This window comes from Streptomyces qinglanensis, from assembly GCF_900111245.1.
GTDB classification, from domain to species: domain Bacteria; phylum Actinomycetota; class Actinomycetes; order Streptomycetales; family Streptomycetaceae; genus Streptomyces; species Streptomyces qinglanensis.
Window position 1 is genome coordinate 1 of the sequence record NZ_FOGO01000011.1, and the last position, 55,382, is coordinate 55,382.

The 55,382-nt window shown below is 72.7% G+C and carries 54 protein-coding genes and 2 pseudogenes (1 of these 56 running past the window's edge); 33 read left to right on the plus strand and 23 right to left on the minus strand.

What is annotated here, in order from left to right; all coding sequences use genetic code 11:
* The 4 genes and pseudogenes from BMX65_RS21655 to cutA all read left to right on the plus strand — a co-directional run.
* Window positions 1-424 (plus strand): annotated as a pseudogene (locus BMX65_RS21655) (mycothiol conjugate amidase Mca); the annotation flags it as partial.
* Window positions 425-428: 4 nt separating this feature from the next.
* Window positions 429-725: a hypothetical protein gene (locus BMX65_RS21660; RefSeq protein WP_075002033.1), complete on the plus strand. Its 297-nt coding sequence runs from the start codon at window positions 429-431 to the stop codon at window positions 723-725.
* A 52-nt stretch (window positions 726-777) separates the two neighbouring features.
* Complete coding sequence (msrA, locus tag BMX65_RS21665; protein ID WP_075002034.1) at window positions 778-1,443, plus strand: peptide-methionine (S)-S-oxide reductase MsrA; 666 nt, start codon at window positions 778-780, stop codon at window positions 1,441-1,443.
* A 110-nt stretch (window positions 1,444-1,553) separates the two neighbouring features.
* Window positions 1,554-1,886 carry a divalent-cation tolerance protein CutA gene (cutA, locus tag BMX65_RS21670; RefSeq protein ID WP_075002035.1) on the plus strand — a complete coding sequence of 111 codons (333 nt, stop codon included), beginning with the start codon at window positions 1,554-1,556 and terminating at the stop codon, window positions 1,884-1,886.
* A gap of 4 nt (window positions 1,887-1,890) precedes the next feature.
* On the opposite strand, the gene BMX65_RS21675 is transcribed toward cutA, so the two are convergent.
* The gene (locus BMX65_RS21675) at window positions 1,891-3,171 is read right to left on the minus strand and encodes an NsdA family TPR-like regulatory protein (protein WP_239502100.1); all 1,281 of its coding nucleotides are present in this window, start codon (window positions 3,169-3,171) and stop codon (window positions 1,891-1,893) included.
* 245 nt (window positions 3,172-3,416) lie between these two features.
* On the opposite strand from BMX65_RS21675, the gene BMX65_RS21680 reads away from it, so the two are divergent.
* The 4 genes and pseudogenes from BMX65_RS21680 to BMX65_RS21690 all read left to right on the plus strand — a co-directional run bounded on the left by BMX65_RS21680 (window position 3,417) and on the right by BMX65_RS21690 (window position 6,105).
* Entirely contained in the window at window positions 3,417-3,707 is a 291-nt protein-coding gene (locus tag BMX65_RS21680) for a hypothetical protein (protein ID WP_075002036.1), read from the plus strand.
* 247 nt (window positions 3,708-3,954) lie between these two features.
* On the plus strand, window positions 3,955-4,083 hold the full coding sequence (locus tag BMX65_RS33985; protein ID WP_275435199.1) for a hypothetical protein: 129 nt from the start codon (window positions 3,955-3,957) through the stop codon (window positions 4,081-4,083).
* Window positions 4,084-4,505: 422 nt separating this feature from the next.
* On the plus strand, window positions 4,506-5,810 hold the full coding sequence (locus BMX65_RS32530) for a hypothetical protein (protein ID WP_143081874.1): 1,305 nt from the start codon (window positions 4,506-4,508) through the stop codon (window positions 5,808-5,810).
* Window positions 5,807-6,105: pseudogene (locus BMX65_RS21690) on the plus strand (hypothetical protein). The gene BMX65_RS32530 and the pseudogene BMX65_RS21690 overlap by 4 nt, the downstream one beginning before the upstream one ends.
* A 192-nt stretch (window positions 6,106-6,297) precedes the next feature.
* Here the strand turns inward: BMX65_RS21690 and BMX65_RS32990 are convergent.
* A complete protein-coding gene (locus BMX65_RS32990) occupies window positions 6,298-6,474 on the minus strand; it encodes a hypothetical protein (protein ID WP_177214319.1) in 177 nt (58 codons plus the stop codon).
* A gap of 550 nt (window positions 6,475-7,024) precedes the next feature.
* Between BMX65_RS32990 and BMX65_RS21695 the strand changes: the two genes are divergently transcribed.
* Complete coding sequence (locus BMX65_RS21695) at window positions 7,025-7,903, plus strand: potassium channel family protein (protein WP_075002038.1); 879 nt, start codon at window positions 7,025-7,027, stop codon at window positions 7,901-7,903.
* Here BMX65_RS21695 and BMX65_RS21700 read toward each other — a convergent pair.
* Complete coding sequence (locus tag BMX65_RS21700) at window positions 7,857-9,662, minus strand: hypothetical protein (RefSeq protein ID WP_075002039.1); 1,806 nt, start codon at window positions 9,660-9,662, stop codon at window positions 7,857-7,859. The two genes, BMX65_RS21695 and BMX65_RS21700, sit on opposite strands and share 47 nt — an antisense overlap.
* Before the next feature lie 109 nt (window positions 9,663-9,771).
* Between BMX65_RS21700 and BMX65_RS21705 the strand changes: the two genes are divergently transcribed.
* On the plus strand, window positions 9,772-10,695 hold the full coding sequence (locus BMX65_RS21705) for a phosphorothioated DNA-binding restriction endonuclease (protein ID WP_075002208.1): 924 nt from the start codon (window positions 9,772-9,774) through the stop codon (window positions 10,693-10,695).
* 27 nt (window positions 10,696-10,722) lie between these two features.
* On the opposite strand, the gene BMX65_RS21710 is transcribed toward BMX65_RS21705, so the two are convergent.
* Window positions 10,723-11,193, minus strand: coding sequence for a winged helix-turn-helix transcriptional regulator (locus BMX65_RS21710; RefSeq protein ID WP_239502098.1), 471 nt, complete (start codon window positions 11,191-11,193; stop codon window positions 10,723-10,725).
* A gap of 77 nt (window positions 11,194-11,270) precedes the next feature.
* Between BMX65_RS21710 and BMX65_RS21715 the strand changes: the two genes are divergently transcribed.
* Window positions 11,271-11,678, plus strand: coding sequence for a YybH family protein (locus tag BMX65_RS21715; RefSeq protein ID WP_075002041.1), 408 nt, complete (start codon window positions 11,271-11,273; stop codon window positions 11,676-11,678).
* A 40-nt stretch (window positions 11,679-11,718) separates the two neighbouring features.
* Here the strand turns inward: BMX65_RS21715 and BMX65_RS21720 are convergent, their stop codons facing one another.
* The 3 genes from BMX65_RS21720 to hutH form a co-directional block, all read right to left on the minus strand.
* Complete coding sequence (locus tag BMX65_RS21720; protein WP_075002042.1) at window positions 11,719-12,069, minus strand: DUF1330 domain-containing protein; 351 nt, start codon at window positions 12,067-12,069, stop codon at window positions 11,719-11,721.
* 174 nt (window positions 12,070-12,243) lie between these two features.
* A complete protein-coding gene (locus tag BMX65_RS21725; RefSeq protein ID WP_177214320.1) occupies window positions 12,244-13,476 on the minus strand; it encodes a L,D-transpeptidase in 1,233 nt (410 codons plus the stop codon).
* 673 nt (window positions 13,477-14,149) lie between these two features.
* Window positions 14,150-15,697, minus strand: coding sequence for a histidine ammonia-lyase (gene hutH / locus BMX65_RS21735; protein WP_075002045.1), 1,548 nt, complete (start codon window positions 15,695-15,697; stop codon window positions 14,150-14,152).
* Window positions 15,698-15,831: 134 nt separating this feature from the next.
* Between hutH and BMX65_RS21740 the strand changes: the two genes are divergently transcribed.
* Window positions 15,832-16,557: a TetR/AcrR family transcriptional regulator gene (locus tag BMX65_RS21740; protein ID WP_338068945.1), complete on the plus strand. Its 726-nt coding sequence runs from the start codon at window positions 15,832-15,834 to the stop codon at window positions 16,555-16,557.
* A complete protein-coding gene (locus BMX65_RS21745; RefSeq protein ID WP_075002047.1) occupies window positions 16,550-17,434 on the plus strand; it encodes an alpha/beta fold hydrolase in 885 nt (294 codons plus the stop codon). Before BMX65_RS21740 ends, BMX65_RS21745 begins: the two co-directional genes overlap by 8 nt.
* A gap of 155 nt (window positions 17,435-17,589) precedes the next feature.
* Here the strand turns inward: BMX65_RS21745 and BMX65_RS21750 are convergent, their stop codons facing one another.
* The 4 genes from BMX65_RS21750 to BMX65_RS21765 form a co-directional block, all read right to left on the minus strand.
* The gene (locus BMX65_RS21750) at window positions 17,590-18,831 is read right to left on the minus strand and encodes a GGDEF domain-containing protein (protein ID WP_075002048.1); all 1,242 of its coding nucleotides are present in this window, start codon (window positions 18,829-18,831) and stop codon (window positions 17,590-17,592) included.
* 241 nt (window positions 18,832-19,072) lie between these two features.
* A complete protein-coding gene (locus BMX65_RS21755) occupies window positions 19,073-19,873 on the minus strand; it encodes an enoyl-CoA hydratase/isomerase family protein (RefSeq protein ID WP_075002209.1) in 801 nt (266 codons plus the stop codon).
* 80 nt (window positions 19,874-19,953) lie between these two features.
* Window positions 19,954-21,072, minus strand: coding sequence for an adenylate/guanylate cyclase domain-containing protein (locus tag BMX65_RS21760; RefSeq protein WP_075002210.1), 1,119 nt, complete (start codon window positions 21,070-21,072; stop codon window positions 19,954-19,956).
* Between the two features lie 553 nt (window positions 21,073-21,625).
* Complete coding sequence (locus BMX65_RS21765; RefSeq protein ID WP_075002049.1) at window positions 21,626-22,474, minus strand: biotin--[acetyl-CoA-carboxylase] ligase; 849 nt, start codon at window positions 22,472-22,474, stop codon at window positions 21,626-21,628.
* Between the two features lie 233 nt (window positions 22,475-22,707).
* Here BMX65_RS21765 and BMX65_RS21770 point away from each other — a divergent pair, with 233 nt between their 5' ends.
* The 4 genes from BMX65_RS21770 (at window position 22,708) to BMX65_RS21780 (ending at window position 25,537) form a co-directional block, all read left to right on the plus strand.
* On the plus strand, window positions 22,708-24,312 hold the full coding sequence (locus tag BMX65_RS21770; protein WP_075002050.1) for an acyl-CoA carboxylase subunit beta: 1,605 nt from the start codon (window positions 22,708-22,710) through the stop codon (window positions 24,310-24,312).
* A 10-nt stretch (window positions 24,313-24,322) separates the two neighbouring features.
* A complete protein-coding gene (locus tag BMX65_RS21775; RefSeq protein ID WP_239502097.1) occupies window positions 24,323-24,592 on the plus strand; it encodes an acyl-CoA carboxylase epsilon subunit in 270 nt (89 codons plus the stop codon).
* Window positions 24,593-24,685: 93 nt separating this feature from the next.
* A complete protein-coding gene (gene mmpB / locus BMX65_RS32995) occupies window positions 24,686-24,823 on the plus strand; it encodes a morphogenic membrane protein MmpB (RefSeq protein ID WP_177214321.1) in 138 nt (45 codons plus the stop codon).
* Between the two features lie 90 nt (window positions 24,824-24,913).
* Window positions 24,914-25,537 carry a Maf family protein gene (locus BMX65_RS21780; RefSeq protein WP_075002051.1) on the plus strand — a complete coding sequence of 208 codons (624 nt, stop codon included), beginning with the start codon at window positions 24,914-24,916 and terminating at the stop codon, window positions 25,535-25,537.
* On the opposite strand, the gene BMX65_RS21785 is transcribed toward BMX65_RS21780, so the two are convergent.
* A complete protein-coding gene (locus tag BMX65_RS21785; protein WP_239502096.1) occupies window positions 25,512-25,997 on the minus strand; it encodes a hypothetical protein in 486 nt (161 codons plus the stop codon). The genes BMX65_RS21780 and BMX65_RS21785 overlap by 26 nt on opposite strands.
* A 433-nt stretch (window positions 25,998-26,430) precedes the next feature.
* Here BMX65_RS21785 and BMX65_RS21790 point away from each other — a divergent pair, with 433 nt between their 5' ends.
* A complete protein-coding gene (locus tag BMX65_RS21790) occupies window positions 26,431-28,215 on the plus strand; it encodes an ATP-binding protein (RefSeq protein WP_075002053.1) in 1,785 nt (594 codons plus the stop codon).
* A gap of 84 nt (window positions 28,216-28,299) precedes the next feature.
* On the opposite strand, the gene BMX65_RS21795 is transcribed toward BMX65_RS21790, so the two are convergent.
* Window positions 28,300-29,268 (minus strand): DeoR/GlpR family DNA-binding transcription regulator, encoded by a 969-nt coding sequence (locus tag BMX65_RS21795; protein ID WP_239502095.1) that lies wholly within the window; start codon window positions 29,266-29,268, stop codon window positions 28,300-28,302.
* A 181-nt stretch (window positions 29,269-29,449) separates the two neighbouring features.
* Window positions 29,450-30,928, minus strand: a complete 1,479-nt coding sequence (locus BMX65_RS21800; RefSeq protein WP_075002055.1) for an NAD(P)H-quinone dehydrogenase — start codon at window positions 30,926-30,928, stop codon at window positions 29,450-29,452.
* 156 nt (window positions 30,929-31,084) lie between these two features.
* Between BMX65_RS21800 and BMX65_RS21805 the strand changes: the two genes are divergently transcribed.
* The 4 genes from BMX65_RS21805 to BMX65_RS21820 all read left to right on the plus strand — a co-directional run bounded on the left by BMX65_RS21805 (window position 31,085) and on the right by BMX65_RS21820 (window position 35,414).
* Window positions 31,085-31,522, plus strand: coding sequence for a gamma-glutamylcyclotransferase family protein (locus tag BMX65_RS21805; RefSeq protein WP_075002056.1), 438 nt, complete (start codon window positions 31,085-31,087; stop codon window positions 31,520-31,522).
* A gap of 144 nt (window positions 31,523-31,666) precedes the next feature.
* Complete coding sequence (locus BMX65_RS21810) at window positions 31,667-32,488, plus strand: purine-nucleoside phosphorylase (RefSeq protein WP_075002057.1); 822 nt, start codon at window positions 31,667-31,669, stop codon at window positions 32,486-32,488.
* A 108-nt stretch (window positions 32,489-32,596) separates the two neighbouring features.
* Complete coding sequence (locus BMX65_RS21815; RefSeq protein WP_239502094.1) at window positions 32,597-34,435, plus strand: phospho-sugar mutase; 1,839 nt, start codon at window positions 32,597-32,599, stop codon at window positions 34,433-34,435.
* Between the two features lie 127 nt (window positions 34,436-34,562).
* Complete coding sequence (locus tag BMX65_RS21820) at window positions 34,563-35,414, plus strand: arylamine N-acetyltransferase family protein (RefSeq protein WP_075002058.1); 852 nt, start codon at window positions 34,563-34,565, stop codon at window positions 35,412-35,414.
* 112 nt (window positions 35,415-35,526) lie between these two features.
* Here the strand turns inward: BMX65_RS21820 and BMX65_RS21825 are convergent, their stop codons facing one another.
* On the minus strand, window positions 35,527-36,366 hold the full coding sequence (locus BMX65_RS21825; protein WP_075002059.1) for a PH domain-containing protein: 840 nt from the start codon (window positions 36,364-36,366) through the stop codon (window positions 35,527-35,529).
* Window positions 36,367-36,532: 166 nt separating this feature from the next.
* Here BMX65_RS21825 and deoC point away from each other — a divergent pair, with 166 nt between their 5' ends.
* From deoC to BMX65_RS21840, 3 genes are read left to right on the plus strand one after another with little or no spacing between them, the layout of a single operon-like run.
* Window positions 36,533-37,510, plus strand: coding sequence for a deoxyribose-phosphate aldolase (gene deoC / locus BMX65_RS21830; RefSeq protein WP_075002213.1), 978 nt, complete (start codon window positions 36,533-36,535; stop codon window positions 37,508-37,510).
* 3 nt (window positions 37,511-37,513) lie between these two features.
* Window positions 37,514-38,980 carry an aldehyde dehydrogenase family protein gene (locus tag BMX65_RS21835; protein ID WP_075002060.1) on the plus strand — a complete coding sequence of 489 codons (1,467 nt, stop codon included), beginning with the start codon at window positions 37,514-37,516 and terminating at the stop codon, window positions 38,978-38,980.
* Window positions 38,967-39,866, plus strand: coding sequence for an aldehyde dehydrogenase family protein (locus tag BMX65_RS21840; RefSeq protein ID WP_075002061.1), 900 nt, complete (start codon window positions 38,967-38,969; stop codon window positions 39,864-39,866). Before BMX65_RS21835 ends, BMX65_RS21840 begins: the two co-directional genes overlap by 14 nt.
* A gap of 209 nt (window positions 39,867-40,075) precedes the next feature.
* On the opposite strand, the gene BMX65_RS21845 is transcribed toward BMX65_RS21840, so the two are convergent.
* Window positions 40,076-40,786: a winged helix-turn-helix transcriptional regulator gene (locus BMX65_RS21845; RefSeq protein WP_075002062.1), complete on the minus strand. Its 711-nt coding sequence runs from the start codon at window positions 40,784-40,786 to the stop codon at window positions 40,076-40,078.
* 71 nt (window positions 40,787-40,857) lie between these two features.
* Between BMX65_RS21845 and BMX65_RS21850 the strand changes: the two genes are divergently transcribed.
* Window positions 40,858-42,069 (plus strand): pyridoxal phosphate-dependent aminotransferase, encoded by a 1,212-nt coding sequence (locus tag BMX65_RS21850; protein ID WP_075002063.1) that lies wholly within the window; start codon window positions 40,858-40,860, stop codon window positions 42,067-42,069.
* Between the two features lie 51 nt (window positions 42,070-42,120).
* On the opposite strand, the gene BMX65_RS21855 is transcribed toward BMX65_RS21850, so the two are convergent.
* Both BMX65_RS21855 and BMX65_RS21860 read right to left on the minus strand, forming a co-directional pair.
* Window positions 42,121-42,729 (minus strand): MBL fold metallo-hydrolase, encoded by a 609-nt coding sequence (locus BMX65_RS21855; RefSeq protein ID WP_075002064.1) that lies wholly within the window; start codon window positions 42,727-42,729, stop codon window positions 42,121-42,123.
* Window positions 42,726-43,814, minus strand: coding sequence for an S-(hydroxymethyl)mycothiol dehydrogenase (locus BMX65_RS21860; protein ID WP_075002065.1), 1,089 nt, complete (start codon window positions 43,812-43,814; stop codon window positions 42,726-42,728). Before BMX65_RS21860 ends, BMX65_RS21855 begins: the two co-directional genes overlap by 4 nt.
* A gap of 246 nt (window positions 43,815-44,060) precedes the next feature.
* Between BMX65_RS21860 and BMX65_RS21865 the strand changes: the two genes are divergently transcribed.
* On the plus strand, window positions 44,061-44,726 hold the full coding sequence (locus BMX65_RS21865) for a uridine kinase family protein (protein WP_075002066.1): 666 nt from the start codon (window positions 44,061-44,063) through the stop codon (window positions 44,724-44,726).
* 189 nt (window positions 44,727-44,915) lie between these two features.
* Here BMX65_RS21865 and BMX65_RS21870 read toward each other — a convergent pair whose 3' ends face one another.
* Window positions 44,916-45,761, minus strand: a complete 846-nt coding sequence (locus tag BMX65_RS21870) for a SigE family RNA polymerase sigma factor (protein WP_107437551.1) — start codon at window positions 45,759-45,761, stop codon at window positions 44,916-44,918.
* 202 nt (window positions 45,762-45,963) lie between these two features.
* Between BMX65_RS21870 and afsQ1 the strand changes: the two genes are divergently transcribed.
* From afsQ1 to BMX65_RS21895, 5 genes are all read left to right on the plus strand, one after another.
* Entirely contained in the window at window positions 45,964-46,641 is a 678-nt protein-coding gene (gene afsQ1 / locus BMX65_RS21875) for a two-component system response regulator AfsQ1 (RefSeq protein ID WP_177214322.1), read from the plus strand.
* A gap of 85 nt (window positions 46,642-46,726) precedes the next feature.
* Window positions 46,727-48,376: a sensor histidine kinase gene (locus tag BMX65_RS21880; protein ID WP_075002069.1), complete on the plus strand. Its 1,650-nt coding sequence runs from the start codon at window positions 46,727-46,729 to the stop codon at window positions 48,374-48,376.
* Window positions 48,373-49,212, plus strand: coding sequence for a hypothetical protein (locus tag BMX65_RS21885; protein ID WP_079172024.1), 840 nt, complete (start codon window positions 48,373-48,375; stop codon window positions 49,210-49,212). Before BMX65_RS21880 ends, BMX65_RS21885 begins: the two co-directional genes overlap by 4 nt.
* 224 nt (window positions 49,213-49,436) lie before the next feature.
* Window positions 49,437-50,192 carry a VanZ family protein gene (locus BMX65_RS21890; protein ID WP_075002215.1) on the plus strand — a complete coding sequence of 252 codons (756 nt, stop codon included), beginning with the start codon at window positions 49,437-49,439 and terminating at the stop codon, window positions 50,190-50,192.
* 153 nt (window positions 50,193-50,345) lie between these two features.
* Window positions 50,346-50,549: a PspC domain-containing protein gene (locus BMX65_RS21895; protein WP_075002070.1), complete on the plus strand. Its 204-nt coding sequence runs from the start codon at window positions 50,346-50,348 to the stop codon at window positions 50,547-50,549.
* 206 nt (window positions 50,550-50,755) lie between these two features.
* Here BMX65_RS21895 and BMX65_RS21900 read toward each other — a convergent pair whose 3' ends face one another.
* Together BMX65_RS21900 and BMX65_RS21905 are read right to left on the minus strand one after the other, a co-directional pair.
* Window positions 50,756-51,181: a hypothetical protein gene (locus tag BMX65_RS21900; protein WP_075002071.1), complete on the minus strand. Its 426-nt coding sequence runs from the start codon at window positions 51,179-51,181 to the stop codon at window positions 50,756-50,758.
* 209 nt (window positions 51,182-51,390) lie between these two features.
* Entirely contained in the window at window positions 51,391-52,530 is a 1,140-nt protein-coding gene (locus BMX65_RS21905; protein WP_075002072.1) for an adenosine deaminase, read from the minus strand.
* A 143-nt stretch (window positions 52,531-52,673) separates the two neighbouring features.
* Between BMX65_RS21905 and BMX65_RS21910 the strand changes: the two genes are divergently transcribed.
* Window positions 52,674-53,477, plus strand: a complete 804-nt coding sequence (locus BMX65_RS21910) for an alpha/beta hydrolase family protein (protein WP_107437552.1) — start codon at window positions 52,674-52,676, stop codon at window positions 53,475-53,477.
* 188 nt (window positions 53,478-53,665) lie between these two features.
* Here BMX65_RS21910 and BMX65_RS21915 read toward each other — a convergent pair whose 3' ends face one another.
* Complete coding sequence (locus BMX65_RS21915) at window positions 53,666-54,682, minus strand: class I SAM-dependent methyltransferase (protein ID WP_075002074.1); 1,017 nt, start codon at window positions 54,680-54,682, stop codon at window positions 53,666-53,668.
* On the minus strand, window positions 54,679-55,382 hold the 3' portion of the coding sequence (locus BMX65_RS21920) for a LysR family transcriptional regulator (RefSeq protein WP_075002075.1). Its footprint extends 313 nt past the window's final position; 704 of the gene's 1,017 nt are visible here — the last part of the coding sequence; its start codon lies beyond the right edge, outside the window; the stop codon is at window positions 54,679-54,681. Before BMX65_RS21920 ends, BMX65_RS21915 begins: the two co-directional genes overlap by 4 nt.

Genomic DNA, 55,382 nt, shown 5'->3' on the forward strand with positions numbered 1-55,382 from the left:
GGTCGCCTTCGAGCACGCGGCGGACACCGAGAAGTACCCCGAGGAGGCGTTCGGCCCGGCGTGGCAGCCGCAGAAGCTCTACTACAACCAGGGCTTCAACCGGCAGCGCACCGAGGCGATGCACCAGGCGATGCTGGACCGCGGCCTGGAGTCGCCCTACACCCAGTGGCTGGAGCGCTGGGAGAAGATGGGGATCAAGGAGCGCGAGATCACCACCTTCGTACCCTGCGGCGACTTCTTCGAGATCCGCGACAAGGCGCTGATCGCGCACGCCACCCAGATCGATCCGGACGGCGGCTGGTTCCGCGTCCCGATGGACATCCAGCGGGAGGTCTGGCCGACCGAGGAGTACGAGCTGGCGAAGTCCCGCGTGGAGACCTCGCTCCCCGAGCACGACCTCTTCGCGGGCATCCGCGAGAATTGACGGTATGAGCCCGACGCAGACAACGCTCGTCCAGGTCCTTCCGCTCGCGAAGGACCTGGACGAGAACAAGGTGACCCCCGGCGTGCTCGGCTTCGTCGTCTTCGCCCTCATCGGCGCGGCCGTGTGGATGCTGATGAAGTCGATGAACAAGCACATGCGGCGCGTGGACTTCGAGGAGCCCGCCGGCACCGCGCCCGCGGCAGCGGCCGCCCCCGGCGGGACCGCCGACGGGACCGCCACCGCCGCCGACGCGCGCAAGGCCGAGGCCGCCGCCCCGGCACCATCCGAGCGAAAGGGCTGAGCGGCCCGCCGGCCGCCCGGCCCCTCGCCTCGACCTCCCTCTGGAGAACGACATGCTGTTCGGCAGGTTCAAGAACCGCGTCCCCACCCCCGAGGAGGCTCTGCAGGGCCGCCCCGAGCCGGAGTACGCGGTACCCGAGCGCCACACCGTGCTCGGCACGGCGCTCCAGGGCCCGTACCCGGAGGACCTGGAGATCGCCGACTTCGGCATGGGCTGCTTCTGGGGCGCCGAGCGCGTCTTCTGGACGACGGACGGCGTCTGGACGACCCTCGTCGGCTACCAGGGCGGGTCCACCCCGAACCCCAGCTACGAAGAGGTCTGCTCGGGCCTGACCGGGCACACCGAGGCAGTGCGCGTCGTGTACGACCCGGCGAAGGTGTCCTACGAGACCCTGCTCAAGCGCTTCTGGGAGTCCCACGACCCGACCCAGGGCTTCCGCCAGGGCAACGACACCGGCACCCAGTACCGCTCGGCGGTCTACACCCACTCCCCCGCACAGGCCGCCGCGGCCGAAGCCTCCCGGAACGCCTACCAGCAGGTCCTCACCGGCTCCGGACACGGCACGATCACCACCGAGATCCTCCCCGCCGAGGGCCGCCCCTTCTACCCCGCCGAGGGCTACCACCAGCAGTACCTCGACAAGAACCCGGGCGGCTACTGCGGCATCGGCGGCACGGGCGTCAGCTGCCCGATCGGCCTGGCCCCGACGGGCGAGTGAGGCGCCGAGAGCGGGCCCGCCGCCGGGTGGGGGCGCCGTCCGCAAGGACGGGGCGACCGAGCGTCGCCGCATCGGAGCGCTGACCGGCGAGGCGGACTAGGCTCGCCGGTATGACTGACTTCCTTCAGGTGGCGACGGCGACGGAGACCCGGGAGCAGGCCACCACCCTCGCGGGATCGGTGGTGACGGCCCGGCTCGCGGCAGGTGCGCAGATCGTCGGTCCGGTGGTCTCCGTCTTCTGGCACCTGGGCGAGTTCGGCACGGGTGAAGAGTGGCAACTGCTGTTCAAGACCCGTGCCGACCGGTACGCAGAGCTTGAGGCGCACCTCGTGGAGCACCACCCGTGGAAGAACCCGGAGGTGTCCGCAGTACCGATCGTGGCGGGTTCGGACGCCTACCTGCGATGGGTGGAGCGGACCGCTGATCCGGACCCTGGGGACTGACCTGTCACGCCCTGGCCTTCTCCAGCACCTCGGCCACGGCCGGAAGCCCGTGGTGATCGCTGAGCTGCCGGAGGATCGGGGCGAGGCGCTGCCGTGGGCGGACGGACGCCACTCCGGCTGACAGCTCCAGTACCCGACTGGTGATGGCCGTGGCCTGCTCGATCTCTCCGGCAGCGAGGTAGGAGTCGGCGAGCCATGACAGGTAGAGGCTCTTGTCCCGTGCGTGGGCGTCGTCGTATCCGGTGAGCACGTCTTCGAGGACGGGGACGGCGCGCAGCGGCCGACGCAGCTCGGTCCAACAGCGGCCGGTCATGATCTGGAGTTCTTTGCGGTCGACCCATGAGGACCAGTCGGGTTGCGGACTTCCGTCGCTTTCGGCGAGAGCACCTTCCGCGTTGTTCAGAGCGCGTTCGGTATCCCTGGCGTTCCCGGCGACAGCACAGGCCCATGCCAGCCGTTCATACAGCAACGCGCGCACCCCGGGCGGTGCGTCTGGGCCGGCTGTGCGGCACGCCTGGACAGCGGTCTCTATCCCTGCGGACCGGTCCGTGTCGATCTTCTGGTAGGCGAGGAATGCCAGCGCGTTCCCGGCCAGCGCTGCGTCCTTCGCCTCGACAGCGGCTTGGTGGCTGTCCTCGTAGAGGCTGCGCGCGTCGGCGTGATGGCCCGCGTCGAATGCGGCCCATCCTGCTTGTTGCGCCTGCTCGGAGAGCACTGACAGAAGCGCGCACCCGGTCTCCTCCGTATAGCTGCCCTCTCGCAGCATCGTCTTGGTTGCTTGGTACTCGCCGAGGTAGACGCGGTAGGTGTCTCCACCGCCGAGGACGTCATCGAGGCGCCGCAGTCGTGCCGTGCGGTGGCGCAACTGGTCCGGCACGTCTCCGCCGATGTGTCGGCCTGCCTTGATCCGGGTCAGCTCAGGCAGGCCGAGAACCAGACCTGCCCCGGCTGAGGCTTTGAACAATTCCCTGCGCAGCACTGTCTCATTTCCCTCTCGGGTCGCTGGTGTGGTGTGTGCTGAGGCGGTAGGGGCATGACCGGGCGCGGTGCCTGGTTCCCAGGCCCGGGGTGCGAGGCCGAGCAGGCGTCCGGGGATGTGTAAGGCGTCGGCGATAGTCACGATCTTGTCGAATGACGTGATGCGGCCCTGGCCACGGGCGAGTGTGCCGACGCGTTCGGGTTTGATGTCGCACTCTGCGGCAATCTTGGAGTAGCTGATCTTGGCCAGTTGCCGGGCAAGGAAGAAGACCGCGCCGAAGTCGTGAGCCACGATCGCGGCGCGCATCTCGGGGTGGCTGAGAAGCTCTCGCGGTAGTGCGGTCGGCGGTTTGTAACCAGTCATCATGTGCCCCATAGCGCCTGCTGATGACAGTGTGTCGCGAAGCCTGACTTTCAGCCTACCCATCATGGGGACAGCCACGGACGGGAAGCCATCGCCGTTCTCCCCCAGCACAGTTGGCGACGCAAGAGACCCCCGCGACCGATGCGAACGGTCCGGGGGCGTGGTCAACGCTGTGCAGGAGCGTCAACGTGGCAAACTCTATCCCTCAGTTCGTGCGATGGCTGTTGCAACGCTTGCTCCCCGGTGCGGGTCGTCATCGCATCGTCGAGGCAGCATCCCCCGCGATCCCTGGCGACACCCTGACCCTGATGCTTCCGCGCGTGCATCGGGTCTTCGATCGGTCTTCGCTGCGTGGCGAAGATGTCCGCCTGGTCCGGCCCTATGTCGTGGCACACGAGAAGCGGGAAGCACAGCAGCGGGATCGGCTTCGTCGTGGGGTGCTGGCGTACACGCGGTACGACATGGCGGTGATGAGGTGAGCGGCCACCGGCATGAGGACGTGCCGCGCCGGTTCAAGGTGGCCGGCGATGTGCGCTTGGTCGATGACCGGTTCCACATCTCGCTTCAGGTCTTTCGGGGTGACGTTCACGTCTCGACTGAGTCGGCTGTGCTGTCCGTGGATGATGCCGCCCTGCTGGAAGCGCAATTGACACGGCTCTTGTGCGAGAGGGCGGGCCTGGCACCACAGGGGCGGAAGGGCGCGCTGAGCCCTTGGAGGCCGTACTGATGGCGGAGGCCCAAGGAGAGCAGCAAAGCCGCCGCCACGGGCAGAAAGACCAGGCGACGAAGCGAGAAGAGTTGGAGGCGGCCGTGCGCAAGCTCAACAAGTGGTCGTCGGGTGGTGGCGGGCGCTGAGACAACTGTCGCTCTGAGCAGGCCCGGCTCCCGCGATCTTCGACTCCCGCCAGCGGTCGGGGGGGGGGCGGGCCAGGCGGAACACCCGCATACGCAGTGCCGGACCGTCCGTCGCCTGGACAGCATCCGGCGTGGTCCTGCCGGGGATCGATCACGAACCCCCAGTGCAGATGGCACCGGGGTCGTCGCTGCGCCCTCGTTCGGCACGGTCCACCCGATCACCGAACGGACCGGCCTGCTACCCGCCAACGTCTCGGGCGCCAACATGCATGACAGTCAGGCTCTGATCCCGCCGATGAAGGGCACACCACCGATCCGGTCCCGCCCGGACCGAGAGAAAATGATCCGCATAGGACGGTACGCACGGTGGCATCTTTACCCCAGGTGCGACAGGTGAGATTTCGGGCGACCAGGGGGGCACCATGGGGGCACTTTCTCGGACATGGAATTGGCATCAATTCAAGTTCAACACTCCTCAAAGATTGACCGAAGAGCGAGAGAGCCGCGACGAGGAAATAAAGATCAGGCGACGCATTTTGTTGACCCTGCCGATCCAAGACCCATCGGACCGGGAACGTTTGATCGATGCCGCACAGTCGGCTGCCATCGGCGTTTTCCTTCCAGCATGGATGCGGCAAAGACATGACAGATTTTCCATTATCGGGGCAGGTGCTGTTAGCGCAGGCAGCGCCACGCTACTACTCTGGCTACTCAACGGTCAGATAATTTCAAATCCCTTCATGGACTTGCAGCCGACCAAGAGCTCCGGATTACCAATCCTCGAACAAGCCGAAATCGCCTTGACCCTAATGGCGACCGGCACTCTATGGGCCAGCCGAAGAGCAGCTCTATCCATATTACGAGACAGGCTTCACGGTAACCCTGAATCAGAGAAGAGTAGATTTGATTTTCTACTCATTTCCTGGGTGTCCGTGATAGGCTTCACCCTCATCGGCTTACCCTGGGTGGCATTTTCCGGATCCAACAACTACCGAGAGTGGCCGACCGGTTGGCAAGTTCTCTCAGGGGGCAGCTTTCTCATAGGGGTAGCACTGCGCCGCTGGACAAACGCCTTTCGGCAACTTCTTGATCGATACGCGCGCGCAGAGTATGAAAAGACCACCGATCAGGTTGTCTGGCGGCTTCATTATCTTTCCTGGATTCTGCACGCCAGGAGGCCGCACCACCTTAAACCGCACATCTTGCGGCAGATTCGAACCCTAATGGACGAGTCAGCTCGCACCATCGAGATGAATCCCGTGCCTATTCGGACTGCCCATTGGCGAGAGAGAACACTGCGAAGGCAGATTCGATGTGATCACGCTCGGATCGCTGCTGCGCTGCGCGGACTCAGTGGAGAGATCGCAAAAGCCCACTCTATCGAACAGTACGACCGCGTATGTGCATCCGTTCTGGCTGGCGCAATTTCGGCCGCACATGGAAAGTGGGATGAATTACTTGCGAATACACCCGAAGTCACGCCTACATCTCGTTTCGCGCGCAGTCTCCGCAGGGCAGCACCCAGTTGCACTTTGATAGCAGCAGCCCTCACGATTCCTGTGTTACCCGGAGTCGGACCAGCCTCCGATGGAATTCGCGTCCTATTGCTTGCCACTGCAGTTTTCGCAGCTCTGCCAGCCACCGATGCCACGCGTGACATTCTCAAAGGGGCACTGGACAAGGCTCTTATAAAGGGTTCGGATGTTGAAGCAGCGAAAAACAACTGACGGAGAAATCTTGGGAATCGCAGATCGCACCGGTTGCCCTGTCGCCTTCACTCGTGAGCCCGATCAGGCAGCCGACCAGTCCCGCCAGGCTTCCGATCTCGCACCGCTCCAGCGGTTCATCGCGCAGTGGGCGGTCCATGTCCACATCCAACGGCAGCCGCATCTCGCCGAGGAGCTGCGCCGCTGGGAGGACACCGCGGCGACCGGCGACGCGCAACAGGCCCGCGGCGCCGCGTCCGCCATCGGCAGGTTCCTCGACGAGGCCCACGCCGCGCTCGGCCTACCACCGCGGTGAGCACGGACTGGCGCTGGGAGTACGACCCCGACCACGCGCACGCGGCGGGCGGCATTCCGGCTCACGTGGTGACCGGAGAGGAGCGTCTCCCCAGGTGAACTGGGCGAACCGATGCCGCCGAGTGGAGGTCCGCCGCCGTTCCCAGATGTGTAGCGGATCCGGCGGTCACCGGGTAGCAGGCCGGCGACCGCGCTATCGGCGGGCGTAGAGAGCCAGGAACGGGGTCACGTACAGCGCGGCTTCGGTGGGGGTGGCCTTGCCGGTGGTGATGAGGACGACGCCTGCGATCAGTGCGGCGATGTGGAGGACGACCGGCGCACGGGGCGACTGGGATGACTGGGCGCCGAGCTCGGTTCCTGTCCCGTTCATACCTGACGATGCCCCTTCGGTCACAGATGGATACGAGGAGAGGCCGTCCTTCACTTCCCAGGCGACGCAAGGAACTCTCTTCGCATTCCGAAGGTGCGAGCAGCCTCCGGATTGGGAATCACTCTCACCCATGCGTATCCCGCAGGGCAAACCAGCGGACGTGCCGGGTCCGGATCTGCCGCCCACCTGCACCGACACCGTCGAAACACCCCGGGATCGGCAGCAACCTTTGAAATATCGTCCCGATACCTCCCGTTATCCTCCGCGCCCGCACGAGAGAATGTGACCAGCATCACACGTGAGCCTTCGTTTCGAAGGTGTCACCTCGGCACGCCCTCGGCCATCCGTGACGAACGGGGTCTTGACTCCGGGTTCGTCCGGGTCGCCTGCTTGACTGCCTTGGAATCCGAAGGGGTCGGCGAGCATGCCTGCCGGCCTCGCGGCGGACGACCGCGGGGGCGGTGCCCGGACTGTCCGCGGACGTGCCGCCGGCATCGAGGGCACGGGTCACCTGCTGTGTCCGGGGCGCTGCGGAGCGCATGCTGGGTGGATGGATTGGTTGGTGTCGCTCCTCGGGGCCGGTCTGGTGCTGGCCGCACTGCGGGATCTGTTCCACACGCTCTGGCATCCGACCCGCAGGGGCGGCGCCAGCCGACTCGTGATGACGGCGCTGTGGAGGCTGTCGCATCGGTTCCCCGCCCGCAGGGGCATGAACGAGTTGGTCGGGCCGCTGGCGATGGTGACGGTCGTCGGGATGTGGACCTGTCTCGTGGTCCTGGGGTGGGCGCTCGTCTATCTGCCGCACATGCCGGAGGGGTTCGCCTTCGCGGCCGGGCTGGCGCCGCACGAGCACGGGGATCTGCTCGACTCCCTCTATGTGTCACTGGTCAACCTGGCGACGCTGGGGATCGGGGACATCGCGCCGACCGCGGGCTGGCTGCGGCTCGTCGCACCGCTGGAGGCGCTGGTGGGGCTGGCACTGCTGACCACGACCGTCTCCTGGGTGCTGCAGATCTATCCCGCGCTCGCCCGCCGGAGGAGCCTGGCGCTGCGGCTGGCCATGCTGCGCCGCGTCCAGCCGCCCGCCCAGTATCTGCACTCCGCCACGGGAGCGGCACTGTTGGAGGGCATCGCGGCGGAAGTGGTGCGGATCCGCGTGGACTTCACCCAGTACCCGGACGCCTACTACTTCCACGACGGTGAGGACGACCTCTCGCTGGCCGCCACGATCGACTATGCCGTCGACCTCGGCCGCCGCGGGCACTCCAGTGAGCAGAGCGAGGTGCGGCTGGCCGCCACCGTCCTCGGCAACGCGCTGACGGACCTCGCTCTCGCCCTCGACCAGCGGTTCCTGCGGACGGGCGGCACTCCTGCGGAGGTCTTCACCGCGTACGCGCACGACCATGGGCGGCGTCCTCCCCTGCCGTGACGGGGTCGGAGGACTGCTCGTCCGGCAGCCGGTCGCCGGAAGGCCGCGGGGGCGCCCCGAGGACGGTCGGCGGGGGAACGGCGATGCGCCAGCCCGGGTTGTAGGTGTGCGGGACCGGGTGAAGTCGCCAGCCGGCCCGCGCCGCCCAGGCGGGCAACGGGACGCCGCGCAGGACGAGGGCGTGGGGGCGGCCCCCCGTGGCAGGACGGCCCGCGGCAGGACGGTCCTCCGCAGCCTGGTGGTCCTCCGCAGCCTGGGGGTCCTCCGCAGCCGGGTGGCCCTGCGCGGCGGGGCGGCAGCCCGCGGTGTGGGCGACGGGGATGGTGGAGCTGTTCCCGGCCAGTACGCACGGTGGGCGCACCCCGTGCGCGCGCAGGACGCGTTCCATGCGCTGCCAGTCCTGGCGGGCCGCTGCCTGGATGCCGGAGTGGAGGTCCAACTGGTGGAGTTGGAAACCGAGGTGCAGCAGCGCCGCGGTGGCTCCGAGCGGGGCGAGCAGCCACAGCTTCCGCGCCGCGCGCGCCCGGCGGAGTGCTCCGCACACGCCCAGTGCGGCCACCGGTGCCAGCAGCGCGTAGGCCGGCAGCAGGAAGCGCGGCGCCGCGTAGTCCATGAAGAACAGGTACGGGACGGCCACGGCGGCCGCCGCCGCGGTGGGCAGGACCGCCAGTGCTGTACGGCCCTCCTTGCGCGCCGCGTTGACGCCGAGGGCGAGCAGCGGCGGGATGAGCAGCCACCATGCGGCGGACGCCCATCCGACGGTGACCCCCTCGCAGGGGCGGCAGAGCAGCGGCCCGTCCAGTGCCGCCGCGTGCCGGAACACGGTGTCCAGGGACAGGTGGAGGTGCATCCCGCCCTGGATGTCACCGGCCGCCCGCACCCGCTCCAGTACGCCGCCGAAGCGCAGCCGGGCCTCCACGGCCCAGGGGAGCAGCCCGAGCAGCACCCCGGCCGACGCGGCGACCGCGACGCCCGGCGCCGGGGCCGATGCCGATGTCGACGCCGGGGCTCCGGAGCGTGGCGGCCGGCCCCGTTCCGATCCGCCTGGCCCACGCCCCGGCCCCCGCCGACCCGGGCTCAGCCGGGTCCACAGTGCGGCCCCGAGCAGCACCGCGACCGGCCAGACGGTGTCGTTGGGCCGTATCAGGGTGGCGGCAGCCAGCGCCGCCGGCACGGCGGCCCAGGTGCGCACCCGGTCCCGGACCGGTCCGGGACCGCGCCCGGACCCCGGCGCGGCTGCGGACGCGTACGACGCCCCTGGCCCGGACCCGGGCCCGGACGACGACGCCGCCTCGGGCGCGGGCACGCAGCAGCCGAAGGCCGCGGTCAGCCCCATGGCGACGTAGTGGTTGGGCATCGCGGCACCGGCGTAGAACAGCGCGAACCACACGCTGCTGTAGAGCGCGGCGGCGAGCGGCACCACGCCTCGGCGGGCGACCGCGCGCAGCCACGGCAGGAAGCCCAGGTAGAGGGCGAGTGCGGCGGCGACGGTCAGATAGCAGCGCAGCAGCGGCACGGAGTGGCCGACGGCGGCGACCGGGGCGATCAGCAGCGGCACGCCGCGAGTGCGGGGGGCGCTGAACGGCGTCTCGGGGCCGTAGGGGACGAAGCGGCTGGCGTAGACGAGTTCGTCCCAGCCGAGCGGCAGGCCGGGGTGGACGACCGCCAGCGAGAGCGCCCCGAAGGCTCCGCAGACCCCGGCCAGCCACCAGCGGTCCCGGCGGCCGGCCCGTTCGGCATTCCGCGCAGATGTGGGCATGGACGGCATCCTGCCGCCGTGGCCGTGCCGTTCGGCGCAGGCGCCGCCGCGCGCCGGGCCGCGGGCGGGCGGCCGGACCGCGCGGCGTACCCTCGCTCGCGTGGTGGACGTGGACTGGGTGGAGCGGGTCGGCGGGCTGCGGCAGTGGGCCTCCGGGCCGGAACGGGCGCCGCACAAGCCGCTGTTGCTGCTGTACGCGCTGGGCCGGTTCCAGGCCGCGCCGGAGAGCGGGCTGCGGTACACGGACGTCGAGGAGGACCTGGCCGGGCTGCTGCGCGAGTACGGTCCGCCCCGCCGGACATCGCCGGGCTATCCCTTCCACCACCTGGTGAGCGACGGCGTGTGGGAGGTGCGCACGGACTCCGGTGCGGACAGCCCGGGTCCCGGCGTCGGGCGGCTGCGGGAGAGCGGCGCGGTGGGCCGGCTGGTGCCGGAGCTGCGCACGGCGCTGGACACCGATCCCGCCTTGCTGTCCGTTCTCGCCCGCACGCTTCTCGACCTGCACTTCCCGCCGTCCCTCCAAGAGGACATCGCCGCCGACGCGGGGCTGGATCTGGAGGCGGCGGACCTGGCGCGGATGACCGGGGTGTCCGGCGGGGCGGCCGAGCGGGCGCGGGTTGCGGTCCGCCGTTTCGTCCGGGACCCCGGTGCCGCGCGGCGGCTCCGCGCCCGGGTGCTGGCCGCGTACGGCAACCGCTGCGCCTTCTGCGGTTTCGACGGCGCGCTGGGACGCCGCCCGGTGGGGCTGGAGGCCGCGCATGTGCACTGGTGGGCGTACGACGGGCCCGACGAGCTGTCGAACGCGCTGTGCCTGTGCTCCCTGCATCACAAACTGTTCGACAAGGGCGTGCTGGGCCTGGACCCGGGGCTGCGGATCACCGTCTCCGCCCGCTTCTCCGGCGCGGGCGCCGCGGCCCGTGCCCAGGTCCGGGAACTGGCCGGCCGCCCGGTGGCGGCGCCGGAAGAGGCCGGGGCGGAGCCGGTCGCCGCGCCCTACGCGCGGTGGCACACCACACAGGTCTTCCGGGCCTAGTCCGGGGGGCAACGGGCCGGTTCGAGGTCAGCGGGCCGGTTCGGGAGGGTCGGCCGCCGCGCCCCACTCCCACATGGCCTGCAGTACGGGCCCCAGGGCGCGGCCTTGCGCGGTGAGCCGGTAGCGGACCGTGGTGGGCCAGCCCGGGGAGCGGTCCCGGAGCACGACGCCGGCGTCGGCGAGTTGGCGGAGCCGCTCGGTGAGGGTCTTGTCGGAGAGGCCGGGCAGGGCGGCGGCGAGTTGGCTGTAGGTGTGCGGGCGGCGCAGGAGTTCCCGTACGACCAGGGTCGTCCAGCGGCCGCGCAGCGCGTGCAGGGTGATCTCGACGGGGCAGGACGGCGCGGGCGCGTCCGCCTCGGCCCGCGGGTCGTCGGGCAGCCCGGGACGCGGGGCGTCCGGCACATCGGCCCGCTGGGCGTCCGGCAGTCGGGCCCGCGGGTCGTCCGGCAGGCCGGGACGGGCGGGGCGGGGGCCGCAACTGACCGTTCGGTGAGTCACGTCGGCGGGTCCTAACGTCGGCGGTGTCCGTGTGCGCCGAGCGTACGGCGCCGTCCCGGCCGAGGAGGAGCAGCACTGTGCACAGCGAGAGCAGTCCGACCGACAACTGGTCCCCGCCGGTGGCCCGCGCGGCCGCCGACGTTCCGGCGGTGTTCGCGGAGCGGTTCAACTCGGGGCGGCCGGAGGCGGTGGCCGGGATGTACGAGGAGGGCGCCGTGTTCGTCGCGCCGGACGGCAGGGTGGCCGACTCGCCGGAGGGCATCGCGCGCGCGAACGCGGAGTTCCTGGGGCTCGGCCTGCCGATCACCGTGCGGCCCCGGCACGTCTGTCCGGCGGGGGACACGGCGCTGCTGATCGTGGACTGGGAGATCGAGGGCACCGGCCCGGACGGGCGTCCGCTGCACCTTCAGGGGACGGCGACCGATGTGGCCCGGCGGGGCGCCGACGGGGTGTGGCGCTATGTGATCGACCGCCCGGTGGGGTAGCGGGTCGACCGCCCCGTGGGGTGGCCGGGGGCCGCCGGCGTCACGACTCCTGGGCCATCGCCCGGTGGAAGGCGGCCGCCATGGAGGCGGGGTCGTAGTCGTCGCCGACGCCCTGCGCGATGATCACGTCTCCGTCGATGTGCGCCGTGCGCAGCGGGAGCAGTTCCTGGTACTCCGGGGAGTCGTACCAGGCGCGGACCGTCTCCCGGTCGGGGAACTCGATGACGGCGACCCCGCCGGCCCAGGAGCCCTCCACCACCTCGGGGGCGCCGCCGTGGACGAGGAAGCGCCCCTGGTAGGGGTCGAGGCTTGCCTGGATGCGCTCGACGTAGGTGACGAGGTCGGTGTGGATCTCGCGGTTGCGCAGCCGGGCTATCGCGTACGCGGTCATGGGGGACCTCCGGAGGCCGAGTGGCGATTCTGGTGCGGAACGCTGTGCAGTACGACCAGTTTCGCCGCGTGGCGGCCCGGGGGCGATGACCCGGCAGGTAAGGGCGGGCCCGCACACGGCTGCGGGCCCCGCATGTCGCGGGGCCCGCAGCCGTGTGGAGGAGGTGTCAGCGGATCAGACCGCGGATCCGGCCTTCCACTCCGACCAGCTCATGTTCCAGCCGTTGAGGCCGTTGTCGGGCTGGATCGTCTTGTCCGGGGAGCCCTCGACCACGACGACGTCGCCGATCATCGAGTTCTCGTAGAACCAGCCGGCGTCGGTGGAGGTGCTGCCCGCGCCGCGGGTGTCCTTGAGGCCGACGCAACCGTGGCTGGTGTTGCCGGAGCCGAAGGGCGCGCCCCAGTAGTTGCCGTGGATGAAGGTGCCCGAGGTGGACAGCCGCATGGCGTGCGGCACGTCCGGGATGTCGTAGCCCTCGGAGCCCTTGCGGCCGAACCCGACGGTGTTGCCGTCCATCCGGGTCTCCTTGTGCTTCTCGGAGATCACCATCTGTCCGTTGTACGTGGGGTTCTTCGCGCTGCCGGCCGAGATCGGGATGGTCTTGACGACCTTGCCGTCGCGCTCGACCTTCATCTTGTAGGACTTCACATCGACCGTGCTGACCTGCTTGCGCCCGATGTTGAAGGTGACCTTCTTGTCCTGGACGCCGACGTTGCCGTTGCCCGCCTTCACACCGTCGAGGCCGAGGTCGAGGGTGACCTTGGTGTTGGGCTTCCAGTAGTCCTCGGGACGGAAGTCGAGGCGGTCGTTGCCGAACCAGTGGCCGACGACCTCCTGGCCGCTGCTGGAGCTGACCTTGATCGCGGACTGGACGGCCTTCTTGTTCTGGATCTGCTTGTCGAAGGTGATGGAGACCGGCATGCCGACCCCGACCGTGGACCCGTCCTGACCGGCGTAGGTGCCGATGAAGCTGTGCTCGGGTGCGACGGTGGTGAAGGTCCGGTTCTCGACGGCCTTGCGGCCCTCGCCGTCCTTGGCCGTGGCGCTGATCTCGTACTTGGTGGCCCGCTCGAGTTGCTTGCCGGGCTTCCAGCTCTTGCCGTCGGAGCCGAGGCTGCCCTCTATGGTGGCGCCGCTCTGGACCGCCTTCAGGCTCACCTTGGTGAGCTTGCCGCCGGTGACGGTGACGTTGCCGCCGGTGTTGATGCTGGCGTTGTCGGCGCCGTCCTTGGCGGAGATCTTTATTCGGGCGGACGAGCTGTCCTTCTCGGCGGATATGTCGTTCTTGGTGGCCGACTTCTCGGTGTCGTCACCGTCGTCACCACCGCCGCAGGCGCTCAGCGTGAGCACCCCACCGAGCAGCGCGGCCGTGACCGCGAGACCCCTGCGGTGCTTCCCACCCGTCATCACTGGCTTCTCCATCTGCCTTCGGAACCCCATGTCTCCCCGGTAAAAAGCTGCGCAGCCCCCACAGCGTCCGAAATCGGACATGTGCGCTCCAGCTCTTTGCACAAGAACGCACCGGGGACTATGACCGGTTCCACTTTCTGTCAAACTGTGGTCCAGGACACCTGTCCGCCTGGTATGTGACCTCTCCTGGTTCCCAGGAAAAGCGGAAGTATGACTTCCCCCTTGCCTCCGCTTCTCAGTAACATCGGCCCGCGTACGGCCAGTTCACCACTGACCCCCAAGCCGTACGCCGTACCCACGCACCCAGGAGGGCGTTCGTGTCCGAGGCCGGACCCTCGAAGCTGTCAGTCCACCGCCGCCCTCTGGCCACTGCCGCGGCGGCCGGCGGAGTCCTGCTCGCTCTCGGGTTCGTACCCACCGCCAACGCTACCCCCGAAAAACCTGAACATCCCACCCATCACAGCAACTCTGTGACGCGGTTGGAACATGCCGGGGGCGCGGCGGCGGAGTGACCAACCGGTCACCCCGGGCGACGCCGCTTCAGCTCCCCCGCTTCACTTCCGCCGCCGCACCGCCGCCGCACCGCCGCCGCACCGCCGCCGCACCGGCCCCGGACGCCGGCTCCCCGCCACGCGCGCCTGGCGCGGTCCGTACGGGCCGGGCCGGCCGGCTAGGCGAGCGGCCCGGTGACCGGCCGGATCGCGTCCAGGAGCGCGCCGGAGCGGACGAAGCCCTCGGCGGCTGCCAGGTCGGGCGCGAGGTAGCGGTCCCCGCCCGGCCCTCCGGCCCCGGCCTCGCGCAGCCCCGCGATCACGGCCCGCGCCGCCTCCCCGGGCACCAGTCCGGCCGTCCCGGAGCGCAGCTCGACGGCCCGGGCCGCCGCGTACACCTCGACGCCGATCACCCGGGCGAGTCCGTCCACTGCCGTGCGCAGCTTCCGGGCCGCCGACCAGCCCATCGACACATGGTCCTCCTGCATCGCCGAGGACGGGATGGAGTCGACGGAAGCCGGCACCGCCAGCCGCTTCAGCTCGCTGACCAGCGCGGCCTGCGTGTACTGGGCGATCATCAGCCCGGAGTCCACCCCCGCGTCATGGGCCAGGAACGGCGGCAGGCCGTGGGAGCGGTTCTTGTCCAGCAGCCGGTCGGTGCGGCGCTCGGCGATCGAGGCGAGGTCCGCGACGGCGACGGCGAGGAAGTCGAGGACGTAGGCGACCGGGGCTCCGTGGAAGTTCCCGTTGGACTCGACCCGCCCGTCGGGCAGCACCACGGGGTTGTCCACGGAGGAGGCCAGCTCCCGCTCGGCGACGGCGCGGGCGTGCGCGAGCGTGTCCCGGCCCGCTCCGGCGACCTGCGGGGCACAGCGCACCGAGTAGGCGTCCTGCACCCGCGGCGCGTCGTCCTGGTGGTGACCGGTGAGTCCCGACCCCTCCAGCACCTTGAGCATGTTGGCCGCGCTGGCGGCCTGCCCCGGGTGCGGCCGGACGGCGTGCAGTTCGGGGGCGAGCACCCGGTCGGTCCCCAGCAGCGCCTCCAGCGACAGGGCCGCCGCGACATCGGCCGAGCTGAACAGCCGGGCGAGGTCGGCGCACGCCATCAGCAGCATGCCGAGCATCCCGTCGGTGCCGTTGAGGAGCGCCAGCCCCTCCTTCTCGCGCAGTTCCACGGGGGTGAGGCCGTGCTCGGCGAGCAGCTCGGCGGCGGGGCGCAGCACGCCGTCCGGGCCCTCCGCCTCGCCCTCGCCCATCAGCGTGAGGGCGCAGTGGGAGAGCGGGGCGAGGTCGCCGGAGCAGCCGAGCGAGCCGTACTCGTGGACCAGCGGTGTGATGCCCGCGTTGAGCAGGTCGGCCATGGCCTGGGCCACCTCGGGGCGTACCCCGGTGCGGCCGGAGGCGAGGGTCTTCAGCCGCAGGAACATCAGCGCGCGCACCACCTCGCGCTCCACCCGCGGGCCCATTCCCGCGGCGTGCGAGCGGACGATGTTGCGCTGGAGCTGAGCGCGCAGGTCCGGGCCGATGTGGCGGACGGCGAGGGCGCCGAAGCCGGTGGAGACACCGTAGACCGGGTCGGGCTTGGCGGCGAGGTCGTCGATGAAGCGGCGGGCGGTGCGCAGCGCTTCGCGGGCCTCTTCATCCAGTTCGACGCGGGCCCCGTCCCGGGCCACGGCGACGACCTCCTCGGGGCTGGTGCCCGAGCTCCCGACGACCACAGTGTGCATATTCATATTCACGAACCCTAGTGAGTGAATTGCCATCTGTCACGAGGCGCCGACCCGCCCCCTAGGAAATCTAGTTTTCTTCCTAGGGCTCCTAGTTTTAGGCTGCGGACCGTACGCGGCCGACGCCGGAGAGGATGGGTGAGCGCATGGTGCGCGCGGGTCTGACCGTGGACCGGATCGTCCAGGCAGCAGCCGAGCTGGCGGACGAGGTGGGCCTGGACAACGTCACACTGTCCGCGCTGGCCCGCGGATTCGGCGTCAAGGACGCCAGCCTCTACTCCCACGTCCGCAACCTCGCCGACCTGCGCACCCGGCTGTGCGTCCTGGCAGCCCGCGAGATGACCGACCGGATCGGCGCAGCGGTCGCCGGGCGCGCGGGCAAGGACGCGCTGATCGCGTTCGCCGACGCCTTCCGCGGCTACGCCCTCGAACACCCCGGCCGCTACGCCGCCGGACAGCTCCAGGTCGACCCCGCCGTCGCCGCCGAGTCCGTCGGCCACCGCCGCAGCATCGAGCTGACCTACGGCATGCTCCGCGCCTACGGCCTCCGGGAACCCGATCTGACCGACGCCGGACGGCTGCTGCGCAGCACCTTCCACGGCTACGCGGACCTGGAGACCCGCACCGGGTTCAGCCACCCGCGGCACCTCGACGCCTCCTGGCGCCGCTCCCTGGAAGCACTGCACTTCCTGCTGGAGAACTGGCCGCGGACCGCGCAGCCGGAGCCGCGGAGCACCGGCGCTCCGCCCTCGGCCCCGGACCCCGGACCGGCACCGGCCGTCGGGCGCAACGCCGGAGGCGCCGGGCACGGCATCGAACACATCGAACACACCCGAGAAGAGGAGAAGACCGGTGAATGACCGATCCGCCGACGCCACCGGACCCCGTTCCGGCTCCCTGCCCGTCCCGGGCGCCACCCTCGGCTACGAGGTGCGCGGCACGGGGCCGCTGCTGCTGCTCATACCGGGCGGCGCCGGGAACGCGGACGTCTTCCACGGCGTGGCGCCCGTGCTCGCCGCCCACTTCACCGTGGCGAGCTACGCCCCGCGCGGCATCAGCGGCAGCCCGCTGGACGCCCCCGGCCAGGAGCAGCGGGTGGCGGTGCACGCGGCCGACGCCGGACGGCTGCTCGACCTGCTCTCCCCCGACGAGCCCTGCTACGTGTTCGGCACCAGCTCCGGGGGCGTCACCGCCGTGGAACTGCTGACGCTGCACCCGCACCGGGTGCGGCTCGCCGTCGCGCACGAGCCGCCGCTGGCCCGGGTGTCGGCCGACCCCGGACCGGCCCTGGACGCGTTCGCGCAGATCAGCGACGTCGCCGCACGCGAGGGCGCCGGAGCCGGCTACGCGCGGATGGGAGCGGCGATGGGCGAAGCCAAGCCGCTCGACCCGGGCGAGGACGAGGGCGCGCCGGAACCGATGCCGGAGGAGCTGCGGGCCGCCGTGGAGGCGAGCAGCGCCCACTTCCTGCAGCACGTGCTGCAGCCCTTCACCCACCACACCCCGGACCTCGCCCGGCTCCGGGCCGCCCCGGACCGGCTGGTCGTCGGGGTCGGCCGGGCCTCCCGCGGGCAGCTCCCGCACACCCTCGCCACCGAGCTGGCCGAGGCGGTGGGGGCGCGGCGCCGGGAGTTCCCCGGCGGCCATCTCGGCAGCGTCGAGCACCCGGCGGCGTTCGCCCGCGCGCTGCACCGCGTCCTGCGGGAGGCGGACCCCGCGCCGGAGGCCGACGGCTGACACCGGCGCCGCGCGACCGGCGGCGGTGTCGCCGTCCGCCGGGAGGGCCCGTCCGCGGGGAGGAGGCGGGCGGGCGGTCGGCGGGCGGAGTCGGGCGGTCAGGCGTGGGCGGCCCGGGTGGCGGGGCTCAGCACAGACGAGCCCGGCGGCGGGGCTCAGCTCCGGCGGAAGCGGCGGCGCTCGGGGGCGGGCGGCAGCGGGTCGGGGGTGGCGGCCAGCCGGACCGTGGGGTCGTCGGGCCCGCCCTCCCGGCCCGCGACGACGGGCTCGCCGGAGCGCAGCGCCTTGGCGCGGTACTGGGCGGCGTCCGCCAGCCGGAAGAGGCGGTGTGCGGAGCGCACGGCGCCCACCGGGTCGCCGGTCGACGCGATCCCGCAGGCCACCCCCTCCCCCAGCTCCAGCGCGGCGGCGCTGCGGCACAGTTCGCCGACGGCGTGCACCACCTCGTCGGCGGCGGGGCCCACGGCCAGCATGCAGAACTCGTCGCCGCCCAACCGCCCGGCCAGTGCGCCGGACAGGGCGGCGGCACCTGCGGACAGCACGGCGGCGAACCGTTCCAGCAGCCGGTCGCCCGCCTCGTGGCCCTGGGCGTCGTTGACGCCCTTGAGCCCGTTGATGTCGCAGACGACGAGGCTGACGACGGTGCCCAGATCGCGGTGGAGCGCGATGGCCTCGTCCAGCCGGGTCTCGACGGCGCGCCGGTTGGCGAGTCCGGTGAGCGGGTCGGTGTAGGCGAGCCTGCGGACCTCCTCCAACTGCTCGTTCTGCGCGATGCCCGAGGCTATGAGGGCCGCGAGCACCGCGGCGAAGTCGGCGTCGGCGCGGGTGAAGGCGGGTGCTCCGGCGGGCCGAGCCACATACAGCTCTCCCCAGGCCCGGCCGCGCAGCACGATCGGGGCGATCACGCAGGAGCCGCGGCCCCTGCGGCGCCGCGCCGCCACCTGCCGGTAGCTGTGCGCGGCCCGGTCCCCGGCGCCGCCCGCCACCTCCGGGCCGTCGCCCACCACCCATGCCCGGGGTCGGCCGCCGCCCGCCCACCACTCGTGGAGCAACTCGGCGAGCTGCGGGAAATCGTGCACCGGGTAGGACTCGTCGGCGGGGAACTCGGCCTCCTCCGGCGTCCGCTCCCCCACGTTGGCCAGCACGCGCAGTCGGCCGCCGGCCGGCTCCCAGACGGACACGGCGGCGAACGCGCCGCCTGTCGCCGCGCGGGCGCCCTCGGCCGCCGCGTGGGCTATGTCCCGGTGGGAGCGCGCGGCGGCGGCCTCGGGGTCCTCCGCGGGGTCCGGATGCGGGCGGGCCGCGACGGGCGCCGAGGTCTGGGCCGCCGCCATGGCCTGGGACAGCACGACGACGGCATCGAGGCGCCCGTCCGCGTCCTCCGCTGTTCGACCCATACGCCAAGATTAGGAGGCTTCGTCCTGTTCCGCCGCACGGATCATTACACAGAGCTTCACTCTACGAAGAAGACCCCGCGCCCTGCCGGGAAACCGCGCCCTCCGGCGCCCGAAGACCGCCGCCCTTCCGCCGCCTACCGGGCCGCCGGGACCGCGACACCGGACCACGACACCGGGCCGCCGCACCGGACCACCGCACCGGACCGCCGGACCGCCGGAGGCCGGCCGAGGGGCGCCGGGGTCAGACCCCGGGCCAGTCCGGCTTCCGCTTCTCGTTGAACGCCGCGACGCCCTCGGCCCGGTCACCGGAGAAGGCGACCGTACGCCAGGCGGCCTCCTCCACCTCCAGCCCCGCCCGCAGGTCCATCCCCCATCCGGTGCGCAGCGCCCGCTTGGCGGCGCGCAGCCCGACCGGCGAGTTGGCCGCGACCCGGGCCGCGAGCGCCAGCGCCTCGGCCCGGTCCTCACCCGCCTCCGCGAGCAGGTCGACCATGCCGAGCGCCCGCGCCTCCTCGGCCGCCACCCGGCGCGCGGTGAAGATCAGCTCGGCGGCCCGCGCCGCACCCACCCGGCGCGGCAGCAGTTGGGTGCCGCCACCGCCCGGTACCACGCCGACCGACACCTCGGGCAGGCCCAGCACCGCGGTGGGGTCGGCCACGATCAGGTCGCAGGCCAGCGCCAGTTCGTATCCGCCGCCCAGCGCGTAGCCGTGCACGGCTGCGATCGTCGGCATCGGCAGCTCCAGCACCCCGGTGTAGGCGGCGCGGGCGTGCGGACGCTGCGCGGCCAGCTCCGCGTCGCTGAAGGAGTTGCGCTCCTTGAGGTCGGCGCCGACGCAGAACGCGCGCTCGTGCGTGGAGGTCAGCACGGTGGCCCGCACCTCGCCGTCCCGCGCGAGCGCGCCGCACGCGTCGGCCAGGGCGCCCGCGAACGCCGTCGACACGGCGTTCATGGCCCCTCTCCGGTCCATCACCAGCTCCGCGACGTGCCCGTCCTTGCGGACCCGCACCCACTCCCCGAACGTCTGCTCGCTGAGATCCATGGCCGCCACGATAACGGTCGCTAACTTCCGCCCGTCAACGTCCGGCGCGCACCCGCACCGGGTCGGCCGCCCGTGCCCGGCTAACCCCCGGTGCCGCGGCGCCGCAGCAGCCAGGGCTCCACGACGCCCAGCCCACGCACCGGACGCTGGTAGAGCGGCTGGAGCGCGAACCGGTACCCGGACAGGTCCTCGCTCTCCTTCTCCGACTCCGGCGCGGCGCCGGAAGCGGTCAGTTCGGCCCGCAGCGCACCGTCCACCAGCACCGTGTCCTTGGGCGCTATCGAGGTCAGCCGGCTGGCGAGGTTGACCGTGTTGCCGAAGACATCGCCCATCCGGGTCGTCATCGTCCCGAAGGCGATACCGACCCGCAGCTCCGGCATCGTCGCGTCGTTGGCCATCGTCTCGATCAGCCGCAGCCCGATCTCCGCCGCCGTGCCCGCGTCCTCCGCGACGTAGAGGATCTCGTCGCCCAGCGCCTTGATGAGCCGCCCGCCGTGTGCGGCGACCAGGTCGGCCGAGGTGGTCTCGAACGCCTCCACCAACTCGCCCAGTTCCTCGTCCTCCAGGCGGCGGGTCAACCGGGTGAAGCCCACCAGGTCGGCGAAGCCGATGGCCTGCCGCCGGTTGACCATCTCCTCGTCGTCCTGCGCCTGGACGACCCGCCCGGTGGCGGCCGCAAGCTGGCGCCGCCACACGTAGACCAGGAACTCCTCCAGCTCGGGCAGGAGGAGCTGCACCAGCGGGAAGGTGACCTCGTTGCGGGTCATCCCGGGCTCGGGCGGCTCGGTCAGCCCCATCAGGAACGAGTCGATCTGCCAGTCCGCGAGCCGCGCCGTGGTCTGCCCGGTGGAGCGGGCCACCTGCACCGCCATCGTCTCGCTCAGCAGCCCGGCCTCGACCAGGCCCGACAGCCGCCGCAGCGCCAGCACGTCGGCCTCGGTCAGCGCCCGGGCCTGACCGACGTCGGCGAAGCCCATCGCCCGCCAGAACCGGGAGGCCAGCTCCATGGAGACCCCGGCGGCGCGGGCGGCCTGGAAGGGCGTGTACTGCCGCTCCGACCCGAGGATGAGCTCCTCGATGCGCAGCGCGCTGGGGTCGGGCTCGTCGTCCGGATCCCCCGCGCCCTCGGCGAAGGGGCCCGCGGGCCCGTCCCCGGCGGACGAACCGGTACCGGTACCGATGCCGGTGCCGGTACCGATGCCCGAAGACGCGGCGGAACCGGCATCGGCGGACGGCTCCGCGTCGCCCTGCGGAGCCGGACCGGCTCCGGCGGCGGACGCGGCTCCGGCAGCGGACGGCGCTCCGGCAGCGGACGCGTCGGCGCCCCCGGCCGGCGGTGCCCCCGCGGGATCACCGGGGCCGCCGTCCGCGGGGACGGCCTCCGCGGCGGCACCGTCCCCGGGATCGCCAGGCGCGGGATCGCCGGGCGGACCCGCCGCGGCGTCCGCGGGATCGGCGGCGTCCGGCGCTCCGCGGTCGCCGTCCCCGGCTCCGGTCCCGGCTCCGGCGCCCGTGGCACCCGGCACCGGTGCGGACCCGGCGGACGCCGCTCCGCGTCCGGGCACGCCCGGTTCGTCCACGGTCACCGCGGGCTCCCCGCACGCTCCGCGGCGTGGTGTCGCGGCCTCGCGTCGTCCCTGCGCACAGCCCTTCCGTTCCCTCTTGCCCGATCTGCCGGCGGTCCGGCCACCGCTCCCGGGTGGCACTCGATGTCACCGCCGATTGCCCACCATACGGCAGTTGTGCGCTACCTCACTCTCCGGCCGCGGGGCGCAGATGGACGATGTCACCGGCCGCGACCGGATGCTGTACGCCCTGTTCCGAGGCGATGACCAGCCGGCCGTCGCCGTCCACCGCGACGGCCTCGCCCACCAGCTCGCCCCCGCCGGGCAGCGTCGCGCGCACGGTCCTGCCGAGCGTCACGCAGCCCGCCGCGTAGGCGTCCAGCACGGCCGAGGCCGCCGGGTCGCCGTCCGCCGCCGTCCAGCGGCCGTACCAGTCCTCCACGGCGCGCAGCACCGCGCGCAGCAGCGGGTCCCGGTCGGTGCCCTGCGCACCGGCCAGCAGCAGCGAACCGGCGGTGGGGACCGGCAGCTCGTCCTCGCGGAGGCTGACATTGAGCCCGATGCCGAGGACGACGGCGTCGGAGTCGACCCGTTCCGCCAGGATGCCGCCGATCTTGCGTTCCCCGTCCTGGCCGGTCGTCAGCACGTCGTTGGGCCACTTGAGGCCGGTGTCGACACCGGCCGTACGGGCGAGCGCGCCCGCCGCGGCCACCCCGGCCAGCAGCGGGAGCCAGCCCCAGCGCTCCACCGGGGGCTCGGGGCGCAGCAGCATCGAGAAGAAGAGGCCGGAGCGGGGCGGGGCCGTCCACGAGCGGTCCAGCCGCCCCTTGCCCGCGGTCTGCTCCTCCGCGACGAGGACGGCGCCCGGCCCGGCTCTGCCCGTGCGGGCGCGGGCCACCAGCTCCGTGTTGGTCGAGCCGATCGACTCGGCCACCTCCAGGTCGGTCCAGAGGGAGTCCCCGCCGAGCAGGGCCCTGCGCAGGGCCTCCTGACGGAGCGGGGGACGGTCGAGGTCGGACCAGCGGTGTGACGTCATGCGGCCAGGTTATGGGGGTACGCCGGATCCGGCCCCCGCCACCCGCCGACGGGACCGGACACCGGTCGGAGTGGATCCGGGTGGGTGCCGGGTGGGTGCCGGGTGGGTGCCGGGTGGGTGCCGGGTGGGTGCCGGGTGGGTCCGAGTGTGGCCAACGACGCACTCCGTGACGGGCAGGTCGCCGATAGCCTACGGGTCGGTAGCCAACCCGCGACGGTAAGGAGCCCTCCGAGATGTCCTCGCCCAGCCCCGACATCGACGACCTCGACATCCACACCACCGCGGGCAAGCTCGCGGATTTCGAGCAGCGCACGGCGGAGGCCGTGCACGCGGGCTCGGAGCGTGCGGTGGAGAAGCAGCACGCCAAGGGGAAACTGACCGCCCGGGAGCGGGTGGAACTCCTGCTCGACGAGGGGTCGTTCACCGAGCTGGACGAGTTCGCGCGGCACCGCTCGACCAACTTCGGGCTGGAGCAGAACCGCCCGTACGGGGACGGCGTGGTCACCGGCTACGGCACCGTCGACGGCCGCCCCGTGTGTGTCTTCTCGCAGGACTTCACCATCTTCGGCGGCGCCCTCGGCGAGGTCTACGGCGAGAAGATCGTGAAGGTCATGGACTTCGCGCTGAAGACCGGCTGCCCGGTCGTGGGCATCAACGACGGCGGCGGCGCCCGGATCCAGGAGGGGGTGGCGGCCCTCGGCCTGTTCGCGGAGATCTTCCGCCGCAACACCCACGCCTCCGGGGTGATCCCGCAGATCTCCCTGGTCCTGGGCCCGTGTGCCGGCGGCGCCGTCTACTCGCCCGCGATCACGGACTTCACCGTGATGGTCGACCAGACCTCGCACATGTTCATCACCGGGCCGGACGTGATCAAGACGGTCACCGGTGAGGACGTCGGCTTCGAGGAGCTGGGCGGCGCCCGCACGCACAACGCGACCTCGGGTGTGGCGCACCACATGGCGGGGGACGAGAAGGACGCCATCGAGTACGTCAAGGCGCTGCTGTCCTACCTGCCCTCCAACAACCTCTCCGAGCCGCCCGGCTATCCGGAGGAGGCGGACCTGGAGACCTCCGAGGAGGACCGGGAGCTGGACGCCCTGATCCCGGACTCGGCGAACCAGCCCTACGACATGCACACCGTGGTCGAGCATGTGCTGGACGACGGTGAGTTCCTGGAGACGCAGGCGCTGTTCGCGCCGAACATCGTCACCGGGTTCGGCCGCGTCGAGGGCCGCCCGGTGGGGGTGGTCGCCAACCAGCCGCTGCAGTTCGCGGGCTGCCTCAACATCGACGCGAGCGAGAAGGCGGCGCGCTTCGTGCGCACCTGCGACTCGTTCAACATCCCCGTGCTCACCTTCGTGGACGTCCCCGGCTTCCTGCCCGGCACGGACCAGGAGTACGACGGGATCATCCGGCGCGGCGCCAAGCTGATCTTCGCGTACGCGGAGGCGACGGTACCGCTGATCACCGTGATCACCCGGAAGGCGTTCGGCGGCGCCTACGACGTGATGGGGTCCAAGCACCTGGGCGCCGACCTCAACTTCGCCTGGCCGACGGCGCAGATCGCGGTGATGGGCGCGCAGGGCGCGGTCAACATCCTGCACCGCAAGAAGCTGGCGGGCGCCGGTACTCCCGAGCAGACCGAGGAACTGCGTGCCCAGCTCACCCAGGAGTACGAGGACGCGCTCCTCAACCCGTACGTGGCGGCCGAGCGCGGCTATGTGGACGCGGTGATCCGCCCGGCGGAGACCCGCCGCCACATCACCCGCGGCCTGCGCACGCTGCGCAGCAAGCGGGAGCAGCTCCCGCCGAAGAAGCACGGCAACATCCCGCTGTGAGGAGAGTGCGATGACGACGGAGTCCGTCGAGACCGCCCCGCGGGGCGCAGCCGAGGGCGCTGCCGGGGCCGAGCCGTCCATCCGGGTCGTGCGGGGCAACCCCACTCCCGAGGAACTGGCGGCGGCGCTGGCGGTGGTGCGGGTGCGCGCCCGCGCCGTGCCGGCCGACGAGCCGCGGCGGGCGGCGCCCAGCGCCTGGTCCGACCCGGCCCGTACGGTGCCCGGCCCGCCGCCCGCGCCGGGTCCGGATGCCTGGCGCCGCACCTTCTGGGCAGGCTGACCGGTCGCGCACGCCGCGGGCGTGCGCGGCGTGCGCCCGCGCCTGAGTACGCGTACTCAGGCGCGGGCGCCGCGGTGCGGCCACCATGGGCGGATGCTGTGGTCCGATCCCCGAGACGAGCCGCCGCCGGACATCCGCAGGACCCAGGAGAAGATGCACCGCCTCGGCTGGGTGCTGCTCGTGGTCACCGCGGTGGTGATGATGCTGCTGCTCTCGGTCACGTACTCCTAGGCACCCCAGGTGCCCCGGGCGCCCCGGGCGCCCCGGGCGCCCCGGGCGCCCCGGGCGCCCGCGTGGGGCCCGGCACGGCGACTCCCTACGATGGCCCGCATGAACTCACCGCGTCTTGTGCTGGCCTCCGCCTCCCCCGCCCGTCTCGCACTGCTGCGGCAGGCCGGGATGGCCCCCGAGGTGGTCGTCAGCGGGGTGGACGAGGACGCGCTCGACGCGCCGACGCCGTCCGAACTGGCCCGGGTGCTGGCCGAGGCCAAGGCGGCGGCGGTCGCCGCGCGGGCCGAGGCCGCCGAGGCGCTGGTCGTCGGCTGCGACTCGGTGCTGGAGCTGGACGGGCGGCCGCTGGGCAAGCCCGCCGACGCGGCGGAGGCGACGGCGCGCTGGCGGGACATGCGCGGCCGCTCCGGGGTGCTGCACACCGGGCACTGCGTCGTGGACACCCGCGCAGCCGCGGAGGGCGCGCGCCGCTCGGTGACGGCCTCCACGACGGTGCACTTCGGGCAGCCCTCCGACGCGGAGGTCGCGGCCTACGTCGCCAGCGGCGAACCGCTCCACGTGGCGGGCGCGTTCACGCTCGACGGCCGCTCGGGGCCGTTCGTGGACGGTATCGAGGGCGACCACGGCAACGTGCTCGGACTCTCGCTGCCCACGCTGCGCAGGCTGTTGGGCGAGCTGGGCGTCGCCGTCACGGACCTGTGGGCTCCGCGCTGACGCCGGGCCCGTCGCCGGGGCGCTCGCCGGGGTGTTCGGCGGGGCGGCCGGCCGGCTCCGCCATCGCCTCGCCGTACCAGGTCAACGACCAGACGATGAGGCCCAGGACGCTCATCAGCAGCACGAACGCCAGCCAGCCGACGAGGCCGACGCAGAAGGCGCCGAGCACCCCGTGCACCACCGCGCAACTGATCAGCACGATGCGCAGGAAGCCGCGCGGCGGTACGTCACGTATCGCCGTACGGAGGAGGATCAGCGCACAGCCCAGCACATAGCCGCCGACCAGCACGGCGCCGAGCACCGCGGAGATCGTCATGGCGCGCGGCTCGATACCGGCCAGGGACATCTGCTGGGCGTCCGCGACCTTGCCCAGGAAGAGATTGAGCCCCACGAGCACGGCTGCCTCCACCGTGAGCACCAACGCGGTCACCGCGGCCACTGCCCGTCTGCGCCCTGCCACTCCGCCCACCTCTTCCGTCGCCTGCATCTTCGGTGCGCCGACGGCCGTTTGACGGCTCGGCGGCCGTCCCGCCCGACGCGGTTCCGCTGTGCGCTGCGGGTTACTCCAGGTACGTGCTCTTGGCAGGGCGAACGCTACTCACGGGTACAAGCCGGGGCAAGAGAATCGACGCAAAGCAAAAATTCCGTCTGCGAGTCGTAGGGACCCCACAAAGACGACGCGCTCAGGCGCACGACTCCGACAGAGAGCTAGCCCACATGCCCGAGGCGCACATTCCACCGCCGAATGCGGCGTACCGTGGGACAACGAGGGGAGATCCGGTTCTGCGCGACCCACGGGTGACACTCCGTGTGGGCAAGCTCACCCCCCTTGGCGGCTCGGCGTCAGGTGTCGCCTGTACCTAAACTCAGGTTGTTCCAAGGAGGGAGCCATCGTGCGCAAGGTGCTCATCGCCAACCGCGGCGAAATCGCCGTCCGCGTCGCCCGCGCGTGCCGGGATGCGGGAATCGCGAGTGTCGCCGTCTATGCCGAGCCGGACCGGGACGCGCTGCACGTCCGCGTGGCCGACGAGGCATTCGCCCTGGGCGGTGACACCCCGGCGGCGAGCTATCTGGATGTCGGCAAAGTACTGAAAGCGGCCGCCGACTCGGGAGCCGACGCCGTCCACCCCGGCTACGGATTCCTCTCCGAGAACGCCGAGTTCGCGCAGGCGGTGCTCGACGCGGGCCTCAACTGGATCGGCCCGCCCCCGCAGGCCATCCGCGACCTGGGCGACAAGGTCGCCGCGCGGCACATCGCGCAGCGCGCGGGCGCCCCGCTGGTCGCCGGCACCAAGGACCCGGTCTCCGGCGCGGAGGAGGTCGTCGCCTTCGCGGAGGAGAACGGCCTGCCCATCGCCATCAAGGCCGCCTTCGGCGGCGGCGGGCGCGGCCTGAAGGTGGCCCGCACGCTGGAGGAGGTCCCCGAGCTGTACGACTCGGCGGTCCGCGAGGCCGTGGCCGCCTTCGGCCGCGGCGAGTGCTTCGTCGAGCGCTATCTGGACCGGCCCCGGCACGTGGAGACCCAGTGCCTGGCCGACAAGCACGGCAACGTGGTCGTCGTCTCCACCCGCGACTGCTCCCTCCAGCGCCGCCACCAGAAGCTCGTCGAGGAGGCCCCGGCCCCGTATCTGACGGACGAGCAGAACGCCGAGCTGTACCGCGCGTCCAAGGCCATCCTCCGCGAGGCGGGCTACGAGGGCGCGGGCACCTGCGAGTTCCTCGTCGGCCAGGACGGCACGATCTCCTTCCTGGAGGTCAACACCCGTCTCCAGGTGGAGCACCCGGTCACCGAGGAGGTCACCGGGATCGACCTGGTCCGCGAGATGTTCCGGATCGCCGACGGCGAGAAGCTGGGGTACGACGACCCGCCGCTGCGCGGTCACTCCTTCGAGTTCCGGATCAACGGCGAGGACCCGGGCCGCAACTTCCTCCCGGCGCCCGGCACCGTCACCACGTTCGCGCCGCCCAGCGGTCCCGGCGTCCGGCTGGACGCGGGCGTCGAGTCCGGCTCGGTGATCGGCCCGGCGTGGGACTCGCTGCTCGCCAAGCTGATCGTCTCCGGTGCCACCCGGCAGCAGGCGCTCCAGCGCGCCGCCCGTGCGCTGGACGAGTTCGAGGTCACCGGCATGGCCACGGCGCTGCCCTTCCACCGCACGGTGGTCCGGGACGCGGCGTTCGCGCCCGAGGTGAGCGGCCGCGAGGGCGAGCCGTTCGACGTCCACACCCGGTGGATCGAGACGGAGTTCGTCAACGACCTCAAGCCGTTCGCGGCTCCCGCCCCCGGCGAGGCCGAGGAAGAGGACGCCGCGGGACGCGAGACCGTCGTCGTCGAGGTCGGCGGCAAGCGGCTCGAGGTCTCGCTGCCCTCCTCGCTGGGCATGCCGCTGGCACGGGCCGCGGTCGAGGGCGGCGCCCGCAAGCCGCGGCGCAAGGCCGCCAAGAAGTCCGGCACCGCCGTCTCCGGCGACGCGCTCGCCTCTCCCATGCAGGGCACCATCGTCAAGGTGGCCGTGGAAGAGGGGCAGCAGGTCGAGGAGGGCGAGCTCATCATCGTCCTGGAGGCGATGAAGATGGAGCAGCCGCTGAACGCGCACCGCGCCGGTACCGTCAAGGACCTCAACGCGGAGATCGGCGCCGCGGTGACCGCGGGCGGCGTCATCTGCGAGATCAAGGACTGACCCGGACCGCCCGGAACCGCACACCGCGCCCGCCGCCGGAGGTACGCCTCCGGCGGCGGGCGCGCGTCGTGTGCGGCCGCCGGGTCAGCGGCGCCTGGGCGCCAGGTCCGCCACCCGGGGCGGCACCGCGGCGGCCGGTGCGGACCGCAGATGGCCGGGAGCGGCGCCGCCCGCCGGGCCGCCGGACGGTCCCGGGTGGGTGTGGTTGCCGGGGTGGTGGCCGCCGGAGTGGGTTCCGCCCTGCGGCGCCGCCCTGCGGGGGGTGGGCATCGGCACCTCGGGGCGGCCCCGCTCCGGGGCGGCGGACGGCGTCCCGGCGACGGCCACCTGGACACCCCGGTCGGCGAGCGCCTGCAGCTCGGTCTCCGCACGGTCGTCGTGCGGCGGGGGTTCGTCCGTCACCAGCCGGGTGATCACATCGGTGGGCACCGTCTGGAACATCGTGTCGGCACCCAGCTTGGTGTGGTCGGCCAGCACCACCACCTCCCCGGCCGCCTGCACCAGGGCCCGGTCCACGCTCGCGGAGAGCATGTTTGAGGTGGACAGCCCGCGCTCGGCGGTCAGCCCGCTTCCGGACAGGAAGGCCCGGGAGACCCGCAGCCCCTGCAGGGACTGCTCGGCACCGCTGCCGACCAGCGCGTAGTTGGAGCCGCGCAGGGTGCCTCCGGTCATCACCACCTCCACCCGGTTGGCGTGCGCGAGCGCCTGGGCCACCAGCAGCGAGTTGGTGACCACGGTGAGGCCGGGCACTCTCGCGAGCCGGCGCGCCAGCTCCTGCGTCGTCGTACCGGCTCCGACGACGACGGCCTCGCCCTCCGAGACGAGGCCCGCGGCCAGATCGGCGATCGCCGTCTTCTCCGCGGTGGCCAGGTGGGATTTCTGGGGGAAGCCGGACTCCCGGGTGAAGCCTCCCGGCAGCACGGCTCCGCCGTGACGGCGGTCGAGGAGTCCTTCGGCCTCCAGCGCCCGTACGTCACGGCGCACGGTCACCTCGGAGGTCTGGACTACGCGGGCCAGCTCACGGAGCGAGACTGCTCCGTTCGCTCGCACCATTTCTAGGATCAATTGACGACGTTCCGCAGCGAACACGGAACTGACAGTAACGCCAACGACCGTCTGGTTTCAGCGCTATCCGCCGATTAACAGAAGTTGTCCGTCCGGCGTCCTCGAATGTGGTATAGCGGGACTGTTCGGGACTACAGCGCCCGGCCAGCCACCCCGCATCCGCCCCGGGTCAGTGCAGTTCGGTCGTCTTGCGGGTGTGCAACTGGCGGGCGACCTCGGCGATCGAGCCGGTCAGCGACGGATACACGGTGAACGTGTTGGCGATCTGCTCCACGGTCAGATTGTTGTCAACCGCGATCGAGATCGGATGGATCAGCTCGCTGGCCCGCGGCGAGACGACCACCCCGCCCACGATGATGCCGGTGCCGGGGCGGCAGAACAGCTTCACGAAGCCGTCCCGGATGCCCTGCATCTTGGCCCGCGGGTTGCGCAGCAGCGGAAGCTTGACGACGCGGGCCTCGATGGCCCCCTTGTCGACGTCCGCCTGGGTGTAGCCGACCGTCGCGATCTCCGGGTCGGTGAAGACGTTCGCGGAGACCGTCCGCAGGTCGAGCGGGTTCACCGCGTCGCCCAGGAAGTGGTACATCGCGATCCGGCCCTGCATCGCCGCGACGGACGCGAGCGCGAGGACCCCGGTGCAGTCGCCCGCGGCGTAGACGCCGGGGGCCGAGGTGCGCGAGACCTTGTCGGTCCAGATGTGCCCCGAGTCCTTCAGCCGGACCCCGGCCTCCTCCAGCCCCATGTCCGAGGTGTTGGGGATGGCCCCGACCGCCACCAGGCAGTGCGTACCGGTGATCTTCCGGCCGTCCTGGAGCGTGACCTCGACCCGGTCCCCGTCCGGCTTCGGCGGGCCGCCGGCCGCGGCCACCCGCTGCGCCGAGGCGGCACGCGAGCGGCTCATCACGTTCATCCCGCGGCGCCGGAAGACGTCCTCCAGCACCGCCGCCGCGTCCGGGTCCTCGCCCGGCAGCACCCGGTCCCGCGAGGAGACCAGCGTGACCTGCGAGCCCAGTGCCTGGTAGGCGCCCGCGAACTCGGCTCCGGTCACACCGGAGCCGATGACGATCAGTTCCTCGGGCTGTTCCTGGAGGTCGTAGAGCTGCGTCCAGTTCAGGATGCGCTCGCCGTCCGGGCGCGCGTCCGGGATCTCCCGCGGGTGGCCGCCGGTGGCGATCAGCACCGCGTCCGCGGTGAGCTGCTCCTGGCTGCCGTCCGCCGCGGTGACCGTCACGACGCGGGAGCCGTCCGGGGCCTGGCCGGGCTCCAGCCTGCCGCGGCCGCGCACCACCCGGCCGCCCGCCCGGGTGACCGAGGCCGTGATGTCGTGCGACTGGGCCAGCGCAAGCCGCTTGACCCGCCGGTTGACCTTGCGGATGTCGACCCCGACCACGCGCGCCGGATCGTCCGGGTCATGGGTGGTGTCCTCCACCCGGATGCCCAGCTCCTCGTACGAGGAGTCGAAGTTGGTCATCACCTCGGCCGTGGCGATCAGCGTCTTGGACGGTACGCAGTCGGTGAGCACCGACGCCCCGCCGAGGCCGTCGCAGTCGACGACGGAGACTTCCGCGCCGAGTTGCGCCGCCACCAGCGCTGCTTCGTATCCGCCAGGGCCACCACCGATGATCACGATCCGAGTCACATGCTCCATTGTCCCGCACCCGTCAGGTCCGGACCCGCCGGGGGTGCCCCCTCCCCGCGCCGGTCCGGCGCCCCGGCGGGTCCGCGCTCCGCCCGCGCCACCGGGCCAACCGGGCGCGGCCCCGGGAAACGCCCGTCCCGCGAGGGCCGCCGTTACCCTCGTGGGATGTCGCTCTACGCCGCCTACGCCGGCAACCTCGACGCCCGCCTGATGGCCCGCCGCGCCCCGCACTCCCCCCTCCGCGGCACCGGCTGGCTCACCGACTGGCGGCTCACCTTCGGAGGCGAGCACATGGGCTGGGACGGCGCACTGGCCACTCTCGTGGAGGCACCGCGCTCCCAGGTCTTCGTCGCGCTGTACGACATCGCGCCGATGGACGAGGACTCGATGGACCGGTGGGAGGGCGTCGGCCTGGACATATACCGGCGGATGCGGGTGCGGGTGCACACCCTGGAGGGCGAGGAGCCGGCCTGGTGCTACGTCCTCAACGGCTACGAGGGCGGGCTGCCCTCGGCCCGCTATCTGGGGGACATCGCCGATGCCGCGGAGTCCGCGGGCGCTCCGCACGACTACGTCATGGAGCTCCGCAAGCGACCGTGCTAGCGGCGGTGCGCTAGCGTCGCGGACCGACAGAATCTCCACACGCGCCCCGCCCGCCCCCGCTGTCGCCCGTGCGTTCGTCCGGACTTGCGGATGAGTTGCGCCGCACGTCTACGCGCGTAGGAGATAACGGGCTACCCTCGTCGCGTGAACGCATCTGCCACTACCCACGCTGCCGACGACCCCTACCGCTCCGCCGAGGAGGCCGCCGCCCGGCTGCGGGCCCTGACCGGCGAGGACAGCCACGACGTGGCGCTCGTCATGGGCTCGGGCTGGGTGCCCGCCGCCGACACGCTCGGGGTGGCCGACCACGAGCTCGCGATCACCGAGCTGCCGGGGTTCCCGCCGCCCACCGCCGCGGGCCACGCCGGCAAGATCCGCTCGCACCGGGTGGGCGACAAGCGCGCGCTCGTCTTCCTCGGCCGTACGCACGCGTACGAGGGCCGCGGTGTCGCGGCCGTCGCGCACGGGGTGCGCACCGCCGTGGCGGCGGGCTGCAAGACCATCGTGCTGACCAACGGCTGCGGCGGGCTGCGGCCGGGCATGCGGCCGGGCCAGCCGGTCCTCATCAGCGACCACATCAACCTCACCGCCACCTCGCCGATCGTCGGCGCCAACTTCGTCGACCTGACCGACCTGTACTCGCCGCGGCTGCGCGCGCTCTGCCAGGAGATCGACCCGAGCCTGGAAGAGGGCGTCTACGTCCAGTTCCCCGGCCCGCACTACGAGACCCCCGCGGAGATCGGCTACGTCCGCACCATCGGCGGCGACCTGGTGGGCATGTCCACCGTCCTGGAGGCCATCGCCGCACGCGAGGCGGGCGCCGAGGTGCTCGGGGTCTCCCTGGTCACCAACCTCGCCGCCGGGATGACGGGCGAGCCCCTCAACCACGAAGAGGTCCTGCAGGCCGGCCGCGACTCCGCGGTGCGCATGGGCACCCTGCTCGGCGAGGTACTCAAGCGGCTCTGACCGGCCGGGGCCGCCCCGGACCATCCCGGGGGCGGCTCTCTCCGGGCCCCACGGCCCCTCAGCCCCACCGGGCTCCCCAGCCCCACCGTGAAAGGCAGGACCACCAAGATGACCGACAGCCTGCGGGAGGGCGCGACAGCCGCACCGGACGCGCCCGCGCCCGGATCGGACGACGCGCTGCTCGCCCGTGCCCGCGACTGGCTGGCCGAGGACCCGGACCCGGAGACCCGCGAGGAACTCGCCGCGCTGCTCGGGGCCGGCGACCTGGCCGAGCTGCGGGACCGGTTCGCCGGCACCCTCCAGTTCGGCACCGCCGGACTCCGCGGTGAGCTGGGCGCGGGGCCGATGCGGATGAACCGCGCCGTCGTCATCCGCGCCGCGGCCGGCATCGCCGCGTATCTGCGCACCCGCCTTCCCGGCACCGCGGAGGGCGACGCGCCGCTGGTCGTGATCGGCTACGACGCCCGCCACCGGAGCGCCGACTTCGCCCGGGACACCGCGGCGGTCATGACCGGCGCCGGACTGCGCGCGGCGACGCTGCCCGGGCCGCTGCCCACCCCGGTGCTGGCGTTCGCCGTGCGGCAGCTCGGCGCGGCCGCCGGGATCATGGTCACCGCCAGCCACAACCCGCCGCGGGACAACGGCTACAAGGTCTACCTGGACGACGGTCTGCAGATCGTGCCGCCCGCCGACGGCGAGATCGCGGACGCCATCGCGGCCGTCGGCCCGCTCGCGGGCGTGCCGCGCCCCGAGTCGGGGTGGCAGGTGCTCGGCGACGAGGTGCACGACGCCTATCTGGCCCGCACCCAGGCCGTGCTCACCGAGGGCTCGGCCCGCGAGGTGCGGGTCGTGCACACCGCCCTGCACGGTGTCGGCCACCGGACAGCGCAGCTCGCCTTCGAGCGGGCGGGCTTCCCCCGGCCCGTGCCGGTGCCCGAGCAGGCCGAGCCGGACCCGGACTTCTCCACCGTCGCGTTCCCCAACCCGGAGGAACCGGGTGCGATGGACCGCGCGTACGCGACCGCCCGCGCCTGGGAGGCCGAGCACGGCGAACGCCCCGACGTGATCATCGCCAACGACCCGGACGCGGACCGCTGCGGTGTGGCCGTACCGGACGCGGCGGCCGGAAGCGGCGACGCGGCGGCCGGAAGCGGCTGGCGGATGCTGCGCGGCGACCAGGTGGGCGCGCTGCTGGCCACCCATCTGATCCGCAAGGGCGCCGCGGGGACCCTCGCGACGACCATCGTCTCCTCCTCGCTGCTCTCCCGGATCGCCGAGTCCGCCGGGCTGCCGTACACCGAGACGCTGACCGGCTTCAAGTGGCTGGCCCGCGTGGAGGGACTGCGCTACGGCTACGAGGAGGCGCTGGGGTACTGCGTCGACCCGCAGGGCGTCCGCGACAAGGACGGCATCACCGCGGCACTGCTCGTCGCCGAACTGGCCGCCGAGCTCAAGCAGGCCGGGCGCACGCTGTCGGACCTGCTGGACGAACTCGACGTCGAGCACGGTGTGCACGCCACCGACCAGCTCTCGGTGCGGGTGGCGGACCTGTCGCTGATCGCCTCCGCCATGGAGCGGCTGCGCGCCGAACCGCCGACCACGCTCGGCGGGCTGGCCGTGGCGCAGGCCGAGGACCTGAACCGGGGCAGCGCGGCGCTCCCGCCCACGGACGGGCTGCGCTACCTGCTCGGCGGCGCGGACGCGGGCGCCGACGCGGACGGCGGCACGGCGGGACCGATCGCCGGGGGCCGGGTCGTGGTGCGGCCCAGCGGTACCGAGCCGAAGCTCAAGTGCTACCTGGAGGTCGTCGTCCCGGTCGGGACGGCTGCCGGTGCGGAAGCCGGTACGCCTGCCGGGGCGGCGGCCGGTCTCGGCGCCGCGCGGGAGCGCGCGGCCGGGGTGCTGGAGCGGATCAAGGACGATCTCAAGCAGGCCACCGGGTTCTGAACCGTCCGCAGGGCGGGGCGGCTGTCGCGGGGAACAGCCGCCCCGCCGCGCGAGTTGCGTGGGAAGGGGCACCGCCCCGGCTCGGAGAACTCCGGGCACACCACACGCAACGGGGAGACCGACGGCCATGTGGCACGGCGAACAGCTCGACCTCGACGCCTACCTGGCGCGGCTGACGTACGACGGGGAACGCACCCCCACCGAGGCGACGCTGCGCGCGCTGCACCGCGCCCATGTGCTCTCCGTGCGCTGGGACAACCTGGACAGCTTCCTGTACCGGTCGGTCTCCCTCGATCTGGCCGAGGTGCAGGACAAGCTCGTCCGCCGGGGCCGCGGCGGCTACTGCTACGAGCACATCGCCCTCTTCGCGGCGGCGCTGGAGCGGCTCGGGTTCCGCTTCACCGCGCTGGCCGGACGGGTGCAGCTGGGTGCGGAGAAGATCCTTCCGGCGACGCACGCCATGCTGCTGGTCGACGTCGACGGGCGGCGCCTGCTGGCCGATGTCGGGTTCGGCGCCAGCCCGCTCGCACCCATCGAACTGGTGGACGGCAACGAGGTGACGATCGAGGGGCGGCCGTTCCTGCTGCGCCGTACGGAGATCACGCCGGGCGCGGACGGCTGGGCGCTGCACCAGCCCGACGGCCGGGGCGGCTGGATGGTGCGGCACACCTTCACGGAGAACCCGCAGTACCCGGTGGACAACGAGGTCGGCAACCACTTCATCGCCACCGGCCCGCACTCCCCCTTCAACCGCCGCCCCTTCGTCCAGCGCATCCGCGCCGACCGCACCGACCAGCTCGACGGCCTCACCTGGACGACGACCACGGCGGCCGGCGCCGCGACAGGCGGCGAGCCGGACGAGAAGCGCACCGTCGATCCGCGCGAGCTGCCCGGAGTGCTGGCCGGTACCTTCGGCCTGGAGCTGTCCCCCACGGAGGCGCGGTCCCTGGTCGAACGGGTTCAGCAGCGGGAGGAGTAGTCCGCGGAGCCGCCGGAAACCGCGGTCCGTGCGGGACGGGCGGCTCGCACCTCCCGGGCGGGCCGAAGGGGGTGTGGGGCCGGGCGGCCCGGCACCTGCTGCCCGGGCCGCGTCAGCCCGTCGCCAGCAGAATCGCCAGCAGCACGGCGCCCGCCACCGCCGGGGCGATGACCTCGAAGGACCACCGGACGGCGACCTCTCCCTGGGCCGTGTCCTTCCGGCCGTGGGTCTCGGCCAGCTCGCGCAGCTCGTCGACGGACTGGTCGGAGGCGGCCCGCTTCTCCTGCAGCTCCGACGCGTCCGGGCCCATGTTCGGCACCCCGCGTCCGCCGAACAGCCCGCCGGGTCCGGCGGCGGGCGCCCGCCCCGAGCTGATCCGCTCGTTGTGCCGGGTCGCCTTCTTGCGGGCCCGCAGCGAGACCGGGATCGACCACAACTGGTACTTCGCGCCTCCGGCCAGCACCTCGCTGGAGTACCCGGCCCGCAGCGACTCCACGGCTCCCCACGGCACCTCGATGGTGCGGAACGGGTTGCGCACCCGCATCCGCCGCTCCCCCGCGAACACGGCGGGACGCAGGGTGAAGGCGACGACGAGCGGCACGACGCACAGCATCGCGGCGAGCGCCAGCCACGGTGTCCGGCCCTCGCCCCCGATGACCGCGTCGGTGGCGAGCCACAGCCCGATGGCCAGCAGGACGATGCCGCCCGCCATCCCGCCGGCCGAGCGGTACACCCGGTCGGGGAACTCCTGTCCCCCGCCCTGGGCCGCGGTGCCGGAGCCGGTGGCGTCTCCGGAACCGGCTTCTCCGCCGGAGCCGGTGCCGCTCCCGGAACCGGTGTCCGCGCCGGAGCCGGAAGCACCGCCGGGCTCCCCTCCGGCCGCCCGGTCGCCGTCCGTCGCGCCGCCGCGGTCCTCGCCCTCGCCCGTGCCCTCGCTGTCCTCGCTCGTCATGCGAACGATTGTGCCGGACCGTCCGCATGACGGACATTGCGGTACGGCATCGAAGAGCACCCGGACGGGAGGCGGTCGCCGGACCACCCCCGCCAGGCTGGAGGGAAGAAGGCGGGGCTCATGGGGTGACAGCTCCTACGCGCGTAGATATGGTGCTCTGGTGAGCATGCCTACCGATGCGGCCCCTCGCGACGCGGGGAGGGGCTCCCTCTCCGACGTCGCGACCTCCGATGCCGCACTCCGCCGCTTTCTGCAGGGGCTCCCCGGTGTCGACGCGGTCGGGCTGGAAGCCCGGGCCGCCGCGCTGGGAACCCGTTCCATCAAGACGACCGCCAAGGCGTACGCGCTCGACCTGGCGATCTCGATGATCGACCTGACGACGCTGGAGGGGGCCGACACACCGGGCAAGGTGCGGTCCCTGTGTACGAAGGGCGCACATCCCGACCCGGGTGACCGCTCGGCGCCGCGCGTCGCCGCGATCTGCGTCTACCCGGACATGGCGGCCACCGCGCGGCAGGCGCTGACGGAGCTGGGCGCCGACGGGATCAACGTGGCGTCCGTCGCCACCGCGTTCCCCTCCGGCCGGGCCTCGATGGCGGTCAAACTGGCGGACACCCGGGAGGCGGTGGCCGCCGGGGCCGACGAGATCGACATGGTGATCGACCGGGGCGCCTTCCTCGCCGGCCGGTACCTCCAGGTGTTCGAGGAGATCCGCGAGGTGAAGGCCGCCTGCGGCGCGGCACACCTGAAGGTGATCTTCGAGAACGGGGAGCTCGCCACCTACGACAACATCCGCCGGGCCTCCTGGCTGGCCATGCTCGCGGGCGCCGACTTCATCAAGACCTCCACCGGCAAGGTGGCCGTGAACGCGACGCCGCCGAACACACTGCTGATGCTGGAGGCCGTCCGCGACTTCCGCGCCGCCACCGGGCAGCAGGTGGGTGTGAAGCCCGCGGGCGGCATCCGCACCGCCAAGGACGCGTTCAAGTACCTGGTGATGGTCAACGAGACGCTGGGGGACGACTGGCTCAGCCCCCACTGGTTCCGCTTCGGCGCCTCCAGCCTGCTGAACGACCTGTTGATGCAGCGCCAGAAGCTCGCTACCGGCCGCTACTCCGGCCCCGACTACGTAACGGTGGACTGAGCCATGAACGACCAGCAGTCCGGGTCGACGACGTCGACGCTGTTCGGCTACGCGCCCGCGCCCGAGTCGCGGTCCGTGGTCGACATCGCACCGTCCTACGGCCTGTTCATCGACGGGGAGTTCCGCGAGGCGGCGGGCGGCAAGGTGTTCACCACCCGGTCCCCGGCCGACGAGGAGGTGCTGTCCGAGGTCGCCTACGGCCAGGCGGACGACGTCGACGCGGCGGTGCGCGCCGCGCGCGCCGCGTTCGAGACCTGGTCGGCGCTGCCGGGGACCGAGCGCGCGAAGTACCTGTTCCGGATCGCCCGGATCGTCCAGGAGCGCTCGCGCGAACTGGCGGTGCTGGAGACCCTGGACAACGGCAAGCCGATCCGCGAGACGCGGGACGCGGACCTGCCGCTGGTGGCGGCGCACTTCTTCTACTACGCGGGCTGGGCCGACAAGCTCTCCTACGCCGGCTGCGGGCCCGATCCGCGGCCGCTGGGGGTCGCCGCGCAGGTCGTCCCGTGGAACTTCCCGCTGCTGATGCTCGCCTGGAAGATCGCCCCGGCGCTGGCCGCGGGCAACACGGTGGTGCTCAAGCCCGCCGAGACGACGCCGCTCTCGGCGCTGTTCTTCGCGGACATCTGCCGGCAGGCGGGGCTGCCCAAGGGCGTCGTCAACATCGTGACGGGCGACGGCGCGACGGGCGCGGCCCTGGTGGGCCATCCGGACGTGCACAAGGTCGCCTTCACCGGATCGACCGCCGTCGGCAAGGAGATCGCGCGGACGGTCGCCGGCACGGACAAGCGGCTGACCCTGGAACTCGGCGGCAAGGGCGCCAACATCGTCTTCGAGGACGCCCCGCTCGACCAGGCGGTCGAGGGCATCGTGGGCGGGATCTTCTTCAACCAGGGGCAGGTGTGCTGCGCCGGCTCCCGGCTGCTGGTGCAGGAGTCGGTGCACGACGAGGTGCTGGACGCGCTCAAGCGGCGGCTGCGCACCCTGCGGGTCGGCGATCCGCTGGACAAGAACACCGACGTGGGCGCCATCAACTCCGCCGAGCAGCTGGCCCGGATCACCGAGCTGGCCGAGGCGGGCGAGGCCGAGGGCGCCGAGCGCTGGTCGCCGCCGTGCGAGCTGCCCGAGCGCGGCCACTGGTTCGCGCCCACCGTCTTCACCGGGGTCGGCCAGGCGCACCGGATCGCGCAGGAGGAGATCTTCGGCCCGGTGCTGTCGGTGCTCACCTTCCGCACGCCCGAGGAGGCGGTCGCGAAGGCCAACAACACGCCCTACGGGCTCTCGGCGGGCATCTGGACGGAGAAGGGCTCGCGCATTCTGAAGCTGGCGAACCAGTTGCGCGCGGGCGTCGTCTGGGCCAACACGTTCAACAAGTTCGATCCGACCTCGCCGTTCGGCGGCTACAAGGAGTCCGGCTACGGCCGCGAGGGTGGCAGGCACGGTCTGGAGGCTTACCTTGAGCACGCCTGAGGCACGTACATCCCCGGCACGGGGCGCACGGCTGTCCGTGCTGAAGACCTACAAGCTGTACGTGGGGGGCACGTTTCCCCGCAGCGAGAGCGGCAGGGTGTACGAGGTGACCGACGCAAAGGGCCAGTGGCTGGCCAACGCCCCCCGCGCGTCCCGCAAGGACGCACGGGACGCGGTCGTCGCGGCCCGCAAGGCGTTCGGCGGCTGGTCGGGCGCGACGGCCTACAACCGCGGCCAGATCCTCTACCGCGTCGCCGAGATGCTGGAGGGCCGCCGCGAGCAGTTCGCCGCCGAGGTGGCCGCGGCCGAGGGGCTGTCGAAGGCGAAGGCGCAGGCCCGGACGGACGCGGCGATCGACCGCTGGGTCTGGTACGCGGGCTGGTCGGACAAGGTGGCCCAGGTGGTGGGCGGCGGCAACCCGGTCGCGGGCCCGTTCTTCAACCTCTCCACCCCCGAGCCGACCGGTGTGGTGGCGGTTCTGGCCCCGCAGAACGCCTCGCTGCTGGGTCTGGTCTCCGTCCTCGCGCCGGTGATCGTCACCGGTAACACGGCCGTCGTCGTGGCCGCACAGGACGCGCCGCTGCCCGCGCTCTCCCTCGCGGAGGTGCTGGCGACCTCGGACCTGCCCGGCGGCGTGGTCAACGTGCTCTCCGGCGGTACCGCCGAACTCGCCCGGCCGCTCGCCGCGCACCAGGACGTGAACGCGATCGACCTCGCGGGCGCGGACCCGGAGCCGGCCACGGAGCTGGAGCGGGCCGCGGCGGACAATCTCAAGCGGGTGCTGCGCCCGGCGCCGGAGGGCGTCGACTGGGCGGCCGAGCCGGGGCTGGAGCGGATGACGGCCTTCCTGGAGACGAAGACCGTCTGGCATCCGATCGGCGCCTGAGCGCAACCGGGGACCGGAACCCGCACAGCGGGCGCCGGTCACCGGTCGGGCCGCGGCCCGCGCCCCCGAGGGGGTGTGGGCCGCGGCCCTTCTCGTGTGCCCGGCACGGTCCGCGGCCGGGGCTCCTGCACCCGCGCGGTCCGCGGCACGTCCTGGCCCGGCCCGTCCTGCCCGGGTGCCCCGCCTCCGGGGTGCCGACGGGAGGGCGCTCAGCCCGCCGTGTCCAGCGCACGCGCCAGCGGCCCCTCCCGGCCGCCGTCCGGGAACGTCACCCGCACCGTCCCGGCCCGGATGCCGTCGGCCAGGGCCAGCGAGCCGTCCGCGAGGGCCGCGCACGCCTCCGCGTCCAGTTCCAGCCGCGCCTCGGCGTCATCCGCCGGGCCCTCGCCGTACAGCGGGCCGTCCGGCGCGTCGCCCACCCGCAGGTGGAACGCCCCTTCGGGCAGGACGACCTCGATGAGCGCGGCCGCGCCGGCTCCGGTCAGCCCGCCCACCGCGTCCCGCAGCGGGAGGGCCCACCAGTGGGCACGTACCGCGTCGGTGGGGCGCGGTGCGCCCAGCGCGGGCGCTCCCCAGGAGGCGAGTGCGGTCAGCACGGGCAGCAGCCCGCGGCCGCGCTCGGTCAGTTCGTAGACGTGGCCGGAGGCGGGGCGCGGCTGGCGGCGGCGTTCGGCCAGCCCCTCGCCCTCCATGTGCTTGAGCCGGGCCGCCAGCACATCGGTGCTGACGCCGGGCAGGTCGGCGTGCAGGTCGGTGTAGCGGCGCGGTCCGGCGAGGAGTTCGCGGACGATGAGCAGGGTCCAGCGGTCCCCCACCGAGTCGAGGGCGCGCGCCGTGGCGCAGAACTGGTCGTAGCTGCGGCGGGTGCGCCCCGGACTCGGCTGGCTGGCATGACTCGGCATGCCGCTCAGTGTAGACATGTGGTTGGACTTTCCAAGTGCGGACTTGGTAGAACCAAGAAACCAGGGTTGGACCAGGAGGGTGGGGCAGCATGGAGTTCCGGCAGTCGAACAAGCTCAGCGAGGTCTGCTACGAGATCCGCGGACCGGTGATCGAGCAGGCCGACGCGCTGGAGGAGGCGGGCCACAGCGTGCTGCGGCTGAACACCGGCAACCCCGCGCTCTTCGGCTTCGAAGCACCCGAGGAGATCATCCAGGACATGGTGCGGATGCTCCCCCAGGCGCACGGCTACACCGAGTCCCGCGGCATCCTCCCGGCCCGCCGCGCGGTGGCCCAGCACTACCAGCAGCGCGGCTTCCCCGACGCCGACGTGGACGACATCTACCTGGGCAACGGCGTCTCCGAGCTCGTCTCGATGGCCGTACAGGCGCTGGTCGAGGACGGCGACGAGATTCTCATCCCGGCGCCGGACTTCCCGCTGTGGACGGCCGTGACGACGATGGCGGGCGGCAAGGCCGTGCACTACGTGTGCGACGAGCAGGCCGACTGGCTGCCCGACCTGGACGACATGGCGGCGAAGATCACTCCCCGCACCAAGGCCGTCGTCATCATCAGCCCCAACAACCCGACCGGCGCCGTCTACCCGCCCGAGCTGCTGGAGGGCATCCTCGACCTGGCGCGGCGCAACGGGCTGATGGTCTTCTCCGACGAGATCTACGACAAGATCCTCTACGACGGCGCCGTCCACCACCACGTCGGTGCCCTCGCCCCCGACCTGGTGTGCCTCACCTTCAGCGGGCTGTCCAAGGCATACCGGGTGGCGGGCTTCCGCTCGGGCTGGCTGCTGGTCTCCGGCCCCAAGCAGCACGCCCGCGACTACCTGGAGGGGCTGGGCATGCTCGCCTCCATGCGGCTGTGCCCCAACGCCCCGGCGCAGCACGCCATCCAGGCCGCGCTCGGCGGCCGCCAGTCCATCGAGGACCTGGTGCTGCCCGGCGGGCGGCTGCACGAACAGCGGGACGTGGCCTGGCAGAAGCTGAACGAGATCCCCGGTGTCAGCTGCGTCAAACCGAAGGGCGCGCTGTACGCCTTCCCCCGGCTGGACCCCGAGGTGCACCGGATCCACGACGACGAGCGGTTCGTCCTCGACCTGCTGCTCCGGGAGAAGATCCAGGTCGTCCAGGGCACCGGCTTCAACTGGGCCCGCCCCGACCACTTCCGGGTGCTCACCCTGCCCAGGGCGGAGGACCTGGACGCGGCCGTCTCCCGGATCGGCCGCTTCCTGGAGAGCTACAAGCAGTGACCGTCCGCTCCGCCCCGGCCGGGGCGGAGCGGACGGTACCGGGCACCCGCGTCAGACGTTCGCCTGCTCGGCGCCCACCGTGGTGCTGTCGCCGTGCCCGGTGCGCACGACGGTCTCCGGCGGCAGGGTCAGCAGCCGCTCCCGGATGGAGCGGACGATGGTCGGGTGGTCGGAGAAGGACCGGCCGGTGGCACCCGGACCGCCCTGGAAGAGGGTGTCCCCGGTGAAGACGGTCCCCAGGTCGGGCGCGTGCAGGCAGACCGCGCCGGGTGCGTGGCCCGGGGTGTGCAGGACGGCCAGCTCGACACCCGCCACCTGCACGGTCCCGCCGTCGGCCAGCTCCCCGTCCGGCGACCGGTCCGGGTGGGTCATCTTCCACAGCGGCAGGTCGTCCGGGTGCAGCAGGATCGGTGCACCCGTGCGTTCCGCGAGGGCGGGCGCGGCGTCGATGTGGTCGTTGTGCGCGTGTGTGCACACGATCGCGCGCAGCGTCCGCTCCCCCACCGCCGCCGCGATGGCGTCGGCGTCGTGTGCCGCGTCGATGACGACGGCCTCGGTGTCGTCGCCGACGATCCAGACGTTGTTGTCGACCTGGTGCGTCTCGCCGTCCAGGCGGAACTCCCCGCTGGTGACGAGGTGGTCGATCCGGGCCGCCGTCACAGGACCACCACCGAACGCAGCACGTCCCCGCCGTGCATGCGCGCGAACGCCTTCTCCACCTCGTCCAGCGCGATGGTCTCGGTGACGAAGGCACCCAGGTCGAGCCGGCCCTGCTGGTGCAGGTCGATCAGCATCGGGAAGTCCCGGGACGGCAGGCAGTCGCCGTACCAGGAGGACTTGAGCGCACCGCCCCGGCCGAAGACGTCCAGCAGCGGCAGCTCCAGCGTCATCTCCGGCGTCGGCACGCCGACCAGGACGACCGTGCCCGCCAGGTCGCGGGCGTAGAACGCCTGCTTGTACGTCTCGGGCCGGCCGACCGCCTCGATGACGACGTCGGCGCCGAAACCGCCGGTCAGCTCGCGGATGGTGGCGACCGGGTCGGTGGTGGCGGAGTTGACGGTGTGGGTCGCGCCGATCTTCTCGGCGGTGGTGAGCTTGCGGTCGTCGATGTCCACGGCGATCACCTTCGCCGCACCCGCGAGCCGCGCCCCCGCGATGGCGGCGTCCCCCACCCCGCCGCACCCGATGACCGCGACCGAGTCGCCGCGCGTCACCTGGCCGGTGTTCAGCGCCGCGCCGATCCCGGCCATGACACCGCAGCCCAGCAGTCCGGCGACGGCGGGCGAGACCGACGGGTCGACCTTGGTGCACTGCCCGGCGGCGACCAGCGTCTTCTCGGCGAACGCGCCGATGCCCAGGGCCGGCTCCAGTTCACGCCCGTCGCTCTTGAGGGTCATCTTCTGCTCGGCGTTGTGGGTGTCGAAGCAGTACCACGGGCGCCCGCGCTTGCAGGCCCGGCACTGTCCGCACACCGCACGCCAGTTGAGGACCACGAAGTCCCCGGGCGCCACCTCGGTGACCCCCTCGCCGACCGCCTCCACGACACCCGCCGCCTCGTGCCCGAGGAGGAAGGGGTAGTCGTCACTGATGCCGCCCTGCTTGTAGTGCAGGTCCGTGTGGCACACGCCGCACGCCTGCACCTGGACGACGGCCTCGCCGGGCCCCGGGTCCGGAACCACGATCGTCTCGACCCGCACCGGCTCGTCCTTGCCCGGTGCGACGACCCCGCGTACTTCCTGAGCCATACGTGCGGGCCTCCCTCTTCCCTCGACTGCTGTGGGGGGTCATTCTCGCTGGCCGGGGGCCGATTTCGGGAGGGGCGGAGGCGAGTCGGCCCGGACGAGTTTCCGCGGCCCCCCGCCGCGCGGGAGCGCACCCCGCCGCGGCCCTGCCGCACCCCGCGGAACCGCGTCCCCGCCGCGGCCCCGCCTCCCGCCCGATTCCGCACGCGCCTTCGAATCCGGCGGGGGGATGGCGGACAATGGGTGCCCGTGACCGACTCCAGCCACGCATGCGACCTGTCCGAGCGAACGGCCCTCGCAGGGGGCACCGCACGGGTCATCCTGCTCACCGGCCCCTCCGGGTCGGGCAAGACCCGCCTCGCCGCGCGCAGCGGGCTCCCCGTGCTCCGCCTGGACGACTTCTACAAGGAGGGCGACGACCCCACCCTCCCCCGCGTCGGGGCCGGAACCGACTGGGACTCCCCGCTCTCCTGGGACGCCGACGCAGCCGTGCACGCCATCGCCCGGCTCTGCCGCGAGGGCGCGGCCACCGTGCCGCTCTACTCCATCGCCACCAGCGCCCGCACCGGCGCGGAGCACCTGGCACTCGGCGGGTCCCCGCTCTTCATCGCGGAGGGCATCTTCGCCGCGGACATCACCGCGCGCTGCGCGGCCCTCGGCCTGCTGGCCGACGCCATCTGCCTGCGGGGCCACCCCACCACCACGTTCCGGCGACGGCTGCTCCGCGACATCCGCGAGTCACGCAAGCCCCTCCCGGTGCTGCTCAGCCGCGGCGTACGGCTGCTGCGCGCCGAACCCGCCATCGTCGCCCGCCACCGGTCGCTGGGCGCACATGCCTGCGCCCACCGGGAAGCCGCGGCCCGCATCGCCCGGCTCGGCCGGGCGACCGCGCCGGCGCCGCAGGGAAACCGCTGAGGGGGCGGTTGCGCCCGGGACCCCCGCCCCTGGCGCAACCGCCCTCTCCCATCCCCCGATTCCCCCTGTTTCCCCTTTTTCTCTTCCCCTGGATTCCCCCAGGTTCCCCCGTTTCCCCCGTATCCCCTTCGCGCCCCATGTCCCCGAGGGGCGGCCGGAGGACCGTTCGTGCGGCCGAGCGGTGCGCCGTCAGGCGACCAGCTCGCCGAAGCTCTCCTCCTGGTCCCGGCCGAAGCTGAGGACCTCGTCGTCACGGAGGCGGCGGAGCGAGCGCCAGATGCTGCTCTTGACCGTGCCGACGCTGATGTCCAGTATCTCGGCGATCTCCGGGTCGGTGCGCCCCTCGTAGTAGCGCAGCACCAGCATCGTGCGCTGCAGCTCGGGAAGCCGGGCGAGGGCCTGCCACAGGACGGTGCGCAGTTCGGTGCCGCGCATGGCGTCCTGGTCGCCGGCGGTCTCCGGCAGCTCCTCGGTCGGGTACTCGTTCAGCTTCCGGCGGCGCCAGGCGCTGATGTGCAGGTTGGTCATGGTGCGGCGCAGGTAGCCGCCGAGTGCTGCCTTGTCGCTGATCCGCGACCAGGCCCGGTAGGTGGAGAAGAGGGCGCTCTGCAGCAGGTCCTCCGCCTCGTACCGGTCACCGGTCAGGTGGTAGGCGGTGGCGTACAGAGAGGCCCGGCGCTCGCGTACGTACGCGGTGAACGCCGCTTCGGCGTCCGCGTCCGCACCGCCCGAGGCGGCCTCCCCCGTGGATGCCTCGGCCGTCCCCAGGACGGCCGCCTCCCTGTACTCGCCACTTTCCCGGGAGCTCCCCTTGCTCCCGTTCTCCCCCGTCCCCCCAGGGGCCTCCCCCCGGAGCCCCTCGACCACGGGACCGAAGACGGTCCGCGGACGCATACGCGCCGCACCGCGAGCGCACCCCCGTCCGCTCACGGCACCGGGCTTCTCGGCAGACCGGGTCTGCTGAGCGGGAACCGAGGGGAGGTGCAGACGCGTGTGAAGGACTGCGCTCGTGTTGGTGCCGTGCAGTGTGTTCATCTCGCGCCCCCTCGGAGCAGACCCAGTCGCTTGCTTGACCCCGTACACACTGCCGCCCCGACTTCATCGCCAGGTCCCCCGTCTGTCACAGCGGTGTCACAAGGCTCGGCGGACCCCATACTCCGCAGGTCGGCGGGCGTGTCGCTGCGCTGCGGCGACCGCCGGTCGAACTATGGGTGCGCCATGGGCCAGAATGGCGCGCGTGCCTTTCCTGTTGCTGATCGAGGACGATGACGCTGTCCGTACCGCCCTGGAGATGGGTCTGACCCGCCAGGGGCACCGCGTGGTGACTGCCGCGTCCGGCGAGGACGGCCTGAAACTGCTGCGCGAGCAGCGCCCCGACCTGATCGTGCTGGACGTGATGCTGCCGGGCATCGACGGCTTCGAGGTGTGCCGCCGCATCCGCCGTACCGACCAGTTGCCGATCATCCTGCTGACCGCGCGCAGCGACGACATCGACGTCGTGGTGGGCTTGGAGTCGGGCGCGGACGACTACGTCGTCAAGCCCGTGCAGGGCCGGGTGCTGGACGCGCGCATCCGCGCCGTGATGCGGCGCGGCGAACGGGAGTCCAACGACTCGGCGACGTTCGGCTCACTGGTGATCGACCGCTCGGCGATGACGGTCACCAAGAACGGCGAGGACCTGCAACTGACGCCGACCGAGCTGCGGCTGCTGCTGGAGCTGAGCCGGCGGCCCGGCCAGGCCCTCTCCCGGCAGCAGCTTCTCCGGCTGGTGTGGGAACACGACTACCTGGGCGACTCGCGGCTGGTCGACGCCTGTGTGCAGCGGCTGCGGGCCAAGGTCGAGGACGTACCCTCCTCGCCCACCCTGATCCGCACGGTGCGGGGGGTCGGCTACCGGCTGGACGTCCCCCAGTGAGCGCACGACGCGCGCCGGTGCGCGTGCGCCCGACGGGACCGGGCGGGGCACCAGCGGTGACGCACGCGGCGAACGGATCCGCCGCGTGACCGATGCTCCCTCCACCGGCGGGCGGCTGAGCACCCGCCTCGCCGGTGTGCTGCCGACTCTGCGGCTGCGGCTGGTCGTCGTCTTCGCGCTGGTGGCGCTCACCGCCGCCGTCTCCGCTTCGGGCATCGCCTACTGGCTCAACCGCGACGCGGTCCTCACCCGTGCCCAGAACGCGTCCCTCAACGACTTCCGCAAGGCGATGGAGGACAACGCCGGCAACCTGCCGCGCAAGCTGAGCTGCCAGGAACTGCGCGAGGCCGCCGCCAAGATGGCCCGCAGCTCGCAGAACTACCAGGTGCTGCTCATCGACCGCGCCGAGGACGGCAAGACCTGCGCCACGGCCTCCAACGAGGACGACTTCACCCTCGCCGACGTCCCCCCGCAACTGCGCAAGGCCGTCGCCAAGAAGCGCACCGTCGACGAGAAGAACAAGCACCCGTACCACCTGTACTGGCAGCGGATCACGCTGGACGGCGACCCGTACCTGGTGGGCGGCGCCAAGGTGGTGGGCGACGAGCCGACCCCCACCGGCTACCTGCTCAAGTCCCTGGGACCCGAGCGCGACGACCTCAACTCGCTCGCCTGGTCGCTGGGGATCGCCACGGCACTGGCCCTGATCGGCGCGATGCTGCTGGCCCAGGCGGCGGCGACCACCGTGCTGCGGCCGGTGCGGAGGCTGGGCGACGCGGCCCGCAGGCTGGGCGAGGGCAAACTGGAGACGCGGCTGCGCGTCTCGGGCACGGACGAACTGGCGCAGCTCTCCCGCACGTTCAACGACGCGGCCGCCTCGCTGGAGCAGCGCGTCGCCGAGCTGAGCGCCCGGGAGGCGTCCAGCAGGCGCTTCGTCGCCGACATGTCGCACGAGCTGCGGACCCCGATGACGGCGATCTCCGCGGTCACCGAGGTGCTGGAGGAGGAGCAGGAGAACCTCGATCCGATGATCGCTCCGGCTGTGCAGCTCGTGGTGAGCGAGACCCGGCGGCTCAACGACCTCGTGGAGAACCTGATGGAGGTCACCCGCTTCGATGCGGGCACGGCCAAGCTGGTGCTGGACGACGTGGACGTCGCGGACCAGGTCACCGCCTGCATCGACGCCCGCGCCTGGCTGGACGCGGTGGAACTGGACGCCGACCGCGGCATCATGGCCCAGCTCGATCCGCGGCGCCTCGATGTCATCCTCGCCAATCTCATCGGCAACGCGCTGAAGCACGGCGGCTCCCCGGTGCGGGTCTCGGTGCGGACGCGGCGCCGGGAGGACGGCGCCGGAGTCGCGGGGGGCGGCGACGAGCTGGTGATCGAGGTCGCCGACCAGGGCCCCGGCATCCCGGAGGATGTGCTGCCCCACGTCTTCGACCGTTTCTACAAGGCCAGCGCCTCCCGCCCCCGCTCCGAGGGCAGCGGTCTGGGCCTGTCCATCGCGATGGAGAACGCCCACATCCACGGTGGTGAGATCACCGCGCACAACGCCCCCGACGGGGAGCGCGGCGCGGTCTTCACCCTGCGGCTGCCCCGGGACGCCCGCCGGATCGCCGAGGAGCGGGAGAGCGGCGACGGACACGCGGACGAACACGCGGACGAGGGCGGCAGCGACCCCGGCGGCGATGCGCGCCGGAGTGACGGGCGGGACCAGGAAGGTGGCCGATGAGCGTCCGTACGACCGACCGCAGGACGCCGCCGCACACCACCCCGCGTCCCACGCCCGAGGCCGCGTCCGCGTCCGCCCCCGCGCTCCCCGCGGTCCCCGCGGTCCCCGCGGACCGCGTACCGGGGAGCCGGGTACCGGGCGCCGGGCGGGGGCCGGGCCGGGGGCTGCGCCGTGCCGCGCTGAGCGCCCTGGCACTGTCCGTCCTCGTCCCGCTGGCCGCCGGGTGCGGCATCCGTGCCACGTCCGTGCCGGTGGACGCGGGGGCTGCGCCGTCCCGGGTGGGCTGTGTGCTGCCGGACGACCGCAAGAGCCCGGAGAGCGGCGGCGGAGCATCCGTCGTCCGGGTCTACCTGGTGTGCGGGGCGCGCGTCTCGCCCGTCGAGCGGAAGGTGCGGATGCCCGGCGGACGCTCCTCGGCCCGGCGGCTGCCGGTGGCCCGGAAGCTGCTGGACGAGCTGCGGCAGCGGCCGGAACCGGCGGAGGACACCGCGGGCTTCGAGACCGCCGTACCGCGAAGGCTGACGATCAGCGGCGGCACGGAGGGCGATCCGGACGAGGCGCTGCGGCTGAGTGAGCCGCTGGAGGAACTCCCGCCCTACGCGCTGGCGCAGATCGTGTGCACGTACGCGGACACCTCCGCGGCCGACGCCGAGGGCGGCGTCATCCTCGGCGGACCGGCAGGCGACCGTTCCCCGGGCAGTGAAGGCGCCGTCAGCGAGGCGGAGGGTGCCGAGGGCGACAGCGGCGCGGCGCGCTCGCCGCTGCGCCGCTACGAGTGCGGCACCGCGCTGCGCACCCACCCCCGGTCCGCCGAGTCGTCCGGCACCCAGGTGTGAGCCGCCCCGGGCGCCCGGCTGGTGGGGGCGGTCGGCGGCCCGGGGCTGCCGAGGCTTCCCGTCGGCCGGGCTGCTCGGGGGACTCGAGGTGGCTGAGGTGCAAGGTGCAGGCGTGACAGAAGGGGCTGGACCGGCAGCCGCTGGAACACGCGTGTGACAGAGCCTTGACCCGCTCAGGACACCGCACCGGAACCGCGGCGGAACGGAAGGGCGTCTTCAGTGACGTGCAGCGTCTAGGCCACGGCGGCCCGCCCTCCGCCGCCTCCCGAATCCGCCTCGCGGGACTCCTCCTGCTGGCGGCGCATCTGTGTCTCGTCGGCTGGCTGACGCTGCGCCCGCTGGCGGTGCCCTGGGTGGCGCCGGCCAATCTGCACCCGCTGGCCACCATCCGCACCGATCTGTCCGACGGCCCCCGCGCGGCGCTGACGGGCATCGGCGGCGATCTGCTGCTGCTGGCGCCGCTGGGCGTCCTGTTGCCGCTCGCCACCGGGCGGCTGCACCGGGGGCTGCCGGGCACCGTGACCAGAACCGTCTTCGCGGGCGCGATGCTCTCGGTCGTCCTCACCCTGGCGCAGTCGGGGGTGCCGGGGCACGTCGCCGATGTCGACGCCATGCTCCTGAACACCACGGGAGTGGCACTGACCGCCGGACTCGCCTTCCCGCCGCTGCGCCGCAGGCTGCGGCACCGGGACGGCGGCCCAGGCCGCACCGTCCGGTCCGGATCCGGCCGGCTCGGCACCGAACGGCCCGGCACCGGACGGCGCCGGCACGCCGGAGCCGCGGACGACCGGGCCGGAAGCGGCCGCACCGATGGCGCCGGAACCGCGGAGGTGCGGGCGGCGGACGGGCGAGTGGCCGGCCGACGGGCCAGGGGAGCGCGGTCCGGGAGCGCCGCACCGCGGGCCGCGGGGCTCCGGCTGCGGGAGGGGACGGCTCAGGGTTCGACCCCGAGGACAACCAGGGTCGGAACAGCCCCTTGAGGGGAGGTTTCGCACCCTCTGTCCGGTCTACCGTCGAGAGCAGGACGTCGGCACAGCGACGGCGGCCGCGGCGGCACCCGGCAGGGCGACCGCACGGCGCGGACCGCGCAGCGGCGCAGCCGCACCGGACCGGAGAGCTAAGGAGCGTTCCTCATGTCCACACTCGCCCGCCCCACCGAAGGCCGGATGATCGCCGGCGTGTGCGCCGCGCTGGCCCGCAGGTTCGGCACCACACCCACCACGATGCGGGTGATCTTCCTCGTCTCGTGCCTGCTGCCGGGACCGCAGTTCCTGCTCTACCTCGCACTGTGGATCCTCCTCCCGGAGGAAGGGCGCTCGCACAGCTCCGCCTGGTAGTCGCTTGGTAGCCGGCCGGTGGTCGCCGGCAGCCGCCGGGGAAACGGCTGAGGGCTGCCCGGCGGGCCGCCGGGCGGCCGCCGGATCGGCTGTCCGGCGGGCGGCGCCGCACGAACGGTGACAGCCCGCGGCGGCGGGCACCCGGAGGGTGCCCGCCGCCGCGCGTGTGTCCGGACCGCACCTGCCCGCGGGCAAGAACGCGTCGGTCAGTGCGAGCCGCCGACCGGCAGGGCGCTGCCCAGCGGCAGCCCGCCGATCATGCCGCCGCCGGGTGCGGAGCTCTTGCCCTCGACGGACTTCTGCGCCTGGCCGGCCACCTTCTCGGTGGCGTCCAGCGGGGTGCCGGTGAGCGCGCCGGACAGCGCCTCCTGCGCGACACCGACCGGCTGCGAGAGCCCGCCCGGAAGGCCCTGGGTGGCCTCTTCGAGAGGGAGGCTCCCCAGGGTCTGCCCCGCGGTGTGGGCGATCGGGCCCAGGGCCCGGCCACCGGCGCCGACCGCGTCGGTGCCGACCACGTCGGTGGGGGCACCGAGACCTTCGACGGGGAGCGCGGAGGCGGCACCGGCGCCCGCCACGACGACCGCCGCGCTCATCGCGGCGACACCCAGGGTCTTCTTGGCTACCTGCTTCATCAGTTTTTACGTCCTCGGAATGGGGGCTTGAGCAACCCGGAAAGGGGCTTGAGCAGCCCGGCGAACGTAGCCAGGAATTCCGAGGGGCCGCAAACACCCCGGTGCTGCCGTAAGTCGCCGTCGCGCGGCGCTTTCCGGCTTCCCGCGGCACCGGTCCAGCCGCCCCGCACAGGGTGTGCGGCGACGGCTGAACCGCTGGTCACAGGGGGTCAGCGGGGTGAGTCCTGGAAGAGCCACTCGGACTTCAGCGCGGCATATCCGGGCTTGACCACATCGTTGATCATGGCGAGACGTTCATCGAAAGGAATGAACGCCGACTTCATCGCATTGACCGTGAACCACTGCATGTCGTCCAGCGTGTAGTCGAACGTCGAAACGAGGTGCTCGAATTCGCGGCTCATGCTCGTCCCGCTCATCAGCCGGTTGTCCGTGTTCACCGTCGTACGGAAGTGCAGCCGCCGCAGCAGCCCGATGGGGTGCTCGGCGTAGGACGGGGCGGCTCCGGTCTGCAGGTTGGAGGAGGGGCACAGCTCCAGCGGGATGCGCTTGTCGCGCACGTACGCGGCGAGGCGGCCGAGCTTCACCGATCCGTCCTCGGCGACCTGGATGTCGTCGATGATCCGCACGCCGTGGCCCAGCCGGTCGGCGCCGCACCACTGCAGGGCCTGCCAGATGGAGGGGAGTCCGAACGCCTCACCCGCGTGGATGGTGAAGTGGTTGTTCTCGCGCTTGAGGTACTCGAACGCGTCCAGGTGGCGGGTCGGCGGGTGGCCCGCCTCGGCGCCCGCGATGTCGAACCCGACCACGCCGGGGCCGCTCAGGTCGCGGTAGCGGTTGGCCAGCTCGGCGATCTCCAGGGCGCGGGCCGCGTGTCGCATGGCCGTCAGCAGCGCGCCGACCCGGATCCGGTTGCCCGCGGCGCGGGCGCGGCGCTCCCCCTCGCGGAACCCTTCGTCGACGGCCTCGACGACCTGTTCGAGAGTGAGCCCGCCGAGCAGGTGCTGCTCGGGTGCGTACCGGACCTCGGCGTAGACCACGCCGTCGGCGGCCAGGTCCTCGGCGCATTCGGCGGCGACCCGGAAGAGCGCGTCGCGGGTCTGCATGACGCCCACCGTGTGGGTGAACGTCTCCAGATAGCGCTCCAGTGAGCCGGAGTCGGCGGACTCGCGGAACCAGACCTCCAGTTCGTCCGCGTCGGTCGCCGGGAGCGCGTCGTAGCCGGTCTCGCGGGCCAGCTCGACGATCGTCGCGGGGCGCAGCCCGCCGTCGAGGTGATCGTGGAGCAGGACCTTGGGTGCCCGGTGGATCTGCTCCTTGGTGGGGACGGTGCTCGAAGATTCGCTTACCATCACGGCACTGTAGCTCCTACGCGCGTAGATCGCATGTGCTTTCCCAACTGCCGTACGTACGCGTGCGGGCGTGCCATTGTTGCGCCATGGCTCAGCGAGCTTCGCCCGAGAGGGACTCACGTCTGGGAAGGCCCCGCGGTGCAGTGGGAAGGGCCCCGCACGCCGTCGTCCTCGTCCTGCCGGGCGGCGGCTCCTCGGGGGGCGCCCGCGGCGGAAGCGTGCTGGCGGCGGCCTCCGCGCTCCCGCTCGCGCGTCGGCTGGGGCGCGCGACCTCGGACGACGACCCCGTGGTCACCCACCTGGTGCACTACCGCAACGGACGGCGGCACCGCCCCGGAGCGGACGCCGCCCGCCGGACGGCGGACTGCGCGGCCGACGCGGAGGAGGCGGTCACGGAGGTGGTGCGGCGGTACGGCGACATCCCGGTCTGCCTCGTGGGCACCGATGTCGGCGCCCTGGCCGCACTGCGCGCCGCCGGGCACGAGGCGGTCGCCTCCGTGGTCGCCCTGGGACCGCTGCTGCGGGCGGATCCGGACGGGCCCCGCGGCGGGAGCGGAATCGGGGACGGGCCTGCCGAAGGGAACGGGAGCGAGCCTGCGGACCGGAACGCGGGCGGATACGGCGCGGAGCCCGTGCAGCAGTTGCGCGGGCGGGACGTGCTGATCGTGCACGGGACGAACGACACCCGGTGCGACCCCGAACTGTCCTTCCGCCTCGCGGAGCGCGCGAAGAAGGTCAACACCCGGGTGTGCCGGTTCGAAGTGCACACCGACGGGCACGGCCTGCGCGGATACGCCGCCGAGGTCGCGGCGCTGACCGAGGACTTCGCACTCGGCACGCTCTGCGGCCGCGACCTGTGCCGCCCGCTCACCGACGCGCTGGCCGCGCCGCCGCCGCTGGGGCTGCGGATGCCCCTCGCGAGCGGTTTCGGGAAGAACCTGCGCTAGCCGCAGCACCGCTGGACCTGCCACCGCGCCTTCCGCGGCGGCACCGGGCCCGTGCCCCGGGCCAGGGCCCAAGGCCCGGGGCACAGGGGCCCGCTCCGGCACGGCTCCGCGGGGACGGCAGCCCACCGGCGACAGCACGGGCGCGAGCGGCGGGCCGGCGCGCGGCGGCGGCCGGGCGCGGATGTCCCTCAGGTGCGTACCGCCGTGTGCACGGTGGTCGCCGTCAGGAAGAAGACGTCGGGGCGGCGCAGGAGGCCCTCCGCGGAGCCGTCGTCGAGCAGGGTGTCGAGGGTGGCCAGGTCCTCGGCGGAGAGGTCGTCCGCCAGGCTCTCGCGGAGGCGTTCGACGCGGGCTCGGACATGGGCGCGGGCGACGGGGTCCAGCGGGGCCGAGAGATCGGTGAGGAAGGTGCGGCTGCCGGTGGGTGCGAGCCCGGCGGCGACCAGCAGCGCGGGCCAGTCCTCCACGGTGCGGGTGTGGTCGGGCAGTTCGGCGCGCATCGCGCTGAACCGGTCCTCCTCGGCGGCGTCCAGGCGCGCCTGCAGACCGGGCCGTCCGACACCGATGTCGCGGGGCAGGAAGCGGGTGGGCAGACCGCCCTCGCGCACCGCCAGCACCCCGCCGGGACGCAGCGCCGCGGCGAAGGTCTCCAGCGCGGCGCGCTGGTCCCCCAGGTGGTGGACGACGTTGCTGGTCCAGATGAGTTCGGCCGATCCCAGGTCCGGCAGTCCGGCGGGGAGCTCGGCCGCGCGAGTGGTGATGCGGGCGGCCAGGCCCTCCCGTTCGGAGCGGGCCCGGGCCCGCTCCAGCAGCGCGGCGGAGCTGTCGACCGCCACGGTCTCGGCACCGGGGAAGGCGTGCGCGAGTGCGACGGTGGTGACCCCGGGGCCACTGCCCAGGTCGAGGACGCGGGTGACGTCGAGGGGGCCGAGCAGGTCGTGCAGCCAGGCGGCGGCCTCCTCCAGGAACGGCACCTTCAGTTCGGCCTCCCGTTCGAGGTGCACGGCCAGCGCGTCCCAGTCGGGCTCGGTCCCGGTGCTCCCGGTGTGTCCGCCGGTCGCGGTGTGTCCGCCGTGTGCTGCGTGTGCTGCGTGTCCGGCGTGCGCTGTGTGGCCGGCGTCTCCGGCATGGCCGGCGTGGCCGGCGTGGCCGGCGGGCGGGGTGGGCGGGGCGGTGTGCCGGGGACCGTGCGGGTGGGGGGTCATGGGCGCTCCTCGGGGGCGGGATGTGCGGACCGGTCGGGGGCGGGGTGGGGGGACGGGGCGCGCAGGAGCTGTCCCCTGCGGCCGAGCAGGAACCTCTTGAAGGCCGCGACCGGCGGCGGGTCGGGACGTCCCGCGAGCCAGGCGAGCCCGATCTCGCGGACGGCGCGCGGCGCGGTCACCGTCAGCTCGCGCACGCCGGGCCGCGGGAAGACCGGCGGCGGCAGCAGCGCGACGCCGAGCCCGGCGGCGACCAGCCCGCGGATCGTCTCGGCCTCCTCGCCCTCGAAGGCGATCCGCGGCGTGAACCCGGCCTCGGCGCACAGGGTGTCGAGGATGCGCCGCATCCCGTAGCCGGGCTCCAGGGTGACGAAGGACTCCTCGGCGGCCTCGGCGAGCCGCACCCTCCTGCGCGTTGCGAGCCGGTGGTCGTCCGGTACGACCAGCCGCAGCCGCTGCTCGTCCAGCCGCCGGGCCACCAGGTCCGGCGCCTCCGGCATGGGCGAGGTGAGGCACAGGTCGAGTTCACCGGCGCGGAGCCGCTCGAGCATGGCCTCACCGTAGTTCTGCACCAGCGCGAAGCGGACCCGCGGATGGTCGGCGCGGAAGGCGCGCAGCAGTTCGGGGACCGTCTCCCAGCCGAGGGTGTGCAGGAAGCCGAAGGCGACCTTGCCGGTGGCGGGATCGGCGTCGGACCGCACGT

What these genes read in the sequence shown, in the direction of transcription:
- BMX65_RS21835 (WP_075002060.1), top strand. Translation starts at nt 37,514, where the DNA reads ATGAACGACCAGCAGTCCGGGTCGACGACGTCGACGCTGTTCGGCTAC.
- BMX65_RS32990 (WP_177214319.1), bottom strand. Translation starts at nt 6,474, where the DNA reads ATGAACGGGACAGGAACCGAGCTCGGCGCCCAGTCATCCCAGTCGCCC.
- BMX65_RS21845 (WP_075002062.1), bottom strand. Translation starts at nt 40,786, where the DNA reads ATGTCTACACTGAGCGGCATGCCGAGTCATGCCAGCCAGCCGAGTCCG.
- cutA (WP_075002035.1), top strand. Translation starts at nt 1,554, where the DNA reads ATGACTGACTTCCTTCAGGTGGCGACGGCGACGGAGACCCGGGAGCAG.
- BMX65_RS21805 (WP_075002056.1), top strand. Translation starts at nt 31,085, where the DNA reads ATGTCGCTCTACGCCGCCTACGCCGGCAACCTCGACGCCCGCCTGATG.
- BMX65_RS21870 (WP_107437551.1), bottom strand. Translation starts at nt 45,761, where the DNA reads ATGAACACACTGCACGGCACCAACACGAGCGCAGTCCTTCACACGCGT.
- BMX65_RS21825 (WP_075002059.1), bottom strand. Translation starts at nt 36,366, where the DNA reads ATGACGAGCGAGGACAGCGAGGGCACGGGCGAGGGCGAGGACCGCGGC.
- BMX65_RS21770 (WP_075002050.1), top strand. Translation starts at nt 22,708, where the DNA reads ATGTCCTCGCCCAGCCCCGACATCGACGACCTCGACATCCACACCACC.
- BMX65_RS21900 (WP_075002071.1), bottom strand. Translation starts at nt 51,181, where the DNA reads ATGAAGCAGGTAGCCAAGAAGACCCTGGGTGTCGCCGCGATGAGCGCG.
- BMX65_RS33985 (WP_275435199.1), top strand. Translation starts at nt 3,955, where the DNA reads ATGGCGGAGGCCCAAGGAGAGCAGCAAAGCCGCCGCCACGGGCAGAAA.
- BMX65_RS21895 (WP_075002070.1), top strand. Translation starts at nt 50,346, where the DNA reads ATGTCCACACTCGCCCGCCCCACCGAAGGCCGGATGATCGCCGGCGTG.
- BMX65_RS21720 (WP_075002042.1), bottom strand. Translation starts at nt 12,069, where the DNA reads ATGACCGCGTACGCGATAGCCCGGCTGCGCAACCGCGAGATCCACACC.
- BMX65_RS21860 (WP_075002065.1), bottom strand. Translation starts at nt 43,814, where the DNA reads ATGGCTCAGGAAGTACGCGGGGTCGTCGCACCGGGCAAGGACGAGCCG.
- BMX65_RS21695 (WP_075002038.1), top strand. Translation starts at nt 7,025, where the DNA reads ATGGATTGGTTGGTGTCGCTCCTCGGGGCCGGTCTGGTGCTGGCCGCA.
- BMX65_RS21660 (WP_075002033.1), top strand. Translation starts at nt 429, where the DNA reads ATGAGCCCGACGCAGACAACGCTCGTCCAGGTCCTTCCGCTCGCGAAG.
- BMX65_RS21740 (WP_338068945.1), top strand. Translation starts at nt 15,832, where the DNA reads ATGGGTGAGCGCATGGTGCGCGCGGGTCTGACCGTGGACCGGATCGTC.
- BMX65_RS21765 (WP_075002049.1), bottom strand. Translation starts at nt 22,474, where the DNA reads ATGACGTCACACCGCTGGTCCGACCTCGACCGTCCCCCGCTCCGTCAG.
- BMX65_RS21750 (WP_075002048.1), bottom strand. Translation starts at nt 18,831, where the DNA reads ATGGGTCGAACAGCGGAGGACGCGGACGGGCGCCTCGATGCCGTCGTC.
- BMX65_RS21725 (WP_177214320.1), bottom strand. Translation starts at nt 13,476, where the DNA reads ATGACGGGTGGGAAGCACCGCAGGGGTCTCGCGGTCACGGCCGCGCTG.
- BMX65_RS21780 (WP_075002051.1), top strand. Translation starts at nt 24,914, where the DNA reads ATGGCCCGCATGAACTCACCGCGTCTTGTGCTGGCCTCCGCCTCCCCC.
- hutH (WP_075002045.1), bottom strand. Translation starts at nt 15,697, where the DNA reads ATGCACACTGTGGTCGTCGGGAGCTCGGGCACCAGCCCCGAGGAGGTC.
- BMX65_RS21905 (WP_075002072.1), bottom strand. Translation starts at nt 52,530, where the DNA reads ATGGTAAGCGAATCTTCGAGCACCGTCCCCACCAAGGAGCAGATCCAC.
- BMX65_RS21885 (WP_079172024.1), top strand. Translation starts at nt 48,373, where the DNA reads ATGAGCGTCCGTACGACCGACCGCAGGACGCCGCCGCACACCACCCCG.
- BMX65_RS32530 (WP_143081874.1), top strand. Translation starts at nt 4,506, where the DNA reads ATGGGGGCACTTTCTCGGACATGGAATTGGCATCAATTCAAGTTCAAC.
- BMX65_RS21820 (WP_075002058.1), top strand. Translation starts at nt 34,563, where the DNA reads ATGTGGCACGGCGAACAGCTCGACCTCGACGCCTACCTGGCGCGGCTG.
- BMX65_RS21915 (WP_075002074.1), bottom strand. Translation starts at nt 54,682, where the DNA reads ATGACCCCCCACCCGCACGGTCCCCGGCACACCGCCCCGCCCACCCCG.
- BMX65_RS21700 (WP_075002039.1), bottom strand. Translation starts at nt 9,662, where the DNA reads ATGCCCACATCTGCGCGGAATGCCGAACGGGCCGGCCGCCGGGACCGC.
- BMX65_RS21795 (WP_239502095.1), bottom strand. Translation starts at nt 29,268, where the DNA reads ATGGTGCGAGCGAACGGAGCAGTCTCGCTCCGTGAGCTGGCCCGCGTA.
- BMX65_RS21775 (WP_239502097.1), top strand. Translation starts at nt 24,323, where the DNA reads ATGACGACGGAGTCCGTCGAGACCGCCCCGCGGGGCGCAGCCGAGGGC.
- msrA (WP_075002034.1), top strand. Translation starts at nt 778, where the DNA reads ATGCTGTTCGGCAGGTTCAAGAACCGCGTCCCCACCCCCGAGGAGGCT.
- mmpB (WP_177214321.1), top strand. Translation starts at nt 24,686, where the DNA reads ATGCTGTGGTCCGATCCCCGAGACGAGCCGCCGCCGGACATCCGCAGG.
- BMX65_RS21755 (WP_075002209.1), bottom strand. Translation starts at nt 19,873, where the DNA reads ATGGATCTCAGCGAGCAGACGTTCGGGGAGTGGGTGCGGGTCCGCAAG.
- BMX65_RS21800 (WP_075002055.1), bottom strand. Translation starts at nt 30,928, where the DNA reads ATGGAGCATGTGACTCGGATCGTGATCATCGGTGGTGGCCCTGGCGGA.
- BMX65_RS21675 (WP_239502100.1), bottom strand. Translation starts at nt 3,171, where the DNA reads ATGCGCGCCGCGATCGTGGCTCACGACTTCGGCGCGGTCTTCTTCCTT.
- BMX65_RS21815 (WP_239502094.1), top strand. Translation starts at nt 32,597, where the DNA reads ATGACCGACAGCCTGCGGGAGGGCGCGACAGCCGCACCGGACGCGCCC.
- BMX65_RS21850 (WP_075002063.1), top strand. Translation starts at nt 40,858, where the DNA reads ATGGAGTTCCGGCAGTCGAACAAGCTCAGCGAGGTCTGCTACGAGATC.
- deoC (WP_075002213.1), top strand. Translation starts at nt 36,533, where the DNA reads ATGCCTACCGATGCGGCCCCTCGCGACGCGGGGAGGGGCTCCCTCTCC.